At 64.7% G+C, this 57,671-nt stretch carries 46 protein-coding genes, 2 other RNA genes and 5 pseudogenes; 31 read left to right on the top strand and 22 right to left on the bottom strand.

The features are described 5' to 3' along the window. Positions 1 to 64: 64 nt before the first annotated feature. A complete protein-coding gene (locus XAXN_RS00560; protein ID WP_054318102.1) occupies positions 65 to 682 on the bottom strand; it encodes an HAD-IA family hydrolase in 618 nt (205 codons plus the stop codon). Positions 683 to 981: 299 nt separating this feature from the next. Between XAXN_RS00560 and XAXN_RS00555 the strand changes: the two genes are divergently transcribed. From XAXN_RS00555 to azu, 6 genes and pseudogenes are all read left to right on the top strand, one after another. Beyond that, positions 982 to 2,859 carry a TonB-dependent receptor gene (locus XAXN_RS00555; RefSeq protein ID WP_174515557.1) on the top strand — a complete coding sequence of 626 codons (1,878 nt, stop codon included), beginning with the start codon at positions 982 to 984 and terminating at the stop codon, positions 2,857 to 2,859. Between the two features lie 69 nt (positions 2,860 to 2,928). Next, positions 2,929 to 4,536 (top strand): annotated as a pseudogene (locus XAXN_RS00550) (flavin monoamine oxidase family protein). Next, complete coding sequence (locus XAXN_RS00545; RefSeq protein ID WP_054318100.1) at positions 4,533 to 4,958, top strand: c-type cytochrome; 426 nt, start codon at positions 4,533 to 4,535, stop codon at positions 4,956 to 4,958. The pseudogene XAXN_RS00550 and the gene XAXN_RS00545 overlap by 4 nt, the downstream one beginning before the upstream one ends. A 24-nt stretch (positions 4,959 to 4,982) precedes the next feature. After that, positions 4,983 to 5,486, top strand: a pseudogene (locus XAXN_RS00540) (RidA family protein). A gap of 29 nt (positions 5,487 to 5,515) precedes the next feature. Beyond that, the gene (locus tag XAXN_RS00535; RefSeq protein WP_054318099.1) at positions 5,516 to 6,712 is read left to right on the top strand and encodes a pyridoxal phosphate-dependent aminotransferase; all 1,197 of its coding nucleotides are present in this window, start codon (positions 5,516 to 5,518) and stop codon (positions 6,710 to 6,712) included. Positions 6,713 to 6,870: 158 nt separating this feature from the next. Continuing rightward, positions 6,871 to 7,320 (top strand): azurin, encoded by a 450-nt coding sequence (gene azu / locus XAXN_RS00530; protein WP_054318098.1) that lies wholly within the window; start codon positions 6,871 to 6,873, stop codon positions 7,318 to 7,320. Positions 7,321 to 7,403: 83 nt separating this feature from the next. Here the strand turns inward: azu and XAXN_RS23560 are convergent. Beyond that, positions 7,404 to 8,228 (bottom strand): annotated as a pseudogene (locus XAXN_RS23560) (helix-turn-helix transcriptional regulator); the annotation flags it as partial. A 993-nt stretch (positions 8,229 to 9,221) separates the two neighbouring features. On the opposite strand from XAXN_RS23560, the gene XAXN_RS20140 reads away from it, so the two are divergent. Continuing rightward, positions 9,222 to 9,297: non-coding RNA, sX9 sRNA (locus XAXN_RS20140), on the top strand. A gap of 79 nt (positions 9,298 to 9,376) precedes the next feature. Here XAXN_RS20140 and hemL read toward each other — a convergent pair. After that, on the bottom strand, positions 9,377 to 10,666 hold the full coding sequence (hemL, locus tag XAXN_RS00515; RefSeq protein WP_054318096.1) for a glutamate-1-semialdehyde 2,1-aminomutase: 1,290 nt from the start codon (positions 10,664 to 10,666) through the stop codon (positions 9,377 to 9,379). 272 nt (positions 10,667 to 10,938) lie between these two features. Between hemL and XAXN_RS22315 the strand changes: the two are divergent. Further along, positions 10,939 to 14,115 (top strand): annotated as a pseudogene (locus tag XAXN_RS22315) (TonB-dependent receptor domain-containing protein). A gap of 821 nt (positions 14,116 to 14,936) precedes the next feature. Here XAXN_RS22315 and thiE read toward each other — a convergent pair. After that, a complete protein-coding gene (gene thiE, locus XAXN_RS00505) occupies positions 14,937 to 15,554 on the bottom strand; it encodes a thiamine phosphate synthase (protein ID WP_054318095.1) in 618 nt (205 codons plus the stop codon). A gap of 66 nt (positions 15,555 to 15,620) precedes the next feature. On the opposite strand from thiE, the gene XAXN_RS00500 reads away from it, so the two are divergent. Continuing rightward, positions 15,621 to 15,812 (top strand): rubredoxin, encoded by a 192-nt coding sequence (locus XAXN_RS00500; RefSeq protein WP_054318117.1) that lies wholly within the window; start codon positions 15,621 to 15,623, stop codon positions 15,810 to 15,812. Positions 15,813 to 15,953: 141 nt separating this feature from the next. Here XAXN_RS00500 and XAXN_RS00495 read toward each other — a convergent pair whose 3' ends face one another. The 8 genes from XAXN_RS00495 to XAXN_RS00465 form a co-directional block, all read right to left on the bottom strand. Beyond that, the gene (locus XAXN_RS00495; RefSeq protein ID WP_054318094.1) at positions 15,954 to 16,835 is read right to left on the bottom strand and encodes a SirB1 family protein; all 882 of its coding nucleotides are present in this window, start codon (positions 16,833 to 16,835) and stop codon (positions 15,954 to 15,956) included. 169 nt (positions 16,836 to 17,004) lie between these two features. After that, the gene (locus tag XAXN_RS00490; protein WP_054318116.1) at positions 17,005 to 17,454 is read right to left on the bottom strand and encodes a DUF192 domain-containing protein; all 450 of its coding nucleotides are present in this window, start codon (positions 17,452 to 17,454) and stop codon (positions 17,005 to 17,007) included. Positions 17,455 to 17,616: 162 nt separating this feature from the next. Beyond that, positions 17,617 to 18,264 (bottom strand): ribose-5-phosphate isomerase RpiA, encoded by a 648-nt coding sequence (gene rpiA / locus XAXN_RS00485; protein WP_054318093.1) that lies wholly within the window; start codon positions 18,262 to 18,264, stop codon positions 17,617 to 17,619. Between the two features lie 97 nt (positions 18,265 to 18,361). Then, positions 18,362 to 18,838 (bottom strand): EVE domain-containing protein, encoded by a 477-nt coding sequence (locus XAXN_RS00480; RefSeq protein ID WP_054318092.1) that lies wholly within the window; start codon positions 18,836 to 18,838, stop codon positions 18,362 to 18,364. Continuing rightward, positions 18,835 to 19,425, bottom strand: coding sequence for a 5-formyltetrahydrofolate cyclo-ligase (locus XAXN_RS00475; protein WP_054318091.1), 591 nt, complete (start codon positions 19,423 to 19,425; stop codon positions 18,835 to 18,837). Before XAXN_RS00475 ends, XAXN_RS00480 begins: the two co-directional genes overlap by 4 nt. Positions 19,426 to 19,738: 313 nt before the next feature. After that, a non-coding RNA gene (gene ssrS / locus XAXN_RS20120) (6S RNA) lies at positions 19,739 to 19,925 on the bottom strand. Between the two features lie 96 nt (positions 19,926 to 20,021). After that, complete coding sequence (locus tag XAXN_RS00470) at positions 20,022 to 20,321, bottom strand: cell division protein ZapA (protein ID WP_054318090.1); 300 nt, start codon at positions 20,319 to 20,321, stop codon at positions 20,022 to 20,024. Then, on the bottom strand, positions 20,318 to 20,539 hold the full coding sequence (locus XAXN_RS00465; RefSeq protein WP_003486122.1) for a TIGR02449 family protein: 222 nt from the start codon (positions 20,537 to 20,539) through the stop codon (positions 20,318 to 20,320). Before XAXN_RS00465 ends, XAXN_RS00470 begins: the two co-directional genes overlap by 4 nt. Before the next feature lie 237 nt (positions 20,540 to 20,776). On the opposite strand from XAXN_RS00465, the gene XAXN_RS00460 reads away from it, so the two are divergent. Next, positions 20,777 to 21,319: a YecA/YgfB family protein gene (locus XAXN_RS00460; RefSeq protein WP_054318089.1), complete on the top strand. Its 543-nt coding sequence runs from the start codon at positions 20,777 to 20,779 to the stop codon at positions 21,317 to 21,319. Positions 21,320 to 21,328: 9 nt separating this feature from the next. Next, the gene (locus tag XAXN_RS00455; protein ID WP_054318088.1) at positions 21,329 to 22,657 is read left to right on the top strand and encodes an aminopeptidase P N-terminal domain-containing protein; all 1,329 of its coding nucleotides are present in this window, start codon (positions 21,329 to 21,331) and stop codon (positions 22,655 to 22,657) included. 168 nt (positions 22,658 to 22,825) lie between these two features. Here the strand turns inward: XAXN_RS00455 and XAXN_RS00450 are convergent, their stop codons facing one another. From XAXN_RS00450 to rph, 8 genes and pseudogenes are all read right to left on the bottom strand, one after another. Further along, complete coding sequence (locus XAXN_RS00450; protein WP_054318115.1) at positions 22,826 to 23,224, bottom strand: XVIPCD domain-containing protein; 399 nt, start codon at positions 23,222 to 23,224, stop codon at positions 22,826 to 22,828. Positions 23,225 to 23,337: 113 nt separating this feature from the next. Beyond that, on the bottom strand, positions 23,338 to 24,663 hold the full coding sequence (gene pepQ, locus XAXN_RS00445) for a Xaa-Pro dipeptidase (RefSeq protein ID WP_054318087.1): 1,326 nt from the start codon (positions 24,661 to 24,663) through the stop codon (positions 23,338 to 23,340). 172 nt (positions 24,664 to 24,835) lie between these two features. Further along, positions 24,836 to 25,183 carry a PilZ domain-containing protein gene (locus XAXN_RS00440; protein ID WP_008575819.1) on the bottom strand — a complete coding sequence of 116 codons (348 nt, stop codon included), beginning with the start codon at positions 25,181 to 25,183 and terminating at the stop codon, positions 24,836 to 24,838. Beyond that, a pseudogene (locus XAXN_RS00435) lies at positions 25,180 to 27,566 on the bottom strand (DUF1631 domain-containing protein). Before XAXN_RS00435 ends, XAXN_RS00440 begins: the two are co-directional and overlap by 4 nt. 292 nt (positions 27,567 to 27,858) lie before the next feature. Continuing rightward, positions 27,859 to 29,016 (bottom strand): radical SAM family heme chaperone HemW, encoded by a 1,158-nt coding sequence (hemW, locus tag XAXN_RS00430; RefSeq protein ID WP_054318086.1) that lies wholly within the window; start codon positions 29,014 to 29,016, stop codon positions 27,859 to 27,861. Positions 29,017 to 29,031: 15 nt separating this feature from the next. Next, positions 29,032 to 29,631, bottom strand: coding sequence for an RdgB/HAM1 family non-canonical purine NTP pyrophosphatase (gene rdgB, locus XAXN_RS00425; RefSeq protein WP_054318085.1), 600 nt, complete (start codon positions 29,629 to 29,631; stop codon positions 29,032 to 29,034). Further along, complete coding sequence (locus XAXN_RS00420; RefSeq protein ID WP_054318084.1) at positions 29,628 to 30,020, bottom strand: VOC family protein; 393 nt, start codon at positions 30,018 to 30,020, stop codon at positions 29,628 to 29,630. The genes rdgB and XAXN_RS00420 overlap by 4 nt, the downstream gene beginning before the upstream one ends. Further along, the gene (gene rph / locus XAXN_RS00415; protein ID WP_054318083.1) at positions 30,017 to 30,742 is read right to left on the bottom strand and encodes a ribonuclease PH; all 726 of its coding nucleotides are present in this window, start codon (positions 30,740 to 30,742) and stop codon (positions 30,017 to 30,019) included. The genes XAXN_RS00420 and rph overlap by 4 nt, the downstream gene beginning before the upstream one ends. 109 nt (positions 30,743 to 30,851) lie before the next feature. Between rph and XAXN_RS00410 the strand changes: the two genes are divergently transcribed. From XAXN_RS00410 to XAXN_RS00370, 9 genes are all read left to right on the top strand, one after another. Continuing rightward, entirely contained in the window at positions 30,852 to 31,712 is an 861-nt protein-coding gene (locus tag XAXN_RS00410) for a YicC/YloC family endoribonuclease (RefSeq protein ID WP_054318082.1), read from the top strand. Between the two features lie 152 nt (positions 31,713 to 31,864). After that, positions 31,865 to 32,476, top strand: coding sequence for a guanylate kinase (gene gmk / locus XAXN_RS00405; RefSeq protein WP_005996765.1), 612 nt, complete (start codon positions 31,865 to 31,867; stop codon positions 32,474 to 32,476). A 259-nt stretch (positions 32,477 to 32,735) separates the two neighbouring features. Then, the gene (gene rpoZ, locus XAXN_RS00400) at positions 32,736 to 33,035 is read left to right on the top strand and encodes a DNA-directed RNA polymerase subunit omega (protein WP_054318081.1); all 300 of its coding nucleotides are present in this window, start codon (positions 32,736 to 32,738) and stop codon (positions 33,033 to 33,035) included. A 128-nt stretch (positions 33,036 to 33,163) separates the two neighbouring features. Further along, positions 33,164 to 35,335, top strand: a complete 2,172-nt coding sequence (locus tag XAXN_RS00395) for a RelA/SpoT family protein (protein WP_042823538.1) — start codon at positions 33,164 to 33,166, stop codon at positions 35,333 to 35,335. A gap of 77 nt (positions 35,336 to 35,412) precedes the next feature. Continuing rightward, positions 35,413 to 35,793 carry a RidA family protein gene (locus XAXN_RS00390; protein ID WP_054318080.1) on the top strand — a complete coding sequence of 127 codons (381 nt, stop codon included), beginning with the start codon at positions 35,413 to 35,415 and terminating at the stop codon, positions 35,791 to 35,793. Between the two features lie 20 nt (positions 35,794 to 35,813). Next, positions 35,814 to 37,967: an ATP-dependent DNA helicase RecG gene (gene recG, locus XAXN_RS00385; RefSeq protein WP_054318079.1), complete on the top strand. Its 2,154-nt coding sequence runs from the start codon at positions 35,814 to 35,816 to the stop codon at positions 37,965 to 37,967. A 136-nt stretch (positions 37,968 to 38,103) separates the two neighbouring features. After that, entirely contained in the window at positions 38,104 to 39,042 is a 939-nt protein-coding gene (locus tag XAXN_RS00380) for a nucleoside hydrolase (protein WP_054318078.1), read from the top strand. 70 nt (positions 39,043 to 39,112) lie between these two features. Next, complete coding sequence (locus XAXN_RS00375) at positions 39,113 to 39,355, top strand: type B 50S ribosomal protein L31 (RefSeq protein WP_005911911.1); 243 nt, start codon at positions 39,113 to 39,115, stop codon at positions 39,353 to 39,355. A gap of 229 nt (positions 39,356 to 39,584) precedes the next feature. Next, on the top strand, positions 39,585 to 40,874 hold the full coding sequence (locus tag XAXN_RS00370) for a citrate synthase (RefSeq protein WP_054318077.1): 1,290 nt from the start codon (positions 39,585 to 39,587) through the stop codon (positions 40,872 to 40,874). A 270-nt stretch (positions 40,875 to 41,144) separates the two neighbouring features. On the opposite strand, the gene XAXN_RS00365 is transcribed toward XAXN_RS00370, so the two are convergent. Then, a complete protein-coding gene (locus XAXN_RS00365; RefSeq protein WP_042823532.1) occupies positions 41,145 to 41,795 on the bottom strand; it encodes a hypothetical protein in 651 nt (216 codons plus the stop codon). Between the two features lie 321 nt (positions 41,796 to 42,116). Continuing rightward, complete coding sequence (locus XAXN_RS00360) at positions 42,117 to 44,543, bottom strand: penicillin-binding protein 1A (RefSeq protein ID WP_054318076.1); 2,427 nt, start codon at positions 44,541 to 44,543, stop codon at positions 42,117 to 42,119. Positions 44,544 to 44,756: 213 nt separating this feature from the next. Here XAXN_RS00360 and XAXN_RS00355 point away from each other — a divergent pair, with 213 nt between their 5' ends. From XAXN_RS00355 to XAXN_RS00305, 11 genes are all read left to right on the top strand, one after another. Next, complete coding sequence (locus XAXN_RS00355; RefSeq protein WP_054318075.1) at positions 44,757 to 45,815, top strand: pilus assembly protein PilM; 1,059 nt, start codon at positions 44,757 to 44,759, stop codon at positions 45,813 to 45,815. After that, positions 45,815 to 46,594 carry a PilN domain-containing protein gene (locus XAXN_RS00350; protein ID WP_054318074.1) on the top strand — a complete coding sequence of 260 codons (780 nt, stop codon included), beginning with the start codon at positions 45,815 to 45,817 and terminating at the stop codon, positions 46,592 to 46,594. Before XAXN_RS00355 ends, XAXN_RS00350 begins: the two co-directional genes overlap by 1 nt. Further along, a complete protein-coding gene (locus XAXN_RS00345) occupies positions 46,591 to 47,256 on the top strand; it encodes a type IV pilus inner membrane component PilO (RefSeq protein ID WP_054318073.1) in 666 nt (221 codons plus the stop codon). Before XAXN_RS00350 ends, XAXN_RS00345 begins: the two co-directional genes overlap by 4 nt. Continuing rightward, positions 47,253 to 47,786: a pilus assembly protein PilP gene (locus XAXN_RS00340; RefSeq protein ID WP_054318072.1), complete on the top strand. Its 534-nt coding sequence runs from the start codon at positions 47,253 to 47,255 to the stop codon at positions 47,784 to 47,786. Before XAXN_RS00345 ends, XAXN_RS00340 begins: the two co-directional genes overlap by 4 nt. Before the next feature lie 19 nt (positions 47,787 to 47,805). Beyond that, the gene (locus XAXN_RS00335) at positions 47,806 to 49,698 is read left to right on the top strand and encodes a type IV pilus secretin PilQ (RefSeq protein ID WP_054318071.1); all 1,893 of its coding nucleotides are present in this window, start codon (positions 47,806 to 47,808) and stop codon (positions 49,696 to 49,698) included. Between the two features lie 395 nt (positions 49,699 to 50,093). Then, on the top strand, positions 50,094 to 51,113 hold the full coding sequence (locus XAXN_RS00330; RefSeq protein WP_054318070.1) for an AAA family ATPase: 1,020 nt from the start codon (positions 50,094 to 50,096) through the stop codon (positions 51,111 to 51,113). Between the two features lie 20 nt (positions 51,114 to 51,133). Next, positions 51,134 to 52,096, top strand: a complete 963-nt coding sequence (locus XAXN_RS00325) for a DUF58 domain-containing protein (RefSeq protein WP_054318069.1) — start codon at positions 51,134 to 51,136, stop codon at positions 52,094 to 52,096. Positions 52,097 to 52,098: 2 nt separating this feature from the next. Beyond that, positions 52,099 to 52,560 carry a DUF4381 domain-containing protein gene (locus XAXN_RS00320; RefSeq protein ID WP_054318068.1) on the top strand — a complete coding sequence of 154 codons (462 nt, stop codon included), beginning with the start codon at positions 52,099 to 52,101 and terminating at the stop codon, positions 52,558 to 52,560. After that, entirely contained in the window at positions 52,557 to 53,573 is a 1,017-nt protein-coding gene (locus XAXN_RS00315; protein ID WP_054318067.1) for a vWA domain-containing protein, read from the top strand. Before XAXN_RS00320 ends, XAXN_RS00315 begins: the two co-directional genes overlap by 4 nt. Then, complete coding sequence (locus tag XAXN_RS00310) at positions 53,561 to 55,378, top strand: VWA domain-containing protein (protein WP_054318066.1); 1,818 nt, start codon at positions 53,561 to 53,563, stop codon at positions 55,376 to 55,378. Before XAXN_RS00315 ends, XAXN_RS00310 begins: the two co-directional genes overlap by 13 nt. Beyond that, positions 55,375 to 57,123, top strand: a complete 1,749-nt coding sequence (locus XAXN_RS00305; protein ID WP_054318065.1) for a BatD family protein — start codon at positions 55,375 to 55,377, stop codon at positions 57,121 to 57,123. Before XAXN_RS00310 ends, XAXN_RS00305 begins: the two co-directional genes overlap by 4 nt. Positions 57,124 to 57,671: the final 548 nt, after the last annotated feature.

Below are 57,671 nucleotides of genomic sequence, written 5' to 3'. Positions count from 1 at the left end.
GACGCGGGGCGCGCCAGGGCACGCATGCGGTGCTTTCTCGCCCCGTGGGGAGAGCGGCCTTGTCTCATGCAAGTCCGTACCGCTTCAGCACCCGCCGCAATCCGCGGGCGTCGCGCACGGTGTCGGCGTGCAGGCCGGCCGCGCGTGCGCCACGCACGTTGACGAACAGGTCGTCGACAAACAACGTGCGTTCGGCACGTTGCTCGAGTTGCGCAAGCGCGCGCTGATAGACCGGCACATCCGGTTTGCGGCCGCCCATTGCGCCGCTGCACAGCACGCGGCCCCGCAACAACGGAAATAGCGATGGCACGATCCGCTCGATCGCTTCTTCCATCAGCGGGCCGTTATTGGTAAGCACTGCCACCGCCGTGGTCGTCGACACCGCCAGCACCTGTGTCACCACCAACGGGTCGGCGCGGCAGGCCGCCACGCGCGTATCGATCCAGGTTGCGCGATCGATCGGCTGCCTCAGCCCTTCGCTCAAACGCGCCAGATACGCCTGCGTGCCGATCGCGCCAGCATCGTAGGTGCGCTCCAAACCTTGCACGAACAACACCTCATGCACGCGCTGCGGTGAGCAACGCGCCGCTGCTGCAAGCGCGGCCATGCGCCGTGGCCGCGCGTGGTGCGCGAGCACGCCATCGAAATCCAGCAACAGCAGCGACGGTGGTGCAGGCGACATGGGTGTGCTCGTACGGTGGCTGAGCAGCGTTGTCAATTCGGCGCGGCATGGCAAGCGCGCAAGACCTGCAATGCAGGACCTCCGCGCAGGTAGAGGTGGTGGCGCTATCTATTCAGAGTTTTGAATTCGGTCGCGACCTACCCGCCTGCGCCGACCCCACCCGCCGCACCGTGGTTGCCGAGCAATCGCGCTGGTTATGGTCACTGCACGCCGCATCCGCGGTATCAGCCGGTCCCGGGGGAGCGCCCGGTCACTCAGCACGCCACACGTCTCCATGGGTTGATTGCATGCAAAAGTGCTTGAACACCGATCAATTGGGGGCCTCGGTCGCCGACATCCTCGCCACCGCCCGCCCGCGCCACGCGCTGGCGTCAATGACCTTGTTGCTGGCCGGCGCGCAGGCCTTGCCTGCACTGGCGCAAGACGCACGCACGCTCGATGCGGTCAGCGTGGCGGGTACCGGCTCCACGCGCACCACCGCGTCCATCTCGGTGGACGAGATCCAGGCGCAGGTGCCCGGCGTTGCGCCGCAGCAGCTGTTGGCCAGCCTGCCCGGCGTGAACGTGCAGACCACCGACCCGTTTGGGCTGTATGAGTTCGGTGATTCGATGACCATCCGCGGGCTTTCCGCCAAGCAGATCGGCGTGACCCTGGACGGCATTCCGATCGAAACCGTGCAGTCGTACATCTCCGACGGTTCGGTGTCCTGGGATCTGCATGAGCGCATCACCGGCAACCCGGAAGTGGATGCCGAGCATTACAGCGAATGGCAGAACGGGCGACGCGACTCGCTGCTCAGCCTGCACGGCGATTTTCTGTTCAACGATGCAGTCGGCTTCACCTTTACCGGCTATTACGAAAACAAGCATGGGTATGGCGTCGGCGGCACTCCGCCCAGCACGGCGACAGGCCTGTACAACGATGCCATCGCCGGCATGCCGGGGCGCACCGATATCGCCATCAACGACCCGCAGATCGTCGATGCCAACGGCAATGTCACCCACGTCGGTGCGATGACGCGGCGCGAAGAAATCATGGGTGGTGATCGCTATGGCCTAACCACCGCAGTGTCGTGGGAAACCGAGCACAACAAACTCGAAGTCGGTGCGTGGTACGAAAATTACGACTTCGATCAGGTGCGCCCGCTGTACAACCTGGACCCGGCCACCGGCGCATTGCTCAAAAGCGCGCTGCCGATCGTGATCTACTACGACAACCACTTCTCTACCGAAGTGAAGCAGCTCTACATCAAGGACACGCTACGCCTGCTCGAGGACCGGCTCACGATGGAATTCGGCGCCAAGGAGCTGGCTGTCAAACGCGACTACAACGGCATCGCCAATCTCGACGATTTCAACGCTGGTGTGCGGCGCGATGTCTCCATCAAGAACAGCGATTGGTTCCAGCCGCAGGTCGGCACCAGCTTCCAGCTTGCCGAGGGGGTGCAGGTGTTCGCCAACTGCGCGGAAAACTTCAGCTCGGCGCCGCGGCTGGCGCTGAGCTCTGGTGCATTCAACCCGAATATCGCACCGGAAGAGTCCACCAACATCGACATCGACATCGGTATCCGCGCCGAATCCATGCAGTGGAGCGGCTATCTCGCTGCCTACAGGATCGATTACGAAAACCGCATCATCGCGCTGACCGACCCGGCCCCGCTGGTGGTTGCACCGACCGTCTACGCCAACGTCGGCGATGTGCAGACCTATGGCGCGGAAGTCTCCGGCATGTGGAAGCTCGCGCCAGGCTGGCGGTTGGGCGCGTCGCTGACCTGGAACACATCCGAATTCCCGGACAATTATTTCGGCCCGGTCAGTGGCAACCTGGTGCAGGTGAAAGGCAACGCGGTGCCGGATGCGCCGAAGGTGATGTTCAGCGTCAACGGCGGTTGGGAAGGCGCGCATTTCTTTGCCAACCTCGATACCAAATACACCGGCAAGCGCTACGGCGACACGCTCAATACCGATCGGGTGGATGCCACCTTCATCGTCAACGGCAGCGTCGGGTATCAGGGCGGGGACAGCGGGTTTCTTGTCGGTGGCCGACTGCAATTGTCGGTCTGCAACCTGTTCGACAAGGACGATGCGATCGGTGCGGTGTTTACCAACGAAAGCTCCGGGTCGTATCAGTTGATCGCACCGCGTCAGCTGTTCGCCAGCCTGGCCTACACATTCTGAGGTGCAGCCGCGGCCGGCAGGGTTGCCGGTCGCGTGCGTTAGTCCATGACATGCGGGGGACGTGCGTTGATGCAAGGCAATCACACGGGAACGATGACGCGGCGGCAATTGCTGGCGCGCATCGGCATGACCGCCGGCGGCGCAATGATGTATCAGGCGATGAGCAGCCTGGGCATGGCGGCCGAATCCAATTTCAAAGGCCCACTGCAACTGGATGGCGACCCCAAGGGCGCCTCGGTCCTGATCCTGGGCGCCGGCTTGGCCGGCATGAGCGCCGCATTCGAACTGCGCAAGGCCGGTTACCGCGTGCAACTGCTCGAATACAACGACCGCCCCGGCGGGCGTAACTGGACCCTGCGTGGTGGGGACCGCTACACCGAGTTGGGTGGCGCCACGCAGCATTGCCAGTTCGACGACGGGCTGTATCTCAACCCCGGCCCATGGCGCATTCCGCATCACCACAAGGCAGTGCTGAGTTACTGCAAGCAGTTCGGCGTGGCACTGGAAGCCTTCAACCAGGTCAATTACAACGCGCTACTGCACAGCCAGAAAGGCTTCGGCGGAAAACCGCAGCGCTTTCGCGCCATCGACGCCGATTACAAGGGCCACGTGTCCGAGTTGCTGGCCAAGTGCACGCAGCAACACGCCCTGGACACGGCCGTCAGCTGCGAGGATCAGGAACTGCTGCTGGAATCGCTGCGCACCTGGGGCGCGCTCGACCAGAAGTTTGGGTATGTCAAAGGCAAGGACAGCAGCGAGCGGCGCGGGTTTGCGCGCTATCCCGGTGGCGGTTTGTCGGGCAGGCTGGAATTTTCCGATCCTTTCAGCGTGCAGGACGTGCTGCGCTCACGCCTGTGGACCACACTGGCGGCCGGCAACAACTACGAGATGCAGACCACCATGTTCCAGCCGGTGGGAGGCATGGACCAGATCGGCAAGGCATTTGCGCGTCAACTGGGCAATGCCATCACCTACAACGCCAAGGTCACCAAGATCGATCAGGACGGCAGCGGCGTGCGCGTGTCCTGGCAGGATGCGGCGCGCGGCGGCGAAGAACGCCTTGCCACTGCGGACTGGTGCATCTGCACGATTCCGCTGTCGGTGCTCAGCCGCATACCGGTCACTGCCAGCGATGCGATGACCACGGCGATCGGCAAGGTGCCCTACGCGGCATCGGTGAAAGTGGGCCTGCAATTCAAGCGCCGTTTCTGGGAAGAAGACGAAGCGATCTACGGCGGCATCAGTTACACCGATCTGCCGATCACCTTGATCAGTTATTCCAGCACCAATTACCACAGCCCGGGCAAAGGCGTGCTGCTCGGTGCCTATGTGTGGGGGCTGGATGCTTACCAGTTCACCGCGATGTAACCGGGGCAGCGCGTGCGCAAGGCGGTGGAATACGGCACCCAGCTGCATCCGCAATATCCGCGCGAATTCGAAAACGGCATTGCGGTCGGCTGGCACCGCGTGCCCTTCACGCACGGCTGCTTCGGCATGTGGACCGAGCAGGCGCGCGCCGAGCATTACGAACCGCTGTGCCAGATCGACGGCCGCCTGGCGCTGGCCGGCGAGCACGTGTCGTACATTCCGGCCTGGCAGGAGGGTGCCATTCTGTCGGCACACGATGTCATTGGCCGCCTGCATCGCAAGATCATTGCCCACGGAGCGCGCGCATGAGTCTGCTGCCAAGAGCGTGCGGCGCCACCGTCGCGCTCGCCATTCTTGCCTTGTTGCTGCCGCCCAACGTGCGCGATGCGCAGGCGCAGAGTTCCGATGCCACCCAGCTGTTTCCGCAGCAAGGCTTTGCCAAGGCCTCCGGTCAGGACGTTTACCAGGCGATCTGCCAGGACTGCCATCTGCCGGCCGGCCATGGCGCGCAAGGTGCCGGCGACTATCCTGCGCTTGCCAGCACCCCCAAGCTGGCTGCCGGCCCGTACGTGACCATGATGGTGCTCGACGGCCACGCGGGGATGCCGGGGTTTGCCGACATGCTCGACGACCGCCAGGTGGCCGAAGTGGTGAGCTACGTGCGCACGCACTTCGGTAACGACTATGCCGAGCGCGTGACCATCGACGACGTCAAATCGCTTCGCCACTGATCCTCTCTCATACAAGGAATTGCCATGCACCGTTCCATCACGACCGGTCTTAGCGCCGTAGTGCTGTGGTCTGCCAGTCTTGGCGCTGCGCACGCCGCCGAGGTGATCCGCCACAAGATTCCCAACAGCGATTTCCCCATTGCCGCGGCGGTGGAAATTCCCGCCGGCAAGGCCACGGTGTATGTCAGCGGCAAGGTGCCGGCGGTGATCGACACCAGTGCGCCGAAGGATTCCGCTGCCGCCTATGGCGACACCAAGGCGCAAACGGTGAGCGTGTTGAACCAGATCAAGCAGTAGCTGGGCACGATTGGGTTGGGCATGGGCGATGTGGTGAAGATGCAGGTGTTTCTGGTCGCCGATCCGGCGATGGGCGGCAAGATGGATTTCAACGGTTTCATGGAAGGGTATTGCCAGTTCTTCGGGACCAAGGAGCAACCCAACCTGCCGGCGCGCTCGGCATTCCAGATCGCAGCATTGGGCAACCCGCTGTACCGGGTCGAGATCGAAGTTGTCGCTGTGCGCCCTTGAGTCCGCGTTGTCATCCTGCTGGAGGTTGTATGAACACTGCTCTTTCGCGCAGCGCGTTTCTGCGCGACTCCGCGCTGTTTGCCGGCGCCGCCGGTACCGGCAGCCTGCCGCTGCTGGCCAGCGCCGTCGAGCGCTCCACTGCCATCACGCCCACACCGGCAACGGCGCTGGCACCGGTAATGATCGACTCCAATGAATTTCCGGATGGACCGTCTACTGCTGCAGTAAAGGCCATCGCGCAGATCGCGCCGCAAGGCGGGCGGTATCTGCGCCAGGTACAGACGGAATTGATGACCACCCTGGCTGCCGAGCTCACGCTGCCGGTGGATCATCTGATGGCGTATGCCGGGTCCACCGAGCCGCTCGACTACACGATGCTGGCGTTCACCTCGCCCAGCGCCGCATTGGTCACTGCCGACCCCACCTACGAATCCGGCTGGCGTGCGGCAACCCGCAATGGCGCGCGCTTGATCAAGGTGCAGCTGCGCAAGGATTTTTCGCACGATGTACAGGCCATGTGCGCGGCCGATGCCAACGCTGGCGTGATCTACATCTGCAATCCCAACAACCCCACCGGCTCGGTCACCGCTCGCAAGGATCTGGATTACGCGTTGGCGCACAAGCCCAAAGGCAGCGTGTTGGTGGTGGACGAGGCCTACATCCATTTTGCGCAGAGCACGCGCAGCGTGGTCGACATGGTTGCCGCAGGCGAAGACGTGGTGGTGTTGCGCATCTTCTCCAAGCTCTATGGCATGGCCGGCATCCGCCTGAGCTATGCGGCGGCGCGCCCGGACCTGCTGGCCAAGCTGAAGTTCTACAGCGTCAACAGCTTGCCGGTCACCGCCGCCGGGCTGGCCAGCCTGCGCGATCCGGCGCTGGTGCCGCAACGGCGCGCGCGTACGGCCGCTACCCGAACGGACGTGATGGACTTTCTTGCCAGGCAGGGCTTTGCGTGCACTGCCTCGGAGAGCAATTGCTTTATGGTCGATGTGAAGCGCCCGGCAGCGGGCTTCAAGGACGATATGGCCACCCACGGCGTGTTCATCGGCCGCAGCTGGCCGGTGTGGCCAACCTGGTCGCGCATTACGGTGGGCACCGATGCGGAAATGGCGCGCTTCAAACACGCATTCGTGCAGGTCATTGCCGGAAAACGCGGCCCGTTGCCGGTGCCGAGCGTGGAGACTGCAGTGGCCGATCCGATGGATGCGTTTTTCCGTTACGCGTAAGGCCGGCGTGCGACGGAGCGCTCGGTCGATGCGCCTGCTGCGCAGCTGATGCGGGCGTGATGCACTGCCGATTGTGCATCGGCTACCCTGGCACTGTCGGCTATCGCTCTCACCGCCGCATCCACTGTGCTGCAACTTCCCAACGCAGGAGTGTTCTCTTGAAGCTGTTTTCCACGATTGCTGTGTGTGCGCTGGCGCTGATGGCGCCGACGGCATGGGCACGGGCGTGCGCGGTGACCATCACCGGCAACGATCAAATGAAGTTCGACCAGAGCGCGATCAAGCTTGCGCCCGAGTGCACGCAGGTGGAGCTCACGCTCAAGCATTCCGGCAAGATGGCTGCCACCGTCATGGGGCACAACTGGGTGTTGACCAAGTCTGCCGATTTCCCGGCGGTGGCCAATGCAGGCCTACGTTCGACCATTGCCGACAGTTATCTGCCCAAGGCCGACGCGCGCGTGATTGCGCACACCAAGGTCATCGGCGGCGGCGACAGCACTACGGTGAGTTTTCCCACCAGCAAGCTGAGCAAGGGCGCCCACTACACGTTCTTCTGCTCGTTCCCCGGCCACTGGGCGATGATGAAGGGCACGCTGACGTTCGGGTGATGTAAGTGGGGCGGCCAACGCTGTCAGGCCTTGCCGCCATACGTGCAAAGCCGCATTGAACGCGCGATGCTTGTAGCTCTGGTTCAGTCAGGTCGCGCCGGCTGATCTGCATGCCGGTCGCTTCCACGCAACAGCCCGCGTTGCAATGCTTGCGCAAGCGCGCTTTCGCGACTGCGCGCGTCGAGCTTGCGGTACAGGTTTTTCAGGTGGAATTTGACCGTGTTTTCCGACAGATGCAGGCAGCGTGCGATCTGCTTGTTGGAATCGCCGCGCGCCAGTTGCGCCAGTACTTCCAGTTCGCGCTCGCTGATGATGTCGCCGGCCGGGTCGTCGTCGCCGCTGAGGCGTTCGAGCAAGGCCTGGATGGTCAATGCACGCGTGGTGCCGCCAACGGTCTGCGGGTCGTGCTGGCGGAGCGAGCGCAGCATCGCCTTGGCCGGCAAGCCCAGTTCCACGATCGCCTGCCAGCTTTGCGTGAGGGCGACATGGTCCAGCGCGCTGTACAGATACGGCAGGCCGGCGACCAGTTCGCCGCGTTGTTGCAGTACCAGCGCGATACGCGCACGGGTGCGCGCCAGATGGCAGACATTGTCGTTGACAAGGCACGCCTGCTCGATCTGCCCGAGGATGCTCAGCGCTGCGCTGCTGCGCCCGGCCAGGCGATGCCAGCGGGCCAGTGCGAAGCCCATCGCCGCGCGATCGTGCCAGCGGTGTGCCGAGCGCAAGGTGTGCGCCAGGCCGGATTCGGCGCCGGTACGTGCGATCAGCACATCGATGGCGGCATTGCCTGGATGTTCCAGCAACAGCATCCGTCGCCATGCTGCAGCCAGTTCCGACAAGCACGCCAGCTTGCGCCCGTGTGCGATCTGTTCGATATGCTCCAGCAACAGCAATGCACTGCGTCCGCTCATCGACAGGGCTGCTGCCGAGTCGGTCGTAGTCGTCGAGAATCACGCTGATGCGGCGGGGCGCCGCGCGCAGCGCGCGAATCAGCAATGCCACCGCCTCGCGCGAGTCCTGGTCGCGGTTGTGCAGCACCGTGGCGCACAGCGCATGGTCGGCACCTGCGTTCTGCAGCGCCAGCGCAAGATGGCCGAGAAAACGCGCAGCGTCGGCATCTTCTTCGTCCAGCGACAGCCATGCCACCGCGCACTGCTCTCGCGTACTCAGGTGCGCATGCCACTGCGTCAGCAGCGTGGTCTTGCCAAAACCGGGTGGGAAGCAAGAGCGTCAGCGGGCGTGCCTGCGCCTGATCCAGCGCAGCCAGCAGTGCACCCCGTGCCACCGCGCCGGGGCGCGGCAACGCAGGCTCCAGCGTGCCGGCAAGCAGCCAATCGGGAATCACGGGGTCGCGCGAGGGTGACGGGCGCGGAGCGAGCAGCGCAACAGGCGTGAGCATGAGACGAGGGCGGCCGTATCAAGCGTCGGCAGCGTGCCTGCTCGACACGCTGCAGATCGGGGTGAACCAGCGGCAATGCAGCATGATCACCGGATTCGGCAACGACGGTGCAGCGGCTGCTTCGAGGGTCCCCACCGATGCCCGTCCCTGAGCACCTTTCAGAAACATATGACAGCCATAGGACAAAAGCAAAGTGAGCTGCGCCCAGTCGGGAGCTTCATCGCGGCAGATGCGCCTGCTTGTATGCAGGATCAAGGACCGCTAGAGGTCGCCAGGCGCCGGTGGGGCGCATTCAGAGGCACCAACGCGCAGCTCCAGCGTCTCGTTGTCACGCGCACCGCCTTGCAGGTGCTGCTGGCACAGACGACACGCACTACCTGCACAGTCAGGCCCACATGCAGCTCCGGTGAAGCAGACCTGGCCAACCTCCTGGGCCACTAAGAGCGGCTAACAAAACTACTGCGCAGCCGCCAGGCGGGCGCGGCCGGTGCTCGGAATCCTCATGTACCCCTCGTACACTCCGGTTCCTGTGCGCCGTCCACGCCCACCTGACGACCGCTCGCTACGTTTTGTTAGCCACTCTAAAACAGCGGCACGATCACGCCGCACCGCAGACCCTCAAAGCTGCGCGCTAACCGATTCCCCATTCCCCGCCAATCAGCGCGCCACTTCCGCAAACGCCTCGCGCGCCGCTGCCAGGGTGGCTTCGATCACCGCCTCGTCGTGTGCGCTGGACATGAAGCCGGCTTCGTACGCCGAGGGCGCCAGGTACACGCCCCGCTGCAGCATCGCGTGGAAGAAGCGGTTGAAGCTGGTGATGTCGCACGCCGTGGCCTGTGCGTAGCTCTCCACGATGTCGTCGGTGAAGAACAGCCCGAACATGCCGCCGACCTGGTTGGTGGTGATGGCAATGCCGGCTGCGCGCGCGGCATCTTCCAGGCCTTCGCACAACATGCTGGTGGCCTCGTTCAGGCGCGCATGGAAGCCTGGCTCCTGCACCAGTTCCAGCATCGCCAGGCCGGCGGCCATGGCCACCGGGTTGCCCGACAAGGTGCCGGCCTGGTAGATCGGCCCGGCCGGAGCAACCTGCTCCATCAAGTCGCGGCGGCCGCCGTACGCGCCCACCGGCATGCCGCCGCCGATGATCTTGCCGAAGGTGGTCAGGTCCGGGGTGACGCCGTAATGTGCCTGCGCACCACCGAGCGCAACGCGGAAGCCGGTCATCACCTCGTCGAAGATCAGCAGCGCGCCGTGCCGCGTGCACAGCGTGCGCAGATGCTGCAGATAGCCGGCCTGCGGTGGAATACAGTTGGCGTTGCCGACCACCGGCTCGATGATCACCGCCGCCACCTCCGCACCGATCTCGTCGAACAGCGCAGTGGCGCCCTCGAAGTCGTTGAAGCTCAGCGTGGCGGTCAGCTCGCTCAGCCCTGCGGGTACGCCGGGCGAGGTCGGTACGCCCAGAGTCAGCATGCCGCTGCCGGCCTTGACCAGAAACGAGTCGCCGTGGCCGTGATAACAGCCTTCGAACTTGATGATGCGATTGCGTCCGGTGGCGCCACGCGCCAGGCGCACCGCCGACAGCGTGGTCTCGGTGCCGGAGTTGACCATGCGCACCATCTCGCAGGAGGGCACCAGCCGGGTAATGGTCTGCGCCATCGTCACTTCGGCTGGGCACGGTGCCCCGAACGACAGCCCGTTGCCGATCGCGCGCTCGACCGCTTCGCGCACGGCCGGGTGGTTGTGCCCGGCAATCATCGGCCCCCACGAGCCCACGTAGTCGATGTAGCGGTTGTCGTCCACATCGAACAGATACGGGCCATCGGCACGCGCCACGAAGAACGGCTCGCCGCCGACCGACTTGAACGCCCGTACCGGCGAGTTGACGCCGCCGGGTAGCAAGGTCTGCGCCTGGGCGAACAGGGCGTGGGAGCGGGAATGGTTCATGCGCAGATCCTTGAGGAGTACCGATTGGAGGCATCGACGCCCGGCAGCGGGCATCGCGTTCGCCATTGTCAGGCCTGCGGCCTTGCGCGCCTACCCGTCGGAGCGGGCTGGTAGGGGAACTATGATCGAAGGCGACGTGATCGACAGTTTGGAATGAGCTGATGGCGCGCCGTCATTGGCATCGGGCTGCAGATGTTCAGAAAGTGTGATTCGGGGCCATTGGCACCGTTCGTTTGTCGCCTTGCCGACAGTTCAAGACCTTGGGAGAGAGCATGAACCGTAGTATCCAGAAGCGTGCCTTGGCATTGGCATTGGTCGTGGCCATGGGCAGCGTCCACGCGCAGTCCACCACCGGCAGCATCGTCGGCAGCGTGGGCCAGGGCAGTGGCACGAGCGTGCTGGTGGAAAACAACAGCGGCTTCAGCCGCGAGGTGCCGGTGGACGCGCGCGGCCGCTACACCGCCGGCAATCTGCCGCTGGGCACCTACAAAGTGACGGTCAAGCGCGACGGCGCGGTGGTGGAAACGCGCGAGAACGTTGCCATCACCGTGGGGGCCAATACCGACGTGTCGTTCGCTGCCAACGCCGCGGGGAGCGGCATGCAGACCCTGGACAGCGTGACCGTCAGCGCCGCCAGCCTCACCACCATCGACGTCAGCAGCGTGGATACGCGCACCGTCGTCACCGCCGAGCAGTTACAGCAACTGCCGCTGGGCCGCACCGCCGAAGCGATCGCGTTGCTGGCACCGGGCGTGGTGGTCAACAGCGGCGGCTTCGACAACGGTCCGCTTGGCGGCTCGCTCCCCAGCTTCGGCGGCTCGGCCGCCAGCGAAAACGCCTACTACCTCAACGGTTTCAACACCACCACCATCAGCAACAACCTGGGCGGGCTGACCCTGCCTTACGGCGCCATCGACCAGCAGGAAATCTTTACCGGCGGCTATGGCGCGCAGTACGGCCGCGCCAACGGCGGCGTGATCAACCAGATCGGCAAGCGCGGCACCAACGAATGGAAGTTCGGCGCCGCAGTGATCTGGGAGCCGAATGGTCTCAAGGCCAACCAGCGCGACATCTACTGGCGCCCGGACAGCCAGGGCAGCACCATCAACAACGCCGCCTACCGTTATGCGCGTGCTGCCAATGGCCTGTACCAGCCCGCCAGCGAGGCCGAGGCCAACCAGACCACCTACAGCGCCTATGTCGGCGGACCGATCATCCAGGACAAGCTGTTCTTCTTCCTGGCCGCCGAGCAGGTGAACTCTGACGGCGTGCGCGTGGGCACCAATCGGGACACCGACAATGGCCGCACCGGCGGCCTCACCGACTAAGACTACAAGCAGAAACGCTGGTACGCCAAGGTGGACTGGAACATCACCGACAACCACCTGATCGAGGTGACCGGTGCCAGCGACGTCGCCGAAACCAACGGCTCGATCTATCGCTACGACTATGTCGCGCGTGAGCGTGGCGCCTACTTCACCGACGAATCCACCTGGAAGACCGGGCCGACGCTGTTCACCGGCAAGTACACCGGCTATCTGAGCGACAACCTCACCGTGACCACCCTGTACGGCAAGATGAGAACGCCGGACGAACTGACGCCGTTCAACTACGACCCGGCTGGCGGCCCGGTGATCAACAGCGCCGCATTGCAGAATCCTGCCTACACCGGCGGCACACCGCGCATCGGCAATCAGCTGGTCACCTCGGTCAGCTCGCCCGACCGCGAATACAAAAAAGACAACCAGCGCCTGAATCTGGAATGGCGCATCGGCCACCACACGCTCAACTTCGGCATCGACAACCAGAAGTCAGAAGGCATCGATGTCGGCTCGATCCTCTCTGGCCCCGGGTTTGCCTGGACCTACGGACAGACCAATGACCCGTACGGGTTGGCCACCGGCGGTCTGGTCAGCCAGTCGGCCAACGAAGCCGGCGGCATCGGTGCGCCGAGCCCGGCGCTGGTGGATCCGGTCAACGGATCCAGTGGCTACTACGTGGTGCGCAACATCAACACCAGCCTGTATTCGTACGAAGCCAAGCAACACGCCTACTACATCGAAGACAAGTGGCAGGTCACCGACAATCTGCTGCTGAGCCTGGGCCTGCGCAAGGACGAGTTCACCAACTACACCCCGTTCGGCGATCCCTACATCGAGATCGACAATGCGTGGGCGCCGCGCCTTGGTTTTAGCTGGGACGTCAATGGCGATTCCAGCTTGAAGGTCTTCGGTAACCTTGGCCGTTATTACCTCGGCCTGCCGCTATCGGCGGTGAGTCTGTTCACCCCGGCCACGACCACCGATACCTACTTCACCTATAGCGGCATCAATGCCGACGGCACGCCGATCCTGGCGCAGCAACTGGGTTCGGCGGTGTCGGCCAATTCCCGCTTCGGTCGCATCGCCGATGTACGCACCGCCGTGGCCAAGGACATCGAAGGCGAAAACCAGGACGAACTCATCCTCGGATTTACCAAGCAACTCGATAGCGGCTGGGTGCTGGGCGTGCGCGGCACTCATCGCCGCCTCAATGCCGGCATCGACGACCAGAACTACGATGTCTCCAACACCGCGTTGATCGATGCGGCAGCGGCGCAAGGCGTGACCATCGATTTCTCCAAGGTGGCGGGCGCATCGTTGATCAATCCGGGCCAGACCAATACCTGGGGAGTGATCGGCACCGATGGCCAATTCCACGAAGTGTCGGTGAGCCGTGAGGCGGCAGGTTTTCCGAAGTTCAAGCGCAATTATTCGGCGGTGGAATTCAATCTGGAGCGTCCGTTCGACGGCAAGTGGTATGCCAAGGTCAATTACGTCTGGTCGCACAGCTACGGCACCACCGAGGGCCAGGTGCGTTCGGATCTGTGGCGTACCGGCGGCGCGCTGAGCAGCTATCAGGGGCAGGCCTCGGTCTCGACCACGCAGAGCTGGGACCACCCGGCGTTGATGGAACACTTCAACGGCGATCAGTCCAACGATCATCGCCATCAGCTCAAGCTGTTCGGGTTCTACCAATTCACCCCACAATGGGGCGCATCGGCCAATTTCAGCCTGATTTCCGGCGCGCCGCACAACTGCCTGGGCAACTACTACGGGACCGAATACAGCGGCCGCGATCCGGCCGGCTATGGCGGCAGTGCAATTACCGGTGGCCCGTACCACTACTGCTACCCGGCCACCGGCATCGGCGTGGCATCGCCTCCCGGCTAGCAGGGGCGCCTGGGCTGGATCGCGCAGCTGGATATGGGCGTGACCTACAAGCCGGCATTTGCAGATGGCAAGCTGGCGTTGCGCCTGGACGTGTTCAACATCACCAACAAGCAGACCGCGACCAACATCTACCCGTTCTCGCAATTGCCCGACAACACCACCAACCCGCTATGGGACCAGGTCGTCGCCTATCAGGCGCCACGCTCGGGTCGGGTGACGTTGAGCTACGACTTTTAATCGCGCTACGCGATCACGGCAGTTCCGGCAGCGACGTGTGATGGCACACGTGGCTGTTTGTTTTAGGGGATGGCGCTCAATATCGGTATCGCTCTGACTTGGTGAGTGAGAAAACACGGCTTAAGCTGCCTGGCCGAGCGCATGGTCGTCAAGCCTTGCGTGCCTGGGAGCGGCACATCTGATTTTTTGCTGAAGGGCCCTTGCCCGCCCGCCATCGCGGGACACGCCGCAAGTACGTCCTTGTCGGCTTCGTGGCGGCATCCATGCCGCCAAGGGTCCCGCGACGGTGAGCGGGCAACGACCAGTGAAGATGGTCGGTGTGTCAATGCAAGCGATAAGCGATGTGCGCCGTCTTGGACTGGACGCGGTCAGCTTGCAGCGCTCAAGAGGGGGCTCGCGCCGCCCTCGTACGACGGGCTGCTCTCTTGAGCCGCCGACCAATTGTCTGGTGCCGTGTCCTCGCCGCTTGCGGGACCGTTGGCGGCATGGATGCCGCCATCGAGCCTACCCGGACGTACTTGCAGCGTATCCCCCGCAAGCGGCGAGGGCACTGCGCACTCGACGCGGCTAGCTCTTGTAATCAAGCAAATGGAACAAAAATGCCCCGTCTCTTTAAGCGGACGGAAGGCTGGACGACTAAGCAGCGGCTTCAGCTTCATTGTCTGAAAAAAGCTGCCGCACAGCGGCTGAAGAACGCAGCGAGCAGTCGTCGGGAGGGCGTGACCGTACGGAAGGGACGGAGGAACCGGAGCGCACGGGCGGTACCTGCCGACTTCAAGTAGCAGCCGTGCCCGTAGGCGGCTGCGCAGCAGTGCCGTTCGCTAAAACCCGGCGCGATACGCCTGCACCGCGGCAACCGGATCAGGCGCTGCGTAAACGCCACTGACCACGGCAATCAAGTCCGCACCCGCACTCACCAGTGCAGGCACCTGCGCAGGCCCAATGCCGCCAATCGCGACGCGCGGCAGGTCGAGTTCGGCTACCTGCTGCAGCAATGCAGACGTCGCGCGCCGGGTGGTCTGCTTGGTGGTGGTCGGGAAAAATGCACCGAAGGCCACATAACTGGCGCCCGCTTTCGCTGCGGCGTGCGCGCGCTCGATATCGTCGTAGCACGACACGCCGATGATGGCCAGCTCGCCCAGCAGCGCGCGCGCTGCCGCCACGTCGCCATCGTCTTCGCCCAGATGCACGCCTTGCGCACCGACTTGCGCCGCCAGCTGCGCATCGTCGTTGATGATCAACGGCACGCCATGCGCCGCGCATGCCTCGTGCAAGGCACCGGCCTGGCGCAGCCGCAGCGCGGCATCCGCCTGCTTGTTGCGGTATTGCAGCCAGGTAATCGACCCCAGCAACGGCACCGTCCGCAGGAGCAGGCGCTGCGTGTTGGGCTCGTCGGGGGTGATCAGATAGACGCCGCGAACGTTGAGACGGTTGGGCATGGCAACGCTTCCGAAAGCGGTGGATGGGATAATGCAGGCCCACTGTTGCATGACCGCGATTATCCGATGAGCGAGACATCCACGACCACCTACCGCACCTGGATGTGCGTCGTCTGCGGGTTTCTCTACCGCGAGGCCGACGGCATCCCCGAAGAAGGCATCGCGCCCGGCACCCGTTGGCAGGACGTGCCCGACACCTGGACCTGCCCCGATTGCGGCGTCACCAAGGAGGACTTCGAAATGGTGGAGATCGAATGAGCTGCCGCTCGAGGGTATGCAGTCAGGCAGTGTCCGCTACCACGCTACTGCTGGGACGGGGGCAGGCAAGTGCCTGGGTTGCCGAGAACCACACGGCGGCGCCCTAGCTGGGCAGCTTGGCCAGCCGGCGCATATACCCGCTCAATGTGACCGCGTGCGCTGGCTGTTCAATTCCACCAAGTGTTCGTGCAGATGGGCCGCGTCTTGCGCGCCCGGATTGAGCACCAGGTAGCGCGAGAGATCGTGGCGTGCGCCGTTGCGGTGGCCCAGATGCAGATAGGCCATGCCGCGGTCGCGCAGGGCCTCGGGCTGGTCGGGGACCAGCTTCAGAATGCGGTCGGCGCTGCGGGCGGCGCGGTCCCAGTGCTCGGCGTCGGCATAGACGCCGTGCAGGTTGCGCAGGATGCGAATCAAGATCGCGCGATGCGGGGCGGGGTCGAGAATCTGCGCCAGCGCGCGGTCGTCGGGAATCTCGCCGCCCAGATGCGGGCGGGCACGTTCGCGCAGCTCATCCACGCCCAGCGGACGGCCGCCGTTGAACGGGTCCATCACCAGCACGCCGTCGTCCACCGGCAGCCGCACCAGGAAATGGCCGGGAAACGACACCCCTGCCAATGGGATGCCCAGCCGGCGCGCCACTTCGATCTGCACCATCGCCAGTGAAATCGGATTGCCCAGCCGGCGCTCGAACACCTGGTTGAGATAGCTGTTGCGCGGGTCGTAGTACTCGTCGTGATTGCCCGAATAGCCCAACTCATCGAACAGGTAGCGATTTACTGCCGCCATCTTCAACGGCCACAGATCGATCGCGTCGACCTCGCGGCGCAGATGCTCGACGTGGCTTTGCACTAGCGTGTCGTACAGCCCGGCATCCAGCTGCGGATACTCGTCGCGCGCGATCAGCAGCGCGGTGGACATCAGCGGCACCGCATCGTCGTCCAGGCTGGCGAGCGCGGTCCAATGGGGGAGTGGGAGCATGTCGATCATACTGCCAAGAGTGTCGGCAAGCGGCGCAGGGTTCAAGTCCGGTACTTCCTGACAGGGACGCGGGCCGCATGAATGCGTAAAGCTGACAGGCGGCGATGCGTCCGACAGCCGCACACGCCGTTCGGGAAGGTGACCCGCAGGTCTAATCGGTCGGCAGGCCGCCGTGCCCCTGGCTGGCCTGGCCCCAGAGCCTGCTCACAGCCGCTTATTTGAGCGTCGGGATGTCCGGGCTGAAGCGCAGCGTGGCGCCATCCTTCAGGCCGAGCCTGGCAGCCTGGCCGGCGTTGAGCTCCAGCACATAGCGCGCGGGTTGCCTGCTGGGGTAGGGCGGACAGGCATCGCCGGCCGAACACGGCGGCACGTCGCGCTGCTGGGAGACCAGCCGGCGCTGTTCATTGAAATACAGGATATCCAGCGCGATCTTGGTGTTCTTCATCCAGTACGCCAGCGGCTCCTGGCGGTCGTGGATGAACAGCATGCCGCGGTCTTCGTCCATGGCATCGCGAAACATCAGACCCTTGGCGCGATCGGCATCGTTCTGTGCCAGTTCTACCTTGTAGCGCGTGTCTGCCAGTTCCACCCAGCTGTCGCCGCTGCTGGCGCAGCCTCCAAGCAGGGCCAGAAGCGCAAGGACGAGAAAACGCGAACAACGCATGCGGCATACCAACTGGCGGGGATGCCGCACCATCTGCCAAGCGGCTGCGTGCGTCAAGCTGCTGCGGTGCGTTGTGCGGTTGCTGCATGCGCGGTGTGTGCGACCTGCCATCGCTTCGCAATGCGGGCCACACCTGCGCATGCGAATGCTCGCATGCGATCTTCAGATCACCCGCGGTGGCTCGCCCCCCACGATCACCACATCGGCCGGGCGCCGCGCGAACAAACCCACGCAGACCACGCCGGGGATCTGGTTCAAGCTGCGCTCTAGGTCCACCGGGTCGGTGATCTGCAGGTGATGCACGTCCAGCACCACGTTGCCGTTGTCGGTGACCACGCCATCGCGCCACACCGGTTGGCCGCCAGTCAATGCCAGGATCTGCCGGGCGACCAGGCTGCGTGCCATCGGAATCACTTCCACCGGCAGCGGGAACGTGCCCAGCACCGGCACCTGCTTGCTGGGGTCGACGATGCAGATGAAGCGCTCGCTGGCTTCGGCGATGATCTTCTCGCGCGTCAGCGCCGCGCCGCCGCCCTTGATCAGGCAGCGGTTCGGGTCGCACTCGTCGGCGCCGTCCACGTACAGCGACAGATTGCCGGTGTGATTGAGGTCCAGCACCTCGATGCCATGCTGGCGCAGGCGCGCGGTGCTCTGTTCGGAGCTGGACACTGCGCCCTTGATGCGATGGCCGATCCGGCCCAGCGCGTCGATGAAGTAGGCCACCGTCGAGCCGGTGCCCACCCCGACGATCATGCCGTCTTCCACGTAATCGATCGCTTTCTCGGCGGCCAGGCGTTTTGCTTCGGACATGGGTAAGAGCTCGGGATTGGAGATTGGGGAGTAGAGATTCGTCGAGGCGGTGCAACGCGGGCGGGCAGTGGGCCAATCCCCAATTCCCAATCCCGAATCACGGCGATTCCATCGCCAGCAGCAACTTCCACTGCGCGGCGGTCACGGGCAGGATCGACAAGCGGTTGCCGCGTGCGATCAGCGCAAAGCCTTCGCCCAGCGCATCGGCCTGTTGCTTGATTTCATCCAGCGAAATCGTGCGTTTGAGTTTGCGCTCGAACGCCACGTCCACCAGCATCCAGCGCGGGTCTTCGCGCGTGGACTTTGGGTCGTGGTAGTCGGAGGACGGGTCGAACTGGGTGTCGTCCGGGTACGCCGCGCTTGCCACCTTGGCAATGCCCACGATGCCTGGCACCTTGCGGTTGGAATGGTAGAACAACACCCCATCGCCAACGTGCATGCCATCGCGCATGAAGTTGCGCGCCTGGTAGTTACGCACGCCGTTCCACGGCTCGGTGCCGACGCGTTCCAGATCATCGATGGAGAACGTGTCCGGCTCGGACTTCATCAACCAGTAGCGCTTGCGGGCAGTCATTCGGAAACGGTGTCGTCTTTCAGGAAGGTGGCGCGTTCGGTACAGATGGCGTCGACCGCCACATCCCACGCTTCGGTGGGCAGGGCGGGCACCTGCTGCGCAGCGAAGCCAACACCGACCAGCCAGGGGGGCTGCGCCTGGCGATGCCGAAACGCGAAGCTGCGATCATACCAGCCGCCTCCCATCCCCAGCCGACGGCACGCCGCATCGAAGCCGGTCAGCGGGGTGACCACCAGTGCCATCTCTTCCGGTGCCAGCGTGTCGGCGCGTGCCACATCCGGCTCCGGAATGCCGTAGCGATTGCTCACCAGCGGCTGGCCCGGCCGCCACGGTGCAAAGCGCAGCACGCGCCCATCCAGGACCGGCAGGCAGTAGCGTACTCCCGCCGGCAAGGTCAACTGCCAGCGATGCAGCGCAATTTCGCCATCCATCGCCCAATAGCCCGCCACGGCACCGCGATGCGGTGCGAACGGCAGCGCCAGCAAACGCTGTGCCAACGGATCGGCTGCGGCCAAGCGCTGCGCCGCCGGCAGGCTGCGGCGGTGTGCGCGCAATTGCTGGCGCAACGCATCTCGGTCCTCGGTCATCGGTCATCGGTCTCTCGCGGCGCAATCGGTGTTGCATTGTCGAATGCGCGCACGCGCCTGCCTAGCGTGGCGTGCAGTGCGTCCGGCAGATTGCGCTGTGGGCGTGTCGATAGAGGTGCGCGCTGGCGGGACACGTCCCCTGCATCTGCACACGCATGGGAGATGCAGCCTACGCATCGCCGCGCGCGGCAACGCCACCGACACAGCACCAGCATCGCGACCGCAATAGGCCAGCAGTGCCGCTTCAGTTGCCGCACGTCAGGCCTTCAGACGCGCAAAAAGAAACGACGCCCGAGGGCGTCGTTTAAGATTTGCATTCTCCGCCGTGACGATGCGGGCGAAACGACCTTGAACCCGGGGTTCAAGTGGGGACGTTGTGAGGCCATCGGGCTTCCCGCTACAACAAGGCGGACTTGCACACCCGGCTTCGTCGCGCCCCTGTGGTCGTAATTAAGGGACAAGGCGAATGTTTTGCACGCTGTCGTTTACAGCAGAGAACGCAGGCGAATTATAGACCTCTGTGCTGCGATGGCTAGCCCACTCGTCGGTCAGCGGGCTTGAGGATTCATATTTGCGATGGCAGTGCGAATTCCAACTCAGCATGGTGTGTCGGCAACGCTGTCGAGCCGGCGATTCAAGGTGTCCAGCGTATTGGCCAATTCACGATCGTAGAGCGCCTGCTGTTCGCGCAGTTGCTGCAACTCATGCGCCAGATTGAGCGCTGCCAGCACCGCGACACGATCCACTGCCGCCATGCGATTGCTGCCGCGGATCTCACGCATGCGTAGATCCAGCAGCCGCGCGGCGGCGGTGAGACTTTCGCGCTCGTCTGCCGTGACGCCCACCGTGTATTCACGATCCAGAATGCGCACGCTGACCGGCTCGTTGTTGCTCACGTGTGCTGCTCCAATGACTTCAAGCGGGCGATCATCGCTTCCACCCGCGAGCGCGCCTGCTCGTTCTTGGTCAACAGTTGCGAGCGCTCGCCGATGAGCTGCTCCTGTTGATGACGCAGGCTGCGGTTTTCGTCGGTGAGCCGTTGGGTACGCTCCACCAACGCCTCCACGCGGGCGGCGAGTGCGCGGATCTGAGCGAGGGCGGCAGCGTTGTCCATGCGCTCACGATAGGGGCGCGTGCGCGGGGTGGTCAAGCGCCCACGCCTGCCGCGATCGCTGGCGTCAGCCCAAGCCCTGCAAGGCCTGCCACGGGATCCAGGCAGGCCGGCATTGCAGGTGCGGAATGCGAGCTGAAACGCGCAGATGGCGGCCCACGCAGGCCGCCTTGGTACACTGGGAAGTCATATCGTCGGCCGGTGCGCCGGCACCTTTCGCTCTTCAGCCCGGATGACACGATGGATCTGCCCGACGTAACCGCTGTGCAACACGAAAGCCGTCAGCTTGCGCTGGCGTCCTCTGCGGCGGAGTTGCATGGCGGGCTGTGCGGGTGGCTCTCCGGCGGCGGCGCCGACAGTGCCGACTGGCTGGCGCGCATTCTGGCCGATAGCGGTCAGGTGGCGCCCAAGCAGGGTGGGGCGCTGGATCAGCTGCGGCAGGCCACCTTGGCGCAACTGGAAGACCGCGATTTCGCCTTCGAGTTGCTGCTGGTGGAAGACGGCGCCCCGTTGCCGGCGCGCACCGATGCGTTGTTCGACTGGTGCCGGGCTTTCCTGGGCGGCTTCGGCCTGGCTGCGCAGCAGCGTCCGGCACTGAGCGAAGAAGGCGAGGAGGCGCTGCAGGATCTGGCGCGTCTGGCGCAAGCCTCCAGCGACGACTTCGACGCGGCCGACGAGGACGACACCGCCTTGGCCGATATCGAAGAATTCGTGCGCGTGGCGGTGCTGTTGCTGCACGGCGACTGCGTGATGGGGCCGCGCTTTCGCCAACGTCTGAACTGACTGCCCACTATGAAGAAGCTCACCGGGATTGGCGCGGCCGAGTACGTGCGCCGGCGCAGGCAGTTGATGCAAATGGCTGGCGAGCAGGCCATTCTGATTTTGCCGGCCGCGCCTGAGCGCGTGCGTAGCCACGACACGCATTACCCGTATCGACAGGATTCGGATTTCTGGTATCTGAGCGGGTTCCCGGAGCCCGAAGCGGTGCTGGTGCTGGTGCCCGGCCGCAAGCATGGCGAAGCGATTCTGTTCTGCCGCGAGCGCGATGCCGAGCGCGAAGCCTGGGATGGCTCGCGCGAAGGTCAGGAAGGTGCGGTGGAACGCTACGGCATGGACGATGCGTACCCCATCGACGATGTCGACGAGATCCTGCCCGGCCTGCTGGAAGGGCGCAGCCGCGTGTACTACCACTTCGGGCGCGATGTCGATTTCGATCTCAAATTGATCGGCTGGCTCAAGCGCGTGCGCGAGCAGGTGCGCCACGGGGCGCAGCCGCCACACGAATTCCTCGAGCTCGGGCATCTATTGCACGAGCAGCGCCTGTTCAAATCACGCGACGAAATCGCGCTGATGCAGCAGGCTGCCGACATCAGCGTGCGCGCGCACCGTGCAGCGATGCGGCTGGCGCGGCCGGGTGTGCACGAATACGAATTGCAGGCCGAGGTCGAGCGCGAATTCCGCGCTGCCGACGCATGGCCGGCATACGGCAGCATCGTCGGCACCGGCAGCAACGCCTGCGTGCTGCATTACCGCGCCAACAATGCGCGCAGCCGCGACGGCGAGCTGGTGCTGATCGATGCCGGTGCCGAATATCGCGGCTATGCGGCCGATATCACCCGCACCTTTCCGGTCAACGGCCGCTTCACGCCAGCGCAGCGTGCACTGCACGATCTGGTTGGTGCTGCGCAGGCGGCTGCGCTTGCACAGGCGCGCCCGGGCGTGGCGTACGAAGCCGGGCATCTGGCTGCAGTGGAAACCTTGACCGAAGGCCTGCTGCGGCTGGGTCTGCTCAAGGGCAAACTTGAGCGCAACATCGCCGATGGACAGTACAAGCGTTTTTATCGGCACAAGACCGGTCACTGGTTGGGCCTGGATGTGCACGATGTGGGCGACTACCGGCTGGCCGGCGATTCGCGGCTGCTCGAGCCCGGCATGGTGTTCACCATCGAGCCGGGGCTTTACGTGTCGGCCGACGACACCTCGGTAGAGGCCAAGTGGCGCGGCATCGGCATTCGCACCGAAGACAATGTGTTGATTACGGCTGATGGCCACCGTGTACTGACCGGTGCGCTGGCGCGCAGTGCCGACGAGATCGAAGCGGAGATGGCCGGCGGCGCATGAGCGCCGGCGCGCGGGGAATTGACAAGGACCGACACGCTGCAGCGGGCGTCATGACGTCAGGCGCAGGCGCAGGCGCAGCGTAATCGCAGCCGTCGCGCTGTGGTGCACGCCGATTCCGGGTATCGGCCGCGCGCGCCGTGCGGCTGGGCAGGCATGTGTCGGCCGCGGTTATTGGCCCAGCTGCGGCGTCTGCGTGCGCTCGGGCTGTTGCACTGGCGCGCTCTGCCCGCCGAGCCGACGCGCGCGCTCAAACGATTGCTCTTCCGGCGTGCCCAGCGCCTGTTCGGTTTTCATGTGCGCGCGCAGATGCGCCGGGTTGGCCGGGTCGCCCTGCACCACGAACACGTTCTCGCCACCGTGCACGCCGCGACTGTTCGCTTCGCTCATTAGCACATGATCCACGCGCGAGAGTCCACCTTCCTTGGCCAGTAGCAACAAGGCGGCGGTGAGGCGTGCGCTGGCCTGATCGGGGACGCGGCCGTGCGCGGCATCGATTGCATGCACGCCGCGTTCGATCTTTTGATACATCGGGTGGTCCGGGTGCGCGCGCTGGCGTGGGTCGTTCATGGCGGTGTTCCGTGTGGTGGTGCCCAAACGTTGCGGGGCGTGATCGGGCGGTAGATGGCGCGGCTGAGCGTCCACGTCAGTGCAACCGTGGTGTGGTCAGTTGCGCCTGGTGCTCATGCGGCGGCAAAGACCGGGCGGGTCAGATTTTCCGCGCTGCCGTCGGTGCACCCCACCTCATCTTCGATGCGAATGCCGCCGTAGGGCTTGAAGGCTTCCACGCGCTGCCAGTTGACGCTGGCGGCGTGGCCATTCTTCTTCACTTCGTCCAGCAGCATGTCGATGAAGTACACGCCAGGTTCGATGGTCACCACCATGCCGGGCTCCAGTACGCGGGTCAGGCGCAGATACGGGTGGCCGGCCGGGCGTTCGATGCGGCCGCCGCGGTCGCTGGCGGCAAAACCGGCCACATCGTGCACTTGCAGGCCGATCAGGTGGCCCAGGCCGTGCGGGAAGAACGCGGCGCTGACGCCGGTGGCCAACGCCGCTTCCGGCGAGACGGTCAGGACGCCGAAGTCCTTGAGGATGCCCATCAACGCCAGATGCGCGTCGATGTGCAACTGCTTGTAATCCACCCCGGCGCGCACGTTCTGGCCCATGCGTAGCTGGGCGGCATCCACCGCGTCGATCAGCGCCTGAAAGTCGCTGCCGGGGTCGACCGCGTAGGTGCGGGTGATGTCGCTGGCGTAGCCGTATGCGGAGGCGCCAGCGTCGATCAGGAAGCTACGCAGCGGTTGCGGCGGCTGCTGGCTCAGCTCGGTGTAGTGCAGCACCGCGCCGTGCTCGTTGAGCGCGATGATGTTGCCGTACGGCAAGTCATTGGCGTCCTGGCCCACTGCCGCGCAATACGCCATGTGGATGCCGAATTCGCTTTGGCCGGCGCGGAACGCCGCTTCCGCAGCGCGATGGCCGCGCACCGCCAGCTGCTGGGCGATGCGCAGCAATGCCAGCTCGTAGGGCGTCTTGAACGCGCGCTGGTATTCCAGGTAATCGAGCACCGGCTGCGGGTTGTTCGGCACGTATGCACCGAGCGTGCTTTGCGGCTCGCCGAGAATCGCGCAGCGCTCAGCGTGTTTGGGCAGCAGCGCCAGCGCCTGGTCCGGGCTGCGGATGATGTGGATGTCGCAGTGGTCGACCCACCAGCCGCTGGGCGCGTCGGGCACCACGTGCCAGTAATCGAACGGCTGATGGAAGATCACCGTCGGGCGCTTGCCAGGCGTGTAGACCAGCCAGCTGTTGGGGACCCGTGTCAGCGGTACCCAGGCCTTGAACTGCGGGTTCACCGCGTAGGGGTAATCGCGGTCGTCGAATAGCTGGTAATGCGTGCTGCCGCTGGGAACCACAAGATGTTCGAAACCGCCGCGTTGCAGCGCTTCGTCGGCGCGCGCGGTGAGAGTGCGCAGGTGGTCGGAGTACAGGCTGCTCAGGGAGGGCTGGGGCATGCGGGGCTCGATCGGCAGTGCAAGGCAATGCGCAGTTTGCCGCAATCCCTGCAATGGCGCTGTGTCTGATGCGGGGGGCAATCAAGGCGCAGTCGTCCGTGGGCGACGTGCCTGCTGCGCCGCGCATCGGCAGCGCCCGCTTGGCCATTGCGCAGCCGTGTCTCGGCCGCGCTTACCCGGCCAGATGTTCTTCGGCGATCCAGGCGCGCAGGCGTTGCCGGTGCGGCTCGGACATGGTCAGGAAGCGGAAGCCCGCCCAGGCCTGCCCGGGTGCGTGTGCGGCTTCGGACCATAGCAGATGCACGCCGACATCGATCTCAGTCGCGCGGCCAACCCGCTCGGGCAGGGAAAAACGCAGCTGGTACAAGGCGTCGTCGTGCAGCGGCACCGAGGCCAACAACAGCATGCCGGTTTCGGACACATTGCCGACCCGGCCGATCTGCGCCTCGCTGAGCATGTCGATGACCGGCAGCAGGTCGGTTGGCTGGCGGCGCGGTGCGCGGCGGGTGTCCTGGATCATGGCTGGGCCTCGGCAACAGGCGACTGGCCGGCCAGGCTGCGCAGCGTGCGCACGGTGGCATGCCAGGCGCGATCGATCAGACGCGATTTTTCTTCCACCACCAAACGTGCCTGTCCGCCGGCCATCAGCCGCGCCAGGCTGTCCAGCGAGTGCTCGCCAACCTTCTGCCCGCGCTGGTTCACGAACAGCGCGTTGCCGGTCATCGGGCTGTACCAGGACAGGCGTTGCCGGCGCAGGTCACCTTGCTGGTTGACCACGAATTCGAACCAGGTGCCGAACGGCAAGCTGCGCACCTGCAGGTAGCACTCCTCTTCGGCAGGTGTGCGCGGCGTGGCCGCCTGTTTGCGCGGCGCGTTGTCGCCCTGGTCGCCAAGCCGCGCGCGTGCCTTGAGCTTGGCGGCAAGCTCGGTGCGCGAGGTCACCTCGTCCTCGCCACACCGTGGTGATACCCCACCTGCAGCAACGCAGTTTCCACGTCGGTGCCCAGTGCGACGTCGGTGGGCTGGCCCTTGCTGCGGCAGGTGACCTCGGCAATGCGTGCGGTCAGCGCCTGGCGTTCGTCCCATTCGGGCGACTGCTCGCCCTGCCGCAGCAAGGTCAGCGTGAGCACGTCCGACCAGGCCTGGCGCAGCAGCGATTGCACAAAGCGCGGCGGCGCGCTTTGTTCGCACAGCTGCTCGATGCGCGCTTCGGCCTGCTGCTTGGCAGATTCCAGCCGCTCCTTGCCGCGCGCAGCATCCACATGCCGCCGCTCGGCCACGTCGGCCTTGCGCGCGAGGGTGCGCAGATGGGTCTGGATGTCGTCGTTGGCCGCGGCGAAAACAGCCTCGTCGCCTTGATAGTCGTTGACGATCTTGTCGACCGCGCTGCCCAGCTTGTGCAGCAGTTGCGGGTTGGCATCGTCCTCGCCCAACCATACGGCACCAGACTCTGCCACGGTGTTGAGCAATTCGCGCACCGGGTGCTGGTCGCGCACGAAAAAATGCGCATCGGCCAGCGCCGCGCGCATCACCGGCACCTGCAACTTGGCCAGCAGTGCCTGGGCGGGAGCCTGCTCGCGCACCTCGCGTTGCATCTGCGCATAGAGCAGGCCGAGCAGGTCGAAGGTGTCGTTGTCCTGCGGCGATAGCGCGGCATCGGGGCCGTGCTGGCGGCGCAGCACCTCCAGCACCTGGCGCTGCACCGCATCGATACCGGATGCGTGTGGCGTTGCTGCCGCCTGCGTGGCCAGCGCACCTTGCAGGCTGGCCAAGGCATCGCCAAGCGCTGCCTTGGGTACCGCAACGGCCGCGCTGTGCTGCGATGCCTGGGCCACAGCGGCGAGCGAGGTGGGAGAGGGCTCCATGACCTCGTGATGGGCGGGCGCCCCCGTGCCTGCATGGCTTGCGTGCACTGCTGCCTGCGACTGCCGTGCCGATGCCATCAAGCCGCCCAGCGCCTGCACTGCATCGCTGAGCGCCGGCGATAGCGCAGGTGGGGCGATTGCCATTGCTGGTGACGCGGCAGCGGGATCCAGCAAGGCGCTCTGCCACGCCGTCGGTGCGGCTTGGCCTGCCCAGCCGGTGGCCGGCCGCGGTGTGCGCGGGCCCGCACCAGGCGTGTTCAGTGCGGCAGCGTCTTTCGACCCGTGCGCCGCTGCCGGTGGTGCACGCCGCGTCTGCACCTGCGTGGGTTTGACCAGATACGGGTGATAGATCAGCCCTGGCAGGATGCCTTCCTGGGCCAGCGCGCTGTTGGCACTTTCGAACAGGTCGCCCAGGCGGTCCATCACCTGACGCTCGAACACCTTGTACAGCGTCAGCTGCCCATCCAGGTTCAGCCCCAGCGTCTGACCGCACTGGCGCACGATGCGGCACAGCGCGTACGGGCCAAGCGGCAATTCTTCCAGCTCGAATTCGGCCACCGCGCCGATCACCGCCAGGCGCTGCGCCAGCAGGTGCAGGGCATCGGCACGCCGCGAGGTTTCGCGACGTGCGATGTCGCTCAATACAATGTCGCGGTCGATATCGGTGTCTTCGACCAGGGTCAGCATCTGTGTTTGCGCAGGCGCATCGGTCAATGGTGTCAGCACCGGGCGCTCACGCAGGCTGGCCAGCGCTTGCGCCAGTTCCTGCAGGAATGCCTGCGGGAAGCGGTCGATGTGGTCGCGCAGGTCGCGCATCTGCGCATAGGTTTCGGCCTGGATCTGGCTATTGCGTGCATGCTCGGCCTGATGCAATAGCTCGCGTTCCAGCTCGACGACGGTCAGCCGCAGCGGTCCGCTCAGCGCCTGCACGCACTGCGCGTGCAGCGTGCCGAGCAGTCGCCGGCCACGCGCGGACACCGGCGCATCGGCAATCGGGCCGCTAACTGCAGGTTGCATGGGAGACACGTGCATGGACATCCGGGGGAGACTGGCTCGGTTCGAAGCGTGAGCTATGTAGCATGTTTTTTCCCTGACCGCGCGGCATCGGCGCGTGCTGGCGCATCCGGCCCGCAATGTGTCAGCTGGTGGTCATGCGGGTATGCGCCAAGGTCGTACGGCCGATCCACGGAGCTGCCGGCGCGCCCAGATCCGCTCACACCTCGCGCACGCGCGTCAGCCAGGCGTGGATGGCGCCTGTGCGCAGGCGCTACATACCGATGCCAAGCGCCCGGCCGCGCGACCTGGCAGCGAACGCAGCTCTTCGCTGCGCTTAGACCAGGAACAACTCGACCACATCATTGGTAAACCGCCGTCCCAACTCGGTCGGCACCATGCGCCCGTCTTGCTGGGTCATCCAGCCCTGTGCCACCGCGCGCGCCAGTGGCGCTTGGATGACGCTGGCCGCAAGGCCGGTCGAGGCCTCGAAATCGCTTAGCCGGAAGCCCTCATGCAGGCGCAGCAGGTTGAGCATGTATTCGAACGGCAGCCGTTCGCTCGGCACGAATTCATCGCCACCGATGGATGCGGCGGTGCCGGCACTGGCCAGATAGCTCTGCGGATGCTTGTGCTTCCAGCGCCGCAGCACGTGCGCTTCGGCACCGGAGCTGATCTTGCCGTGCGCGCCCGCACCGATGCCCAGGTAATCGCCGAATCGCCAGTAGTTGAGGTTGTGCGCGCACTGCCGCCCCGGCTTGGCGTAGGCGCTGACTTCGTATTGTGCGTAGCCGGCGTCGGCCAGCAGGCGTTGGCAGTGTTCCTGGATATCCCAGGCGGCATCGTCTTCGGGAATGCCTTTGGGCGGACGCGCGAAGAACACCGTGTTCGGCTCCAGCGTGAGTTGGTAATGCGACAGGTGCGCCGGCTGCAGCGCGAAGGCGCGCTCCAGGTCGTGCTCGGCCTGCATCAACGTCTGCTCGGGCAGCGCGTACATCAGGTCGATATTGAAATTATCGTAGCCGGCGTCTTGCGCCATTTTGATCGCGCGCTCGGCCTCGGCGCTGTCGTGAATGCGGCCAAGTCGCTGCAGCGCCACGTCGTCGAAGGTCTGCACGCCGAAGCTCAGGCGGTTGACGCCAGCAGCGCGGTAGGGCTCGAAACGGCCGTGCTCGGCGGTGCCAGGATTGGTTTCCAGGGTGATTTCAAGATTCGGCGCAAAACGCAGCCGCGCCGCTGCTGCCTGCAGGAAGCGGTCGATTGCCTGCGGTGGAAAAAGGCTGGGCGTGCCGCCGCCGAAGAACACCGAATGCACCACGCGACCCCAGACCAATGGCAGGTCCACATCCAGGTCGCGGATCAGCGCGTCCACGTACTCCTCGAACGGCAATGCGCCCTTGGCCGCATGCGAATTGAAATCGCAGTACGGGCATTTGCGCACGCACCAGGGGAGGTGCACGTAGAGCGACAGCGGCGGCGGAATCAGCTGGGGCATTACGCGAGGTGTGCCTTACAGTGACATCGCATGCAGCTTGTGCTGCAGCGTGGCCAGGGCGACCGCACGATGGCTGAGGCGGTTCTTCAACGCGGAGTCCATCTCCGCGGCGGTCAGTCCATACACCGGATCCAGAAACACCGGGTTGTAGCCGAAACCGCCATCGCCGCGCGGTTCGGTAGTGATCACCCCTTCCCAGCTGCCTTCGGCGATCAGCGGCTGCGGATCTTCCGGATGCCGCAGCAACACGATCACCGCGTAAAACCGTGCGCTGCGGCGATCGGTCGGAACCTCGTGCATCGCGTCGAGCAACTTGGCGTTGTTGGCCAGCGCGTTGGTCGGGCTGCCGGCATAGCGCGCGCTGTACAGACCGGGTGCGCCATCCAATGCATCCACGATCAGCCCCGAGTCATCGGCCAGGGCCGGCAAACCGGTCACCGCGCTGGCATGGCGCGCCTTGATCAGTGCGTTCTCGACGAAGGTCAGGCCGGTCTCCGGCACGTCTTCCACGCCCAATTCGCCTTGCGCGACGATGCGCAGCGGCAGGCCGGCGAGCATGGCGCGCAGTTCTTCCAATTTGCCGGCGTTGCCGCTGGCCAGGACCAGTTGTTTCATTGCTTGGGCTCCAGCAGATCCCACTTGGCGCCGTACAGATCGCGAAATACCACGACCGTGCCGTACGGCTCTTCGCGCGGGGTTTCCAGAAATTCCACGCCGAATGCCTGCATGGCCGCGTGGTCGCGCCAGAAGTCATCGGTGTAGAGAAAGTGATCCACCCACCCACCGGTCTGGTCGCCGATGCGCGCGCGTTGCGCGGCGTCGGCCGGCTGCGCCAGCAGCAGGGCGACATCGTCTGAACCGCCCGGGCCGATCACGACCCAGCGCTTGCCGTCATCGAGCGGACGATCCTGCAGCACGTGGAAACCCAGCGCGCCGGTGTACCAGGCAATGGCCGCATCGTAATCGACAACCAGTGACGTGGTCAGCGCGATGCGACGGCTCATCCGGCCAGCGCAGCGCGTTGCAGTGCGAACAACTCGCCCATGCCCTTTTCGGCCAGGGCAAGCAGCGCGTTGAGCTCGTCGCGACGGAAGGCATGGCCTTCGGCCGTGCCCTGCAGCTCGATGAAGCCGCCGCCGTCGTTCATCACCACATTCATGTCGGTATCGCAGTCGCTGTCTTCCGGATAATCCAGGTCCAGCACCGGTTCACCGCGATAGATGCCGACCGACACCGCAGCCACCGCGCCGATCAGCGGGTGCTTCTTGATGTCGCCGCGCTTGATCAGCAGGTTCACCGCATCGGCCAGCGCCACGTACGCACCGGTGATGGCCGCGGTGCGGGTGCCGCCATCAGCTTGCAGCACGTCGCAGTCCAGCGTGACGGTGCGCTCGCCCAGCGCATTGCGGTCCACGCAGGCGCGCAATGCACGGCCGATCAGGCGCTGGATTTCCAGCGTGCGTGCGCCCTGCTTGCCGCGTGCGGCTTCGCGGTCGGAACGGGTGTGGGTAGAGCGCGGCAACATGCCGTATTCGGCGGTGACCCAGCCTTCGCCCTTGCCGCGCAGGAAGCCCGGCACGCGGTTTTCCACGCTGGCGGTGCACAGCACGCGGGTGTCGCCGAAGCTGACCTGCACCGAGCCTTCGGCATGGCGGGTGAAGGCGCGTTCGATGCGCACCGGGCGCAGCTGGTCGGCCGTGCGGCCGCTGGGACGGGAAAAGGTCATGCAATGAGTCCGGAAGTCGGGAGGTGGGTCTGGCGCCACTGCGCAGCGTGCAGGCAGCCGGCAAGGGCCGCTAGGGTACCATTCGCGCTTTGACGGCACGGGATTGACGATGATCCGAAGCATGACCGCGTTTGCTGGCGGCGAACACATCACACCCTGGGGCACGCTCGGTTGCGAGCTGCGCTCGGTCAACCACCGCTTTCTGGAAGTGGGTGTGCGTCTGCCCGAGGAACTGCGTGCGCTGGAACCGCTGCTGCGCGAGCGCGTGGCGGCAAAAAACAGCCGTGGCAAGCTGGATCTGACCCTGCGCCTGCGCGCGCCCGACAATGCGCAAACGCTGGCGGTCAACGAATCGCTGCTCCAGCAATTGGGTGCGCTGGCCACGCGGCTGGATGGCCTGTTCCCCAAATTGCAGGTCGGCTTCACCGACCTGCTGCAGCTGCCCGGCGTGCTGCAGGTGCAGGACGTGGATGCCCCCGCGTTGCAGGCACAGGCGCTGGCGTTGCTGGAAGAAGTGGTGGGCAGCTTCGTGATCGCGCGCGAGCGCGAGGGCGCCAAGCTGGCCGAGGCGATCAGCGAACGGGTGGATGCCATCGAACGCATCGCCGCCGAGGTGCGTGTGCTGATTCCGGTGATTCGCGAAGGTCAGCGCGCCAAGCTGGCCGCGCGCCTGGCCGATCTGCCACATCCGGTCGACCCGGGCCGTGCCGAGCAGGAGCTGGTGCTGTGGCTGCAGAAGCTGGATGTGGACGAGGAGCTGGACCGCCTGTCCAGCCACATTGCCGAAATCCGCCGCGTGCTCAAGCAGCGCGAGCCGGTCGGTCGCCGCCTGGACTTCCTGCTGCAGGAATTCAACCGCGAAGCCAATACGCTGGGCTCCAAGTCGGTGGACAGCCGCACCTCCAATGCCGCCGTGGATCTGAAGGTGTTGATCGACCAGATCCGCGAGCAGGTGCAGAACATCGAGTAGCCGGGAGTGGGGATTCGGGATTCGAGATGTGGCAGCTGCCAGTTCCGGATGTCTGCGGGCTGCGGCCAATGCCGGTAGCATGTCGACCCCGGTGGTACCGGTCCGCAGTCTGTTTGCGAATCCCGACTCCCCAATCCCGAATCCCTGATCCTATGCGCGGCACTCTCTACATCGTTGCGGCCCCCTCGGGCGCTGGCAAGAGCAGCATCGTCAACGCCACCCTGGCACGCGACCCGAAGATCGCCCTGTCGATCTCGTTCACCTCGCGCGCGCCGCGGCCGGGCGAACGGCATGCCGAGCACTACCATTTCGTCTCCGCCGACGAGTTCCAGGGCATGATCGAGGCGGGCGATTTCTTCGAATACGCACTGGTGCATGGCGACTGGAAGGGCACTGCGCGGCAGTCGGTGGAGCCGCAGCTGGCCGCCGGCCACGACGTCCTGCTGGAAATCGATTGGCAGGGCGCTCGCCAGGTGCGCCAGAAGGTGCCCGATGCGGTCAGCGTGTTCATCCTGCCGCCGTCGCGCCAGGCGCTGGACGAGCGCATGCGCAAGCGCGGACAGGACAGCGAAGATGTCATGGCGCAACGCCTGGCCGCCGCCCGTGAAGAAATGCTGCATTTCGAAGAGTTCGATTACGTGATCATCAACGAGACCTTCGATACGGCGGTTTCGGAGATGTGCGCCATCTTCACCGCCAGCCGGCTGCGGCGGCAGGCGCAACAGCAGCGGCACGCCGGCTTGATCCAGGCGCTGCTGGATTAAGCGCCGCTGGCAGGGCGGGGTTGATCACCCGGCGGGCGCCGCCGCCGGGCCGACCGCATCTACCACGCGTGGACTACGGTTCTGAACCCGCCGGCTGCAGCGACGCTCAGGACGGTTTCCTGATCGTTGCAAGCAGCTCAAACCGCTGATTCCAAAGGAAACTGAATGGGTGCCGGTTGCTGTGGCGCCGGCCGGAGCGTACACTCCTCCCCCTTTACCTCATTCGATGCGCGGCCGTTGCTGGTCGCCGGGAGCCCGCATGGCCCGCATTACCGTAGAAGATTGCCTGGAAGTCGTGAACAACCGTTTCGAGCTGGTCATGATGGCCTCCAAGCGCGCCCGTCAGCTCGCCAACGGCGTGCAGTCGCTGATCGAGAATGCCGACGCCAGCGACAAGCCCACCGTGATGGCACTGCGCGAGATCGCCGCACGGCGGATCGACAACGCGCTGATCGATGAAGTCGAGAAGGCCGAACGCGAACGCGCCGAGCGCGAAGCGCTGGAATGGGCCGCCGCCGAAGTGGTCGCCGACGAAGACATGTCCAAGAACGACGATTGATTTCCAGCATCGCTGCGATCGATCAGAACAGCCCGCCTCGGCGCGGGCTGTTTTCGTTTTCGGTCCCGGCAATACGCCTGCGTGTGCAAATGTTTGCCGAGACTGCACGGCTGGAATAGTCTTCGGGCATGAACCCAGGCCCCACTGCCCAGGCGACTGTCGTGACGTCTCCGTCTTCCGACCAGGCCATCCCCGACTACGTCCTGCATCTCGAACGCGCGGCCAGCTACCTGCCCAAGGACCAACTGCCGATCCTGCGCCGTGCCTGGGAAGTGGGTGCCACCGCGCATGCCGGGCAGACCCGCAAGTCGGGCGAGCCGTACATCACCCACCCGGTGGCGGTGGCTGGCGTGCTGGCCGAGCTGGGTCTGGATATGGAATCGCTGATCGCCGCAATCTTGCACGACACCATTGAAGATACGCCGCTGACGCGCGAAGAACTGGCGTCCGAGTTCGGCGAGGCGGTGGCCGAGCTGGTCGATGGCGTTACCAAGCTGGACAAGCTCAAGTTCCGCGACCGCCAGGAAGCGGCGGCGGAAAGCTTCCGCAAGATGCTGCTGGCGATGTCGCGCGATCTGCGCGTGATCATGATCAAGCTGGCCGACCGCCTGCACAACATGCGCACGCTCGGCGCACAGAGCACCGAGGCACGCGGCCGCATCGCACGCGAGACGCTGGAGATCTACGCACCCATCGCGCAGCGGCTGGGCATGAGCCTGATCAAGTCCGAACTGCAGAATCTGGGCTTCCGCGCGTTGTATCCGTGGCGCCACGCCATCATCGAAAAACACATCCGCAGCCAGCCGGTGGTGCGCCGCGAATCGATGGCGCAAGTGGAAGTGCAACTGAGCCAGCGGCTGGCAAAGGAAGGCCTGGAGCATCGGCTGGTCAGCCGCATCAAGACGCCCTGGAGCATCTATTCCAAGATGCACGAAGAGAACAAGTCCTTCGACCAGGTGATGGACGTGTTCGGCTTCCGCCTGGTGGTGCGCACGGTGGCCGATTGCTATCACGCCCTCGGCGCGGTGCACGCCAGCTTCAAGCCACTGGACGGGCGCTTCCGCGATTTCATCGCGATCCCCAAGGCCAACGGCTATCAGTCGCTGCACACCGTGTTGTTCGGGCCGTACGGCTCGCCGATCGAAGTACAGATCCGCACCGAAGAAATGGACCTGATCGCCGAACGTGGCGTGGCAGCGCATTGGACCTACAAGGTTGGCTCGGCCTCGCCCAACAGCGCGCAGAGCCGTGCGCACGACTGGATCGTGGAACTGATCGACTCGCAGCGCGCCGCCGGCTCGTCGCTTGAGTTCCTGGACAACGTCAAGGTCGACCTGTTTCCGGACGAGGTCTATCTGTTCACGCCCAAGGGCAAGATCCTGGCGTTGCCGCGCAATTCCACCGCGCTGGATTTCGCCTACGCGGTGCATACCGACGTGGGCAATCGCGCCGTGGCCTCGCGCGTGGACAAAAAGCTGGTGCCGCTGCGCACCAAGCTGGTCAGCGGGCAGGCGGTGGAGATCATCACCGCACGCTCGGCCACGCCCAAGCCGCAGTGGCTGGAATTTGTGGTCAGCAGCAAGGCGCGCACCGCCATCCGGCATCAGCTCAAGCAACTCGAGCACGAAGATGCCGTGCAGTTGGGCCACCGCATGCTGGACCGCGCGCTGGAGGCGATGGACTCCTCGCTGGAACGGCTGCCCAAGGGCCGCCTGGACGCCTTCCTTGCCGAGCACCGCTACCCGCGTCTGGAAGCGCTGCTGGCCGATGTGGCGCTTGGCAACTGGATGCCCAATCAGGCCGCGCAGGCACTGATGGCCTACGCAGAATTGCGTGGCGGTGGCCTGTCCAAACATTCGCACGAGAAGATCCTGATCGACGGCAGCGAGCGCGGCGTGATCAGTTTCGCCAATTGCTGCCAGCCGATTCCCGGCGACGAGATCATGGGCTATCACACCGCTGGCAAGGGCATCGTGGTGCACCGCCTGGACTGCCCGAACCTGGCCGAACTGCGCAAATCGCCCGAGCGTTGGGTGCCGATCGACTGGGACTCCAACGTGACCGGCGACTACGACACCGCGCTGGTGGTCGAAGTGGAAAACCGCACCGGCGTGCTGGCGCAGCTGGCGGCCGCCATCGCGCAGAGTCAGTCCAATATCGAGCGCGTGGACTATCTGGACCGCGACTTCAACGCAGCCGTGTTGCGCTTCAATATCCAGGTGCGCGACCGCCGCCACTTGGCCGAGGTGATGCGCCGGCTACGGCGTCTGCACGTGGTGCAGAGCGTCGGACGCCAGTAGCGCCTGGCGCGCGCGCAACAGTCGAGCAAATTCGCACAAAGGCCTAAACTGCGGCCACCCTTTGCAGTGGAGTGTCCATGTCCCAGATCATCCATACCGACCAGGCGCCTGCCGCCATCGGCCCGTATTCGCAGGCCGTGCGTGCCGGCAACACCGTGTATTTCTCCGGGCAGATCCCGCTGGACCCGGCCACCGGCGAGATCGTGCCGGGCGACATCGGTGTGCAGGCACGCCGTGCATTCGACAACCTCAAGGCGGTGGCCGAAGCGGCCGGCGGCTCGCTCGACAAGATCGTGCGCCTGGGCCTGTATCTGACCGACCTGGGGCAGTTCGCTGCCGTCAACGCGGTGATGCAGGAATATTTCCAGGCGCCGTTCCCGGCGCGTTCGACCATCGAAGTCTCCGGTCTGCCCAAGGGCGTCGGCTTCGAAGTCGATGCGGTGATGGTGATCGAGTGATCCTGCGCCGCTGATCGGTCGTGTCGCGCACGCGCGTCGTCACGCCGAGCCTGGCCGTCGCCGGCCAGGCTCGGCTGTCCAGCCTGCCTGGTGTCGGCCCGAAACTGGCCGACAAGTTTGCTGCGCGCGGCATCCTGAGCGTGCAGGACCTATGGCTGCATCTGCCGCTGCGTTACGAAGACCGCACGCGCTTGACCACCATCGCGCAGCTGCAAGGTGGCGTGCCGGCGCAGATCGAAGGGCGTGTGGAGGCTGTGGAGCGGGGCTTCCGCTTTCGGCCGGTGCTGCGCGTGGCAGTGTCCGACGCGTCGCACGGTACGCTGGTGCTGCGCTTCTTTCATTTTCGTGCGGCGCAGGTGGCGCAGTTTGCGGTCGGCACGCGAGTGCGCGTGTTCGGCACACCCAAGCCCGGCCAGCACGGCTGGGAAATCGTGCACCCCAGTTACCGCGTGCTCGCGCCAGACGAAGATGCCGGGTTGGGCGACAGTCTGGATCCGGTGTATCCGGCGCTCGAAGGTGTTGGCCCGGCGACGTTGCGCAAGCTCATCGGCCAGGCGTTGGAGCGTCTGCCGCCCGAAAGTGCGCTGGAATTGTTGCCGCCGCACTGGCTGCAGGACGAGCGACTGCCGTCGTTGCGCGCGGCCTTGCTCACCATGCATCGCCCACCGGTCGGTACGGATCCGCAGCAATTGCTCGCCGGAGGCCACCCGGCCCAGCAGCGCCTGGCGATCGAGGAATTGCTGGCACATCAACTCAGCCTGCGCCGGCAACGCATCGCATTGCAGCGTCTACATGCGCCCAGCCTGCCTGGCAACGGCACGTTGGTGCAGCAATTGCGCAAGGCGCTGCCATTCCAGCTGACCGGCGCGCAACAACGCGTGTTCGAGCAGATTGCGCATGACCTTGCGCAACCCTCGCCGATGTTGCGGCTGGTCCAGGGCGATGTCGGCAGCGGCAAGACCGTGGTCGCCGCACTGGCGGCAATGTTGGCGGTGGAGCAGGGCAAGCAGGTCGCACTCGCCGCGCCCACCGAGTTGCTGGCCGAGCAGCACCTCGCCAATCTGCGCGGCTGGTTGGAGCCCTTGGGCATCCGCATCGTCTGGCTGGCAGGCAAGGTCACCGGCAAGGCGCGCGCTGCCGTGATGGCCGAGGTCGCCTCCGGTCAGGCGCAGGTCGTGGTCGGCACGCATGCGTTGATGCAGGAAGCGGTGGTCTTCCATGATCTGGCGTTGGCCATCATCGACGAGCAACACCGCTTCGGCGTGCATCAGCGCCTTGCGCTGCGCGACAAGGGCGCGGCGGCGGGCAGCGTGCCGCATCAATTGGTGATGACCGCCACGCCCATTCCGCGCACGTTGGCGATGTCGGCTTACGCAGATCTGGACGTTTCGGCCATCGACGAATTGCCGCCTGGCCGCATGCCGGTGCAGACGATCGTGCTGAGTACGGAGCGCCGGCCCGAGTTGGTCGAACGCATCCGCGCCGCCTGCGCCGAAGGGCGGCAGGCGTATTGGGTGTGCACGCTGATCGAAGAGAGCGAAGAGCCCGAGAAAGGTGCGCAAGGCCAGCAAGGTGGGCCGCCACGCATCGAAGCGCAGGCCGCCGAAGTCACCTTCGAGGCCTTGTCGGCGCAGTTGCCGGGCGTACGGGTGGCGCTGGTGCACGGGCGCATGAAGCCGGCCGAAAAACAGAAGGCTATGCTGGATTTCAAGCAAGGCCGCAGCGACCTGCTGGTGGCCACCACCGTGATCGAAGTCGGCGTGGACGTGCCTAACGCATCGTTGATGATCATCGAAAATGCCGAGCGGCTGGGCCTGGCCCAATTGCATCAGTTGCGCGGTCGGGTCGGGCGTGGCGCAACTGCCTCCAGTTGCGTGCTGCTGTACCAGTCACCCTTGTCGATGATGGCGCGCCAGCGTCTGGAGACCATGCGCCAAACCAACGATGGTTTCGTGATCGCGGAGAAGGATTTGGAATTGCGCGGCCCGGGCGAATTGCTGGGCACCCGGCAAACCGGTCTGGCCAGTTTCCGCATTGCCGATCTGGCACGCGACGCCGGGCTGTTGCCGCGCGTGCAGGTACTGGCCGAGCGGCTGTTGGACGAAGCGCCGGAAATCGCCGACCGCGTTGTCGAACGCTGGATCGGCGGAGCGGTGCGGTATGCGGCCGCTTGAGCGGCCGGGAATCGAGAATCGGGATTGGGCAATCGTAAAAGCGCGATTGCTGCGACCTGGGCGTCGCTGATTCGCTTGGCCGGCCGATCCTTGCGAAGATGCGGCAACGAATCCCGAATGCCCAACCTCGAATCTCATGATTGACAAGATACCGCTGCTGATCGACACCGACCCTGGCGTGGACGACGCCTTGGCGCTGCTGATGGCCTTTAACGACCCACGCCATGAGGTCGTTGGCCTGACCATCGCCGCCGGTAATGTCGGCCTGCAGCACACCGTGCGCAACGCCTTGAAGGTCTGCGAGATCGCTGGCCGCACCGATGTGCCGGTCTACGCCGGTTGCCCGCAGCCGTTGCTGCACCCATCGGTGAATGCAGCGCACGTGCACGGTCTTGATGGATTCGGCGATGTGGGCCTGGCACCGGCCAAGCGCACTGCCGAGGCCGAACACGCCGCGCTCGCCATCCTGCGTCTGTCGCACGTATACGCCGGCAAGCTGCTGCTGGTGGCGCTCGGCCCACTGACCAATCTCGCCCTGGCGCTCACCCTGGATCCGACCCTGCCGCAGCGCGTGTCGCGCCTGGTGGTGATGGGCGGGGCGTTGACCGGGCACGGCAATATCACCGCCGCGGCCGAGTTCAATATCGGTTTCGACCCGGAAGCGGCGCATATCGTGTTCGGCGGTTTTCCGCAGTTCGACGTGGCCGATTGGGAAGCCACCATTGCGCACGGCCTGCTGCACCGGGACGTGGAGCAATGGCTGGCGGCCGATTCTGCCCGCACCCGGTTCTACGAGGAGATCTCGCGCAAGACCCGGCTGTGGTCCGAAGACAGCCGCGGCGAGTACTGGTACGCCGCCGACGCGCTGGCAATGGCGTTCGCACTCCACCCGGAAGGCGCGCAGCAGCTGGAACAGCGCCCGGTACACATCGAACTGTCCGGTGCGCATACCCGTGGCATGACCTTGGTGGACTGGAACCGGCAGGGCGGGGCGCCCGACAATGCCAATCTGCTGCTGGCCTATGACATTCAGCAGTTCTACGGGCTGGTGGGGGCCGCCCTGGCAGCGGGCTGAGCGACCTTGCGCCGGCTGCCTGGGCGCAGCTATAATGCCCGGCTTATCCAGGCAGCCCGGCGCCAAGTCCATGAAAGATAACGTTCATCCCAACTACAAAGACGTCGTCTTTCACGACGTGACGTCTGATTTCAAGATTCTGACCCGTTCCACCATGACCTCGAAAGAGACCGTGAAGTGGGAAGACGGCCAGGAATATCCGCTGATCAAGGTGGAAATTTCCTCGTCCTCGCACCCGTTCTATACCGGCAAGCACAAGGTGATCGACACCGGCGGCCGTATCGACAAGTTCCAGAAGCGCTACGCGCGCTGAACTTGCAGGACGGGCTGTACCGGCAGCGGCCGCGCATTGCGCGGCTGTTGTTTTTTGGGCCGCTGAGCGCTTCCCTTGCATGCTTGGTGCGACGCGTCTACGACTTCTGTCCAAGCGACGGCCAAAATGCTGCTATGCGATAATGGCCTGATCCGAGGCGATGCCTTGGACTTCCATCACGTGCCTGCCCATGTGGGATCAGGCGCCTTCCACTGAAGGAGCGTACACAGTGTCCGATCTTGATCAGGTCACGCTCAACGCCGGCGAAAAGTCGGTCGTTTTGCCGGTTCTCAAGCCCACGCTTGGCAATGACTGCGTCGATATCTCAAAGCTGACCAAAGAAACCGGTCTGTTCACCTACGACTCGGGCTTCACCGCCACCGCCAGCTGCAAGTCGGCCATCACCTATATCGATGGCGACAACGGCGTGTTGCTGTATCGCGGCTACCCGATCGAACAGTTGGCCGAAAAGTCCAGCTTCCTTGAGGTCTCGTACCTGCTGATGAACGGCGAACTGCCGACGGCGGACGAATTCAAGAAGTTCGACCACGAAGTGACGCATCACACGATGATGCACGAGTCGCTGAAGAACTTCCTCGGTGGTTTCCGCCATGATGCGCACCCGATGGCCATGCTGGCCGGCTCGGTCGCTTCGCTGTCGGCGTTCTACCACGATACCCTGGACCTCAACGATCCGGAGCAGCGCCGTCAGGCCGCCATCCGTCTGATCGCCAAGGTGCCGACCCTGGCTGCGGCTGCGTACCGCTATTCGATCGGCTGGCCGATCCGCTACCCGCGCAACAACCTGAACTACGTCGACCGCTTCCTGCACATGATGTTCGAAGTGCCGAGCGAGCCGCTGGAGATCAATCCGGTCGTTGCCAAGGCCCTGGACCTGCTGTTCATCCTGCACGCCGATCACGAGCAGAACGCCTCGACCTCGACCGTGCGTCTGGTCGGCTCGACCGGTGCCAACCCGTACGCGTCGGTCGCCGCCGGTATCACCGCGCTGTGGGGTCCGGCACACGGTGGCGCCAACGAAGCCGTGCTGAAGATGCTGGAAGAGATCGGTACCGCCGACAACGTCGAATCCGCCGTGGCCAAGGCCAAGGACAAGAATTCCTCGTTCCGTCTGATGGGCTTCGGTCACCGCGTCTACAAGAACTTCGACCCGCGTGCCAAGATCATCCGTGAGATGACCCATAAGGTGCTGGGCGAGCTGGGCGTCAACGACCTACTGCTGGAAGTGGCGCTGAAGCTGGAAGAGGCCGCGCTGAAGGACGACTATTTCGTGCAGCGCAAGCTGTACCCGAACGTCGACTTCTACTCGGGCATCATCTACAAGGCGCTCAATATCCCGGTGGAAATGTTCACCGTGATGTTCGCCATCGCCCGTACCGCAGGCTGGGTGTCGCATTGGCTGGAACAGCAGGTCGACCCGGAAATGAAGATCGGCCGTCCGCGCCAGATCTACACCGGTTACGACAAGCGCGATTACACCGACAGCACCAGGCGCTGATCGGTCGACGCGTACCTGCGTAAACGAGAGCGCCCCGCATTGCGGGGCGTTTGCATTTGAATAGTTGCGCGGTGGTCGATTTTCCAACAAAGCGTGACGCTGTCGTGGCGAGTGGCAACCGGCAACCGGCGACCATGGCACGGCGGTGCGTCCAGTAGTACTGGGCCCGAATAAAACGAAATAAAACGAACACTGCCGCAGTGGTGTCGTAATGCCGACTTGGAGACGTACGCTCGCCCGGGTAGGCAAGCTCCGCGTCATATGATCGGCTCAGCGCAGCAGTGGTGAGCCGTCGGCACTGTCGCCGTCTGTCAGCAACTGTCGCACCTGCGCGGCCGACGCACGTGGCATCGGCTTTTCGTCCAGCTGCGATAGCGGCGCCTGCCGCAGCGCGTCGTAGGGCAGCACGGTGAGGTCGAAGGTGAGGTCTTCGGCGCTGAACAGCCACACCGGAAACTCGCCGTTGCGCTCGCGATCCAAACGCAATCGTCGCGTACGCGATTCGGCCGGAATGCGGTGCTCTTCCAGAAACCGCTGCACCGCATCCGCATCGTCGCTGTGCAACTGCAGGTGCACCGGTGCATTGGCGTCGGCGGTGCCGTCCAGCACCGGGCCGGTCAGCCGTGGCTGGAAGGGGCTGAGAAACTCAAGTGCCCGCAACGCGGCTTCGCGACGTTGGCGCAGACGCGCACCGTGCGCAGGTCCGGCGAACAGGCGCTGGTACTCGCGCAACGCATCCTCGATCTCGCGATTGCGTGGCAGCGAAGCATCGTCATGAATGCCGAGCCGGCTGGCAGCCTTGAGCTTGGCTTGATGGAAATCGCGGATGCCGCCTTCGGCCATCAGGCGTGCGGCTTCGTGCGCCAGGCGATGGCGACGTTCCCGGGTTCGTGTATCGGCGTGCGCGCGTGCGTGATGCATGACCGGGCTCCCCTAATGAACCTGATCTGGACTCTACAACAGCTGCATGAAGACATGGCGAATGCGTCATGCTGTCGCAAAGGAACGATCACGTAGCGGTGACCGGCTGATGGTCCAGGTACGATATGCACGGGCGATGCGCAATGCGCGTGCAATCTCGGTGGCGGGCAGGTGAGCGCTGCGCTGAACCGGCAACGATGTCGTCAGCGATCCACCAGGCTGGTCATGGCTGGCGCGCATTCAATCGGCGGCCAAAAAAATTTGGGAACCGAACAGCCACGCCGTTCCGATTCCCCAATCCCAATTCCCGAATCCCGGCTCTCAGAAAATATCGAACGCCTTCTCGTCCTGCTGTTCCTGCAGGCCGTAGTCGTCATCCTGCAGGCGGTCCAGATCTTCGTTCTTCACCCATTCGACCGCGCCATTGATGGTGGCCTGGGTCATGCCATCGGGCGGGTCGTTGGCGGCGATCGGCTTGTCCTTGAGCGCTACGCGCATGTAGTCGATCCAGATCGGCAGCGCCGCCTTGCCGCCGTATTCGCGATAGCCGAGCGAGCGGAAGTCGTCGCGGCCCACCCACACGGTGGTGACGTACGGGCCGCCAAAGCCGGAGAACCAGGCGTCGCGGTGTTCGTTGGTGGAGCCGGTCTTGCCGCCCACGTCCTCGCGGCCGAGTACCTTGGCCGCAGTGCCGGTGCCGCGCTGGACCACGTCGCGCATCATCGACACCAGCTGGTAGGCGGTGCGCTCGTCGATCGCGCGCGGCGCGATCTTGGTCTGCGCGGTTGCCGCAGGGGCGGTCTGTGCCGGCGCCGGGGTGGCCGTGGCCGGCGCAGCGGGTGGGGTCTCCGGTGCCTGCGCGCCGAAGTTGAAGCCATCCACGACCTGGCTCACGGGCGCCACATTGCCACCTTGCAGGGCACAAGTGCGGCAGGCCACCGCCGGCACTTCCTTGAAGATGACATTGCCCTCGCGGTCTTTGACCTCATCCACGATCCAGGTGTCCACGCGTGAGCCGCCATTGGCAAACACCGCATAACCGCGTGCCACAGACAGCGGCGTCAGTGAGGCGGTGCCTAGCGACATCGACAGGTTGGGCGGCAACTCGGCCTCCTGAAACCCGAACTGACTGATGTATTTGCGTGCGAAATCGACGCTGATCGCGTCCAGAAGGCGCACCGACACCAGGTTACGCGACTGCACCAGCGCTTCGCGCAGGCGCATCGGCCCGCGGAAGCCGCCGCCATCATTCTGCGGCGACCAGGTCTTGCCACGCCGGTCGCGGAACACCACTGGCGCGTCCAGCACGATCGAGGCCGGGTTGAAGCCCTTTTCGAATGCGGCGGCGTACACGAACGGCTTGAAGCTCGATCCTGGTTGGCGCCGTGCCTGGGTGGCGCGGTTGAACTTGTTTCCCGCAAAGCTGAAGCCGCCGACCAGCGCACGCAGGGCGCCGCTATTGGCGTCCAGCGACACCAGCGCCGCCTGGCCGCGCGGCAACTGGTCGATGATCCACTCGCCGTCCTTCTCGCCAGTGCGAATGCGGGTCAGGTCGCCGCGGGTCAGCAACTTGGCCGGGGTCATGCCGGTCCAGCGGCTGGCGCTGGCGGGCAGGGTCAGTTCGGTCTTGTCGCTCTGCACGACCGTGACCCCGCCGTCGGGATTGGTGCGCGCCACGATCACCGCGCGCAGCCCGCCCTGGGTGAACGCACCTGCCAGGTGCTTGGCCAGTGCGGGCGCATCCGCATCGGCGGCCACGTCGAAGTGCTGTTCGACGCCGTGCCAGCCATGGCGATGATCGTAGACCCGCAAGCCGTCGGCGATCGCCAGATCTGCACCGGTCTGCAGGGGCGCATCGATGGTCGTGGTGACGCGGTAGCCCTTGTTGAGTACATCGCCACCGTACTTGGCGATCATTTCCTGGCGCACCAGCTCGGCCACGTAAGGGGCGTACACCTCCACCGGCGGTTCATGCGGCTTGGCATGCATCAGAACCGCCTTGGCGGCGTCGGCTTCTGCCTGGCTGACAAAGCCCAGGTCAGCCATGCGCTGCAGGACGTAATAGTCGCGACGCTCCTGTGCACGCTCAGGGTTGCTGATCGGGTTGCCACTGGACGGGAACTTGGGGATGCCGGCCAGCGAGGCCATCTCGTCCAGGCTCAATTCGCTCATCTTCTTGCCGTAGTAGTACTCGGCGGCGGCCCCGACGCCATAGGCGCGGTTGCCGAAGAAACTCTTGTTGAGATACAGCTCGAAGATCTCGTCCTTGCTCAGCTCACTTTCGATCTTGCGCGCCAGCAGGATCTCCGCCAGCTTGCGGGTGTAGCTGTATTCGGAACTCAGGAAGAACTGCCGCGCTACCTGCTGGGTAATGGTCGAGCCACCCGGTACGCGCTTGGCATCGGTGGTTGTCAGCAGCCACACCGCGCGGGCAATGCCCTTGTAGTCCACACCACCGTGCTCGTAGAAGCGCGCGTCCTCGGTGGCCAGGAAGGCCTGCTTCAGGCGCAGCGGCACGTCCTTCATCTGGATGGGGTAGCGCCGGGTCTCGCCGTAAACGGCCATGAGCCGGCCATCGCTGGAATAGACGTACATCGGCTCCTGCAGCTCCACCTGCTTGAGCGATTGAACGTCTGGCAACTTCGAGGAAATGGCGTAATACAGGCCGCCGGCAGCGATAGCGCCAAGCAGTGCGAACACGACGATCGTGGCCAGGATCCAGCCCAGCCAACGGCGAATACGGGGCATGTAAGAGAGATTCCGATTGCAGATTTCTTGGTCACAGAGTATAGATGACGCCGAGTTTGGCTGGGGCCGAACTCTGGGGATCGCAGCAGACAAGCACTGGGGTCGCGTCGCCGGGTCATTGCCTAACGCGTGAAGTGCTTGTCAACTGTTAAAATTTGATTATTAATACGAGGGCGCGCATGCGTCCAAGTGCCCGTCGGCAGGGGAGTTACCGTGGGGCTTTTACCCAAGAGTCAGTCGCCACTGATTGGTGTCGACATTAGTTCTACTGCCGTGAAGCTCTTGCAGCTATCGCGCAGCGGGACCCGTTTTCGCGTGGAACATTACGCGGTGGAACCACTGCCGCCGAATGCGGTCGTGGAAAAGAACATCGTCGAAGTGGAGGCGGTGGGCGAAGCCATTCGCCGCGCCATCAACCGTTCCGGTAGCAAGGCCAAGAACGCGGCAGCTGCCGTGGCAGGGTCGGCGGTGATCACCAAGTTGATCCCGATGCCGGCCGATCTGGACGATAGCGACCTGGAAGCCCAGGTCGAACTGGAAGCCACCAATTACATTCCGTACCCGATCGAGGAAGTGAATCTCGACTTCGAGGTGCTGGGCCCGATGCCCAACAGCCCGGACATGGTGCAGGTGCTGCTGGCCGCCTCGCGTTCGGAGAATGTGGAACTGCGCCAGTCTGCGCTGGAACTCGGCGGTTTGACCGCCAAGGTGATGGACGTGGAGGCCTTTGCGGTCGAAAACGCCTTCGCCCTGGTTGCCAGCGAATTGCCCGTGGCCGCCGATGCGGTGGTGGCGCTGGTGGATATCGGCGCCACCATGACCACGCTGAGCGTGCTGCGCTCCGGTCGCAGTCTTTACAGCCGCGAGCAGATGTTCGGCGGCAAGCAGCTCACCGACGAAGTGATGCGCCGTTACGGGCTGACCTATGAAGAGGCTGGCCTTGCCAAGCGTCAGGGCGGTCTGCCGGAAAGCTACGAGGTCGAGGTGCTGGAGCCGTTCAAGGAAGCCACGGTGCAGCAGATCAGCCGTCTGCTGCAGTTCTTCTATGCGGGCAGTGAGTTCAACCGCGTCGACTGCATCGTGCTGGCCGGCGGTTGCGCCGCGCTGACGCGCCTGCCGGAGATGGTGGAAGAGCAACTGGGCGTGACCACGGTCGTTGCAAATCCGCTTGCCCAGATGACGCTTGGCCCGAAGGTCCAGGCCCATGCGCTGGCGCTGGATGCGCCTGCATTGATGATCGCCACCGGCCTGGCCCTGAGGAGCTTCGACTGATGGCAAGAATCAATCTATTGCCCTGGCGCGCGGAGCGCCGAAAGGCACGCGAGCGCGAGTTCTATTCGATGCTGGGCTTCGCCGCCTTGGGCGGCGTGCTGTTGTCGGCGCTGATCTGGTTCTATTACGACGCGCAGATCAGCGGCCAGACCGAGCGCAATGCGTTTCTGACTACCCAGATCGACAAGGTCAAGGCACAGAACGAAGAGATCAAGGAACTCGACAAGAAGAAGGACCGCCTGCTCGCCCGCAAGAAGGTGATCGAGGAGCTGCAAGCCAACCGCTCGCAGATGGTGCACCTGTTCGATTCGCTGGTACGCACCATTCCCGATGGCGTGGCGCTGACCAACATCAAGCAGGATGGCGACATCCTCACGCTGGAAGGTCGCTCGCAATCGAATGCGCGGGTCAGTGCGTACATGCGCAACCTGGAAAGCTCGGGCTGGATGACCAATCCGGACCTGTCGATCATCGAGGCCAAGAGTCAGGAAAAGGCCGGTCAACCTGCCGCATCGTCGATGGATACCAAGACGCTGCCGTACGTGTTCACGCTCAAGGTCAAGCTGGCCAATCCGAACGAGGCTGACAAGAACGGCACCGCGCCGGGCGCAGCGGATCCGGCCGCGCCGGGCACCGCAGCACCGGGTGCAGCGCCTGCCGGTGCGACGCCTGCTGCTCCGGCAGCGGCGCCTGCGCCCGCAACGCCGCCGGCCGCTGCTCCTGCGACGCAGGCAGCACCGGCGCCAGCCAATCGGCCGCAGGAGGGGGCGGCGTCATGAGTAAGAAATCATTCAAGCTCAGCGATCTGGATTTCAACAATATCGGCGGTTGGCCGCAGCAGGCACGCATCGTGTTCTGCGTGGTGGTCGGCTTGTTCATCATGGTGCTGGCCTGGTTCCTGTTGATCAGCAGCAAGCGCGATGACCTGGAAGGCCTGGAGAGCACCGAAGCACAGCTGCGCACCGAGTTCGAGACCCAACAGGGCCGCGCGGTGAACCTAGAGCCGCTCAAGCAGCAGCTCGCGCAGATGGAACAGGTGCTGCAGCAGATGCTGCGTCAGTTGCCCAGCAAGACCGAAATGCCGGATCTGATCATCGACATCTCGCAGACCGCGTTGTCCAGCGGCCTGTCCAACGAGCTGTTCCAGCCCGGTCCGGAATCGCCGAAGGAGTTCTACGCCGAAAAGCCGATCGCTCTGCGCATGGTGGGCAGCTACCACCAGTTCGGTGCCTTCGTCAGCGGTGTGGCCTCGTTGCCGCGCGTGGTGATCCTGACCATGCACGACATCAACCTCAAGCCCAAGGATCCCAAGGCCGGCATCGGCCCGCGCGGGGCGCTGGAGCTGTCCGGGACGGTCAAGACCTATCGTTATTTGGACGATGAGGAAATGGCCGAGCAGGAAAAGGCTGCGGCCAACGCTGCGAAGAAGGGCGGCCAATGACCATGAAATTGCTCAAGATTCTGTCCTGCATGGCGTTAATTGCAGTATTGCCGGCGTGCACGCGTGGTGTGACCAGCACACCGGGCGATGCGCCGAATCTGGAAGCTTGGGTTGCCGAGGTGCGCGCGCGTCCTGCGCCGCCGCTGGAGCCATTGCCGGTGATGCAGCAATTCGAGACTTTCGAATATGCAGCGCAGGCGATGCGCGACCCGTTCAGCGATGCCTGGGTCAGCGCGGAAGGTGGCAATGGCACGCGTCCGGATCCGAACCGGCGTAAGGAACCGTTGGAAGCCTTTCCGCTCGACGCCCTCGACATGGTGGGGACCATTGGCGGCGGTTCGGGCCTGATCGCCCTGGTGATGGCGCCCGACAAGGTGACCTACCGGGTGCGGCCGGGTGTGTATCTGGGACAGAGCGATGGCCGGGTGACCGGGGTCTACGAAGACCGCATCGAGCTGATTGAACTTGTGCCGGACGGTGCGGGTGGATGGCTTGAACGGCCGGCCGCACTCGCATTGGATGATCAATAAAGTGATAGGGGATAGCACGATGACGTTTTCCAATGCCCAGCGGCTGCGTCCGGTACGACGCCACGCGATCTTCCAGGCCTGCGCGTTGGGGGTCGCGCTGGCACTGGCGAGCGGCAGCGCGTTTGCCGCCGCGGCGCTGACTCAGCCCGCGCAGGATCCGGCCAAGGTCGCTCCGGCGAGCCTGGCGGTGTCCAAAATCGATTTCAAGCGCGGCGAAGACGGCGCTGGCCGTCTGATCCTGCAGTTCGACGGCCAGGGCGCAAGCCCGGACCTGCGGACGCAGGGCGACAACGTGCTGGTGGACATCAGCAATGCCAGGCTGCCTGCCGAACTGCAGCGCCCGCTCAATGTCACCGATTTCGCCACGCCGGTGCAGCGCGTTGAAGTGAAGCCGTCCGGCTCCGGTTCGCAGCTGGTGCTGTCGACCAAGGGCGCCTTCGACTCGCTGGCCTACCAGACCGGTAACGAATACGTGGTGGAAATCACCCCGCGCAAGGGCCAGCCGGCGGTTGGCGGCGTGAGCCCGGCAGCGGTCACGCAGGCTGCCGCCCAGATTGCCGCGCGCGGCTACAGCGGCCGACCGGTGACGTTCAACTTCCAGGACGTGCCGGTGCGCACCGTGCTGCAGCTGATCGCCGAGGAGTCCAACCTCAACATCGTCGCCTCCGACACCGTGCAGGGCAACGTCACCCTGCGCCTGATGAACGTGCCGTGGGACCAGGCACTGGACATCGTGCTGCGCGCCAAGGGCCTGGACAAGCGTCGCTACGGCGGTGTGGTGTGGGTGGCCCCGCAGCCGGAACTGGCCAAGTTCGAGCAGGACAAGGAAGACGCCCGCATCGCGATCGAGAACCGTGAGGACTTGATCACCGATTATGTGCAGATCAATTACCACAATGCGACCGCCATTTTTAAGGCGTTGACCGAGGCCAAGGGAATTGGTGGCGGTGGGCAGGGCGGACAAGGGGGTGCGGGGCAGCAGGACAATGGTTTCCTTTCGCCACGCGGTCGGCTTGTTCCCGATGAACGCACAAACACCTTGATGATTAGCGATATTCCGAAGAAGGTCGCGCAAATGCGCGAGCTGATCTCGCATATAGACCGCCCAGTCGATCAGGTTCTGATTGAAAGCCGGATCGTGATCGCCACGGATACGTTCGCCCGCGACCTGGGCGCGCGGTTTGGCATCGCTGGTCGTCAGCAATACGGTGGAAATACTGGCGTAATCAGCGGTAGCACTACCAATAATTTTTCGATCTTGAACAGTGGCATTCACAATGTGCCTGGTGGCCTGAACTTCAATCTTCCCGCAGGCACGTTTACCACTAATACGGCCGGCGCAATTGCGTACACGTTGCTTGGGCGGAATTTTGCTCTGGACATGGAGTTGTCTGCGATGCAGGAAGAGGGGCGGGGTGAGGTGGTTTCGAACCCACGAATCGTGACCTCCAATCAGCGGGAAGGTGTCATTAGGCAGGGGCGGGAAATTGGCTACGTCACGATCAGCGGCGGTGGCGCGGGCGGCCAATCTCAAGCGAATGTGCAGTTCAAAGAGGTCCTTTTGGAATTGAAGGTGACGCCGACAATTACCAATGACAATCGGGTTTTCTTGAATATGAATGTCAAGAAAGACGAGGTCGCGCGTTTCATTGACTTGCCGCTCTATGGCACGGTTCCAGAAATTAATCGACGTGAAATCAATACGGCAGTACTGGTCGGCGACGGCGAAACGGTGGTCATCGGTGGCGTGTATGAATTCACCGATCGAGAAAGTATTGCCAAGGTACCGTTCCTGGGTGATATTCCCTTCCTTGGCAATCTATTCAAGAAACGCGGGCGCAGCAAGGAAAAGGCCGAGCTTTTGGTCTTCGTGACACCGAAGGTTCTGCGGGTTGCTAGCACAACCCCGTAATCGCATCGAATTAAAGAAGGCCGCGCAAGCGGCCTTTTTTATGGCGTCGTTGCCTACCTGTATAGCGTACAGCGAGTTGGCTGGTAATCGATGTTCGACGGCGACCGATTGGTGATTGAGCGATCATGACCTACGCCAGTGCCGCATCGTCGTTCCGCTTCACGCGAGCTTGTGTCTGATCGTCCTGACTATACGGTTGACCGCGAATGCCTTATCGGGAACAGCCAGGTGAGCTGACAGAGTAGGCAAATCAAGAATGCCTACGATATTTGCCTGCATGGAAGCAGCGGGTTCAGGCCTGCAGTGTTCGTGACGCAGGGCAGAAGTTCCGCGATTACTGAATTTTGGCTATCGGCAAGTGAACCAATCGCGTTCGAATCGGTCACACTGGACCTATGAACGCACCGCCACTGCTCCCCCCCGAAGCCGTTGCCGCGCCCGCCGAGGACCGGCTACACCGTCAATTCACCTCGCTGCGCGAATCGCTTGCGCAGCGCATCGTTGGCCAGGCAGCGCTCGTGGAGCGATTGCTGATTGCCCTGCTGGCCGATGGCCATCTGCTGGTCGAGGGCGCGCCGGGGTTGGCCAAGACCACCGCCATTCGTGCGCTGGCCTCGCGGCTGGAAGCGGATTTTGCGCGGGTGCAGTTCACCCCGGACCTGCTGCCTGCCGATCTGACCGGTACCGAGATCTGGCGGCCGCAGGACAGCCGGTTCGAGTTCATGCCCGGGCCGATCTTCCACCCAATCCTGCTGGCCGATGAAATCAACCGTGCACCCGCCAAGGTGCAATCCGCGCTGCTGGAGGCCATGGGCGAGCGGCAGGTGACGGTCGGCCGGCATACCTATGCGTTGCCGCAGTTGTTCCTGGTGATGGCGACGCAGAACCCGATCGAGCAGGAGGGCACGTTCCCGCTGCCCGAAGCGCAGTTGGATCGCTTCCTGATGCATGTGCGCATCGGTTATCCGCAGGCCGACGCCGAGGCGGAAATCCTGCGCCTGGCACGCGAGGCCGCCCGCGATACGCTGGAAAAGCACGAGACCGTGCCCGACAAGATTCCGTTGGAAGATGTCTTTGCCGCGCGCCGTGTGGTGCTCGATGTGCATCTGGCGCCGCAGCTGGAACGCTATCTGATCGAGATCGTGCTGGCCTCGCGCGATGCCAAGCGCTACGACCCGGCATTGGAGCGTCGGATCGCCTGGGGCGCCAGCCCGCGTGGCTCGATTGCGCTGGAACGCTGTGCACGCGCACGCGCATGGTTGGCCGGGCGCGACTACGTGACGCCGGACGATATCCGCGCCATTGCCCCGGACGTATTGCGGCATCGCGTGCTACCCAGCTACGAGGCCACTGCCGAAGGCTGGGACGGCGAACGCCTGGTCGCTGCATTGCTCGAACAGATTCCGCTGCCCTGATCGGGCAGCATCGCTGAGGTATGCCGCACTCTCGCCAGACGCCGATGTCTTCGATGCCGTTATCGTCCCCTGCAACCACCCCCTCGCCAGTCGCTGGCGATGGGGTGCGCCCAACGCTTGCTGAATTGATTGCGCTACGCGGTACCGCAATCCATCGCGGTCAACCGGGACGTGGCCGGCACGGGGTAGTGGGGCCGGTGCCGGCCGCCACGCGCGGGCGCGGCATGGAATATGCCGAGTCACGTGAGTACGTGGCTGGCGATGATGCGCGGCATATCGATTGGCGCGTCACCGCGCGCACCGGACGGGCGCACACCAAGTTATTTCAGGCTGAGCGCGAGCGTTTGAGTCTGATCGTGGCCGATACCTCGCCTGCGCTCTTCTTCGGTACGCGCGTGCGCTACAAATCGGTGCAGGCCGCACGTGCCGGCGCGGTTGCCGCGTGGCTGGCGCAGCGCCAGGGCGACCGAATTGCAGCATTGCGCGGCACCGCGAGCGAGGCGCCGATTGCGCCGCGGTCCGGTCAGCGTGGTGTGCTGCCGGTGTTGGATGCCTTGGCGCGTTGGTATGCCCAGCCGCCGTCCGGCGATGCGGGGCTCGAGGTGGCGCTGGATCATGCGGCGCGCCTGTTACGCCCTGGCGCGCGCCTGACCGTGCTGGCCGATGCGCGCAGCGCCGGCCGGATTTCTGCCACGCGCTGGTCGGGCTTGGCGTTGCATCACGAGGTGGTGGTGATCGTGCTGGTCGATCCGCTGGAACTGGCGCCGCCGGCACGTGCAGTCACCTTCGACGTGCGTGGCGAGCGCATCGCGATCGATCTGTCCACCCAGGCCGGGCGTGCGCGCTGGCAGGCCGAATTTGTCGCGCCGCTGGAGTATCTGGGCGCGCTCTTGCAGGCACGCGGCGTGCGCTGGCATCGCCTGTCCACCGACGATACCAGCGATGCCTGGTTGGGCGGCAGCCCCGCCGCGCGGAGTCGCTGACGATGTCCCCGCAGTCGCTGCCGCTGCGTGATGTGCACTTGCCGCCGTCGCCGTCGTGGTGGCCGCCGGCACCGGGCTGGTGGCTGGTGATCGCGATGGTCGTGCTGGTGGTGGGGAGCGCATGGGTCTGGGGGTGGCGCCGGCGCCAGCGCCAGCGGCGATGGGTGGCTGCCTTCGATGCGGAACTCGCGCGCGCCACGACGCCTGCGCAGCGTCTGGCGGCCGTGTCGGTGCTGCTGCGACGTGCGGCGCGGCGCGTCGATCCGCAGGCCGACCGCTTGCAAGGCGAGGCGTGGTTGCAGTTTCTGGACGGTCGCAAGCGCAAGGACCAGGTATTTTCGCAGGGGCCGGGCCGGGCTGTGCTGGAAGGCGGCTTCCAGCGCGTACCCACAGTCAGCGATCTGCCTGCGGTAGAAGCATTGGCGCGGCAACGCTTTGTGGCGTTGATGCGGGGCCAGCGATGAACTGGTTGCAGTGGTCGCAATGGCAGGATGCGTTGGCGCACTGCGCCTGGCCGTGGGCGTGGTGGTTGATGCCCTTGCCGTTGCTGATGTGGTTCTGGCCGCAACGCCGCGCCGATGCGGCTGCGCTCCGCGTGCCGTACGCGGAGCAGTTGCAAGCGGTGGCGCAGGCCAAGAGCGCGCCGGTGCTGCGGATACCGCGTTGGTTGGCGTGGCTGGCTTGGTTTTTGTTGTGCGCCGCGCTGGCGCGTCCCCAGCAGCTGGGTGAGGTGATCCAGCCACCGCGCGAGGCGCGCCAGATGATGCTGGCGGTGGATCTGTCGGGCAGCATGAGCGAGCCCGACATGGTGCTCGGCGGCAAGGTGGTGGACCGGCTTACCGCCGCCAAGGCCGTGCTGTCGGACTTTCTGGATCGGCGCGACGGCGACCGCGTCGGTCTGCTGGTGTTCGGCCAACGTGCGTATGCGCTGACACCGTTGACCGCGGATCTGACCTCCGTGCGCGATCAGTTGAGCGACAGCGTGGTGGGCCTGGCCGGGCGCGAAACCGCAATTGGCGATGCGATCGCCTTGTCGGTCAAACGTCTGCGCGAACAGAAGCAGGGCCAGCGTGTGGTGGTGTTGCTCACCGATGGCGTCAACACCGCTGGCGTGCTCAATCCCTTGAAGGCCGCGGAACTGGCCAAGGCAGAAGGCGTACGCGTGCACACCATTGCGTTCGGCGGCAGTGGCGGCTATTCCTTGTTCGGGGTGCCGATTCCGGCCGGCGGCAACGACGATATCGACGAAGACGGGCTGCGCAAGATTGCCCAGCTGACTGGCGGACGCTTCTTCCGCGCCCGCGATACCGAGGAACTTGCCGGCATCTACGCCGAGCTGGATCGGCTGGAGCCGGTCAAGGGGCTCGGGCCTTCGGTGCAGCCGCGCGTCGAGCGTTATTACTGGCCATTGGGCGCGGCAATCGTCATTGCCCTGTTGGCCTATGTGCTGCCGCGAGGGTGGCAATGGACGCGCTAACCGAGCTGGCGGGGTGGCTGCAGTCGTTACATCTGATGCGCCCGATGGTGTTGTGGGCGCTATTGGCGATCGTACCGGCGGCGGCGCTGTGGCACTGGCGTCGCCGCGATGCTGATGTCTGGCGGCAAAGTGTGGATGCGCATCTGTTGCCGAAGCTGTTGGCCTCCGGCAGTCGGCGCGGATGGCTGGGATTCGTGCTGGCTGCGCTGACCTATACGTTGGCAGTGATTGCGATGAGCGGCCCGAGTTGGCGGCAGACCGAGCGTCCGGTGTTTCAGTCGAGCATGCCGCTGGTGGTGGTGCTGGATCTGTCGTCCAGTGCCAACGCAACCGACCTGCCGCCTTCGCGCCTGCTGCAGGCGCGCGCCAAGCTGGCGACGCTGCTGCGCAAACGTGCCGGTGGCGAGGTGGCATTGCTGGTCTATGCAGGCGAGAGCTTCACAGTGGCGCCATTGACCGAAGACAGTGCCAACGTGGCCTTGTTTCTGGATGCGCTGTCGCCGTCGGTCATGCCGGTCGATGGCAAGCGTGCGGACCGGGCGATCGATGCGGCCGCGCAGCTGTTGCAGCAGGCCGGCTTCAAGCAAGGCGAGATCCTGCTTGTCAGCGATAGCGCAGATAGCTCCGCCGAAAGTTCGGCACGGGTGGCACGTTCGCGCGGGTTCAGTGTCTTTGCGCTCGGCGTGGGCGGCGAGCGCGGTGCGGCGTATCGCATGGCCAGCGGTGAAATTGCGCAGGCCAAGCTCGACGAAGGCAGTCTGCGCGCCCTGGCCGCGCAGGGTGGCGGGCGATATGCACGCATTGCGCCGGACGATACGGATCTGCGGGAGTTGGGTGTGCTCGATCCATCGCAACAGCCGTTGGCTGATGAAACTGCCGAGTCCGATGGCGGCAAGAGCTGGCTCGACGAAGGCTATTGGCTGGTGCTGCCGGTGATGCTGCTGTCCCTGCTGGCGTTTCGCCGCCGCGCGGTGGTGGCCGTGCTGGCGATGGTGTGCGTGCTGCCACTGGCGCAGCCCGCGCACGCTGCCGATGGCACCTTGTGGCAGCGTGCCGACCAAGTGCAGCAGCAGCGCCTGGATGCTGGTGTGCAGGCCTATCGCAAGGGTGATTTTGCAGCGGCGCAGAAGGCCTTCGAAGCGGTGCCAACCGATGAGGGGTTCTACAACCTCGGCAATGCGCTGGCGCGACAAGGCCAGTACGACGCTGCGATCGCAGCCTACGACCGTGCGCTCAAGCAACACCCGAATCAGCAGGATGCCATCGCCAATCGCGCGGCGGTCGATGCGGCGCGCAAGCGTCAGCAGCAGAAGAATAAGGATGGCAAGGGCCAGTCCCAGGACCAAAAGCCATCCGGTCAGGATGGGAAGGGGCAACAGCAGGCGGGCCAGAATCAGCGGGACAAGCAATCCGGCCAGGGTGGGCAGAACCAGCAGGACAGCAAGAACCAGCCCTCTGATGCGCAGACGCCACAGGACGGCAACTCGCAAGATGCGCAGTCCAAGAACGGGCAGGGCGAGCAACGCCAGCAAGACACCCCGCCGCAATCTGCCGATGCCAAGGCGCAGCAGCAGGCCGATGAGGCGCAGCGTCGCAAGATGCAGCAGGCCATGGCGCAGGCGGGCGACAAGCAGGCAGATGCAAACGGCAAGCAGGAAGCCGCAGCCGCCGGCGAGACGCCGGAACAACGCGAACAACGCCAAGCGGTGGACGCATGGCTGCGGCGGGTGCCGGACGATCCGGGCAGCTTGCTGCGTACCAAATTCAGGCTGGAATACGAACGCAGGCAACGGGACGGACGATGATCGGCAGACAGCATTTGCGTCGCATGGCAATCGGCATGCTGGCTAGCGCGGCACTGGTGGCGTGCGCGCCGCTGGGTGCGGTCACGCGCGCGTGGCTGGATCGCGACAGCGTCAATGCCGGCGATGTGGCGATGTTGAACATTGAAACCGACCAACGCGGCGTCGACCCGGATTACACCCCGCTGCGCACCGACTTCTCGCTGGGCGCCAAGAGCGCCAATCAGCAGATGCAGGTGGCCAATGGTTCGGTGACGGTGCGCGCCCTGTTCGGCGTGGTGCTGACGCCGCGCAAGAGCGGCGAGCTGATCGTGCCGGCGATCCGCGTTGGCAATGAACGCACCGAACCGCTGCGCCTGCAGGTGGTTGGAACGGCGAACGATCCCGCCAGCGGTGCCGGCAACGCTGCCGGCGCGCCGAGTGCGGCGCAGGGTAATGAAGAAGCCTTCGTCCAAACCCAGGTGGACGACGCGCAGCCCTACGTGCAGCAAAGCGTAGGCGTGGTGGTGCGGTTGTACTTCGCCACCCAACTGGCATCGGGCGAGCTGGATCTTGAGGCCCCCGATGGGGCATCGATGCAGCGCGTCGGCGACGACGTCAGCTCAGTGAAGGTGCTCAATGGACGGCAGTACAACGTGGTGGAGCGGTGCTACCTGCTGGTGCCCGAGCGCAGCGGTCGCCTGCTGCTGCCGCCGGCACGTTTCAACGGGCGGTCGGTAGGCGGATTCTTCGACGATTACTTCGGGCGCGGCAACGGTGAGCTGAGTGCGCGCAGTGCGAGCATTCCGTTGCAGGTGCGTGCGCAACCGGCCAATGCGCCGCAGCCGTGGTTGCCGTTGCGCAGCCTGCAGTTACGCTACACGACCACGCCACAGCGGGCGACCGCCGGTGAGGCGGCCCAATTCGTGGTGGAAGCCAGCGCGCGTGGCGCGACCCAGGCGCAGTTTCCGGAATTGCCGACGCCCAGCGTGCCCGACGCGCAGGTATTTGCCGAGCCGCCGCAATTTGAGGAGCGCTTCGTGGACGGCTCGCCGCAACTGCGACTGACCCGGCGCTATTCGATCGTGCCCAACCGTGCCGGTCCGTTGGTGGTGCCCGGGCTGCAGATGGCATGGTGGGATGTAGGGGCAGGCGCAGCCAGGACCGCTTCGCTGCCCGATCTGACGCTCGATGTCGCGGCAGGTAGCGGCGCATTTGCGACACCTGCGCCGTCACCGACGCCGAACGCGACACCCGATCAATCGGCGCCGACACCGGATCGCACTCTCACCCTGCAAGCGCCATCGCCCGCGCGACCGCCGTGGGCGTGGATTGCGGCGGCGATCGGGTTTGCGCTGTTGTGGATCGCCACGCTGGTGTGGGCGTTATTGCGTCGGCGCGGTGCTCCGCGCAGTGCATCAGGCGGCAATGATGGCAGCGGCAGCAATGGACCAGCTGAGGGCAGACGCGCGACCCACGGCGTGGCCGAGTTACGCCGTGCGCTCGACACCGGCGGCATGGACGATGTGGCGGCGGTCCTGTGTGGGATGGCCGGCGTTGCAGATATCGATGCGGTGATGGCGGCATTGGCAGATCCGGCGCAGCGTGCAGCCGTGGCGCGCATGCAGCGCGCGCGCTGGGGCGGCGACGGCGATGTGGCCGGCGCGCGCGCCGCCTTGCGCGAGGCGTTCGCCAAGGGGCCGCGGTGGCACCATGCAAGCGCAGCCGAACCGGAGGTGCTGGCGCCGCTGTATCCGCCTGCGCCTTGATTGACGGTGTTGTGTGGATAGCGAAATGGGACGACTGGCGACCTACTACGCAGCCCTGCAGAACATGTCTCTATGGCAGTCATCGTCTGAAATGAGAGGTACTTCGACGCTTAGGGGCCGTCCCCACTCACGTAATGGTCGCTCGTTGCGCGTCGTTGGGTATCTCTACACGCTCCGGGTGGCGACACTGCCTTGCAGCGCTGATAACGCGTTGATCTGGAGATGCGTAATCTGCCAAATGTGCGGCGAAGCGCATTGGCGCTGCGGCGTTGCTGCAGGGCCCTTGCCCGCTCACCCTCGCAGGACACGCAGGCACATCATTCTGAGTTCCCAGGCGGCATCCATGCCGCCAAGGGTCCCGCGACGGTGAGCGGGCAAGGACCAGTCGAGAGAGTCGGTAGTTGGTGCAAGCACTGCATGACGTGTTCCTGGTTCGCTGCTGTTTGATCCCATGCTTTGATGGTGCACTATTTTCCCTCGATTGGAAGGAAGCACTATGGGCCAGGTTCTACACGGGAGCGCCACTACGACAGAGGCGATCCGTCGAG

The sequence above is a fragment of the Xanthomonas axonopodis genome, assembly GCF_001304695.1.
GTDB classification, from domain to species: domain Bacteria; phylum Pseudomonadota; class Gammaproteobacteria; order Xanthomonadales; family Xanthomonadaceae; genus Xanthomonas; species Xanthomonas axonopodis.
Note: the sequence above shows the minus strand (reverse complement) of the source record. Positions and strands in the feature narration are given on the sequence as shown.

Bases quoted from the DNA above. Each gene is read 5' to 3' on its own strand.
- gmk (WP_005996765.1), top strand. From the start codon at position 31,865: ATGCGCGGCACTCTCTACATCGTTGCGGCCCCCTCGGGCGCTGGCAAG.
- XAXN_RS00345 (WP_054318073.1), top strand. From the start codon at position 46,591: ATGAGTAAGAAATCATTCAAGCTCAGCGATCTGGATTTCAACAATATC.
- XAXN_RS00450 (WP_054318115.1), bottom strand. From the start codon at position 23,224: ATGAACGACCCACGCCAGCGCGCGCACCCGGACCACCCGATGTATCAA.
- rdgB (WP_054318085.1), bottom strand. From the start codon at position 29,631: ATGAAACAACTGGTCCTGGCCAGCGGCAACGCCGGCAAATTGGAAGAA.
- XAXN_RS00465 (WP_003486122.1), bottom strand. From the start codon at position 20,539: ATGGACAACGCTGCCGCCCTCGCTCAGATCCGCGCACTCGCCGCCCGC.
- XAXN_RS00365 (WP_042823532.1), bottom strand. From the start codon at position 41,795: ATGCATCACGCACGCGCGCACGCCGATACACGAACCCGGGAACGTCGC.
- rpiA (WP_054318093.1), bottom strand. From the start codon at position 18,264: ATGTCCGAAGCAAAACGCCTGGCCGCCGAGAAAGCGATCGATTACGTG.
- XAXN_RS00330 (WP_054318070.1), top strand. From the start codon at position 50,094: ATGAACGCACCGCCACTGCTCCCCCCCGAAGCCGTTGCCGCGCCCGCC.
- hemL (WP_054318096.1), bottom strand. From the start codon at position 10,666: ATGAACCATTCCCGCTCCCACGCCCTGTTCGCCCAGGCGCAGACCTTG.
- XAXN_RS00480 (WP_054318092.1), bottom strand. From the start codon at position 18,838: ATGACTGCCCGCAAGCGCTACTGGTTGATGAAGTCCGAGCCGGACACG.
- XAXN_RS00455 (WP_054318088.1), top strand. From the start codon at position 21,329: ATGAAGAAGCTCACCGGGATTGGCGCGGCCGAGTACGTGCGCCGGCGC.
- XAXN_RS00310 (WP_054318066.1), top strand. From the start codon at position 53,561: ATGGACGCGCTAACCGAGCTGGCGGGGTGGCTGCAGTCGTTACATCTG.
- XAXN_RS00305 (WP_054318065.1), top strand. From the start codon at position 55,375: ATGATCGGCAGACAGCATTTGCGTCGCATGGCAATCGGCATGCTGGCT.
- XAXN_RS00475 (WP_054318091.1), bottom strand. From the start codon at position 19,425: ATGACCGAGGACCGAGATGCGTTGCGCCAGCAATTGCGCGCACACCGC.
- XAXN_RS00410 (WP_054318082.1), top strand. From the start codon at position 30,852: ATGATCCGAAGCATGACCGCGTTTGCTGGCGGCGAACACATCACACCC.
- XAXN_RS00350 (WP_054318074.1), top strand. From the start codon at position 45,815: ATGGCAAGAATCAATCTATTGCCCTGGCGCGCGGAGCGCCGAAAGGCA.
- pepQ (WP_054318087.1), bottom strand. From the start codon at position 24,663: ATGCCCCAGCCCTCCCTGAGCAGCCTGTACTCCGACCACCTGCGCACT.
- rph (WP_054318083.1), bottom strand. From the start codon at position 30,742: ATGACCTTTTCCCGTCCCAGCGGCCGCACGGCCGACCAGCTGCGCCCG.
- XAXN_RS00375 (WP_005911911.1), top strand. From the start codon at position 39,113: ATGAAAGATAACGTTCATCCCAACTACAAAGACGTCGTCTTTCACGAC.
- XAXN_RS00460 (WP_054318089.1), top strand. From the start codon at position 20,777: ATGGATCTGCCCGACGTAACCGCTGTGCAACACGAAAGCCGTCAGCTT.
- rpoZ (WP_054318081.1), top strand. From the start codon at position 32,736: ATGGCCCGCATTACCGTAGAAGATTGCCTGGAAGTCGTGAACAACCGT.
- XAXN_RS00315 (WP_054318067.1), top strand. From the start codon at position 52,557: ATGAACTGGTTGCAGTGGTCGCAATGGCAGGATGCGTTGGCGCACTGC.
- XAXN_RS00325 (WP_054318069.1), top strand. From the start codon at position 51,134: ATGCCGCACTCTCGCCAGACGCCGATGTCTTCGATGCCGTTATCGTCC.
- XAXN_RS00395 (WP_042823538.1), top strand. From the start codon at position 33,164: ATGAACCCAGGCCCCACTGCCCAGGCGACTGTCGTGACGTCTCCGTCT.
- XAXN_RS00535 (WP_054318099.1), top strand. From the start codon at position 5,516: ATGAACACTGCTCTTTCGCGCAGCGCGTTTCTGCGCGACTCCGCGCTG.
- XAXN_RS00545 (WP_054318100.1), top strand. From the start codon at position 4,533: ATGAGTCTGCTGCCAAGAGCGTGCGGCGCCACCGTCGCGCTCGCCATT.
- XAXN_RS00560 (WP_054318102.1), bottom strand. From the start codon at position 682: ATGTCGCCTGCACCACCGTCGCTGCTGTTGCTGGATTTCGATGGCGTG.
- XAXN_RS00360 (WP_054318076.1), bottom strand. From the start codon at position 44,543: ATGCCCCGTATTCGCCGTTGGCTGGGCTGGATCCTGGCCACGATCGTC.
- XAXN_RS00335 (WP_054318071.1), top strand. From the start codon at position 47,806: ATGACGTTTTCCAATGCCCAGCGGCTGCGTCCGGTACGACGCCACGCG.
- XAXN_RS00500 (WP_054318117.1), top strand. From the start codon at position 15,621: ATGAGCGAGACATCCACGACCACCTACCGCACCTGGATGTGCGTCGTC.
- XAXN_RS00320 (WP_054318068.1), top strand. From the start codon at position 52,099: ATGTCCCCGCAGTCGCTGCCGCTGCGTGATGTGCACTTGCCGCCGTCG.
- hemW (WP_054318086.1), bottom strand. From the start codon at position 29,016: ATGCCCCAGCTGATTCCGCCGCCGCTGTCGCTCTACGTGCACCTCCCC.
- XAXN_RS00420 (WP_054318084.1), bottom strand. From the start codon at position 30,020: ATGAGCCGTCGCATCGCGCTGACCACGTCACTGGTTGTCGATTACGAT.
- XAXN_RS00340 (WP_054318072.1), top strand. From the start codon at position 47,253: ATGACCATGAAATTGCTCAAGATTCTGTCCTGCATGGCGTTAATTGCA.
- XAXN_RS00380 (WP_054318078.1), top strand. From the start codon at position 38,104: ATGATTGACAAGATACCGCTGCTGATCGACACCGACCCTGGCGTGGAC.
- XAXN_RS00390 (WP_054318080.1), top strand. From the start codon at position 35,413: ATGTCCCAGATCATCCATACCGACCAGGCGCCTGCCGCCATCGGCCCG.
- thiE (WP_054318095.1), bottom strand. From the start codon at position 15,554: ATGCCCAACCGTCTCAACGTTCGCGGCGTCTATCTGATCACCCCCGAC.
- XAXN_RS00440 (WP_008575819.1), bottom strand. From the start codon at position 25,183: ATGATCCAGGACACCCGCCGCGCACCGCGCCGCCAGCCAACCGACCTG.
- XAXN_RS00490 (WP_054318116.1), bottom strand. From the start codon at position 17,454: ATGCGTTGTTCGCGTTTTCTCGTCCTTGCGCTTCTGGCCCTGCTTGGA.